Below are 57671 nucleotides of genomic sequence, written 5' to 3'. Positions count from 1 at the left end.
CGAGCCGTCTGCATCAGTGCTTCGCGAGGAATCATCGCCTCCGGAAGGTAGTCGCGAAACCCCTTCAGGACTCGAGGTTGAATGAGTTGTTGTTTCACGGGTATGCGGGATATTTCCAGGCTGTAAAAAAACGTCCGGCGAAGCCGGAGGCAAAAATATGATCCAAGGTACGCAGCTGTGCGATGTTCAGACACCGCACAACAATCAGACACCACTTAGCAGCGGAAGTTCGACGGTCATAGTGGGCGAATACGGTTTCTTCTTCTTCCGTGGCGGCAGCACGGCTTCGGCGTATTCCCAAATCTGCTCGGGGGATTCGAAGAACTTGTCGTAGACCGAGTCATTGTCGTATTCGCAATCGTCGGTCGTGTACGAACGGCAGATCGCCGGACGGTCTTCGTAAATGCCGCACATATGATCGTCACGCAGGTATTTACAGTCTGCGTGGACCATCAAATACCACGTCCCTTCATCCACAAAGATCGAAATCCGTCCGTGCGTCATGTACCAGCGAATGCCGTCGAAATCCTCCCAGGTTTTGGGTTTGTCGATCGGCAATGCGAAATACCGGCAGCATTTAGCAGTGCAGTAGCTGCACAGCACTTCGTCCGGTTTGAGATCCTTGCGTTGGACTTGTGCAACAGGCATGGTCGCTCCGTCGATTGTGAAGTGTGAAAATATCGTTCTGGCCTAACAGCTTGGGCCAATCCCCTCTTTTTCTAACGCCCGCAATCAGCCGGCCAATTGGTCCCATTGCTAACGATTATAACGACTTACGCGATCAGTGTGTACTTTCCGGACGTCGCGAATGTGCGGCAATCTCTGAAACGTATGAATCGCACCGATCACAATCGCTGGATTCGCCAAGGGATCGAGCGTGTGCATTCACGTTCCCCGCCCGATCCCCCCGATAGACTAAAAGCCGCCCCCGGCAACTGACCCTCTATACGTATGCTGGACCTAAACTCGCCGCCGATTAGGTCCGGATTTACCGTCGGGACCTGTTAATCCGGTCCCTGCGGCAAACTCCGGCTCAATTCCCGTAGGGCCGGGTTTCTGCTTGACCGGCCGCGCCGGGGACCTTTATGATGGACAAACTGGGAAATTTTCGGTCGCGGTTCTCGTATTTAAGGAGAGGACTGCGCACAAGGCGTCCCTTCCAAAACGCACTCATGACACTCACAAGGCTCGGTCGTTTCCGTAATCGTCCTGCGGAATGGCAGCATGCCTTCGTGACATCGAGGAATCTCTGATGCACACCTTTGGTAAAGTTTGTCTGTGGTTCGCTGTGGTTGTTTGTATTCCAACGGCGATGTGGTTCACCGCCAAGGTCTACACGGCCCGCGCCGGATATATCAAGCAAAAGGTCGACTTAGAAGCCAAGATCGAAAAAAACGCGGCGGAGCTGACCGACCTACGGTTGAAAACCCGCACCACGCTTCGCGAATTGACGCACGAGAAGTTGCGCTGGGCACCGTATTGGAACGACGTCGCTGTTGAAGTTCGTCAGGATAATTCGGTTACCATCGACATCGGCTCGGAAAATGGTTTGAATGCCACAGTCGGCGATGGCGAAGCCGGCACGCAAAACCTCGTACATTGTTTTCAGCCCGGCGAAAATGGGCAGATGGAATTCGTGGGCGAATTTCGCGTGACCGCCTTAGAGCCCAACCGCGCCATGCTGGCCCCCAACTGGACGCCCCAAGACGGGGAAAGCGATAGCTGGGATGCGTCACAAAAATGGCGGCTGCGGGCGATGATTCCCTCAAGTTATTTCGCCCGATTCAACGGACTCGAATTGCAACTCAACACGCATAACGAGTTGCTGGCCTCGAAACTCGCAGACCTCGAAGAACAACACCAGTTACTGTCGATCGCAGAAGAGCGTCACGCGCACCGGATCGCCGAAATCGAAGGTCCACAAGGGGATGTCACCGAAGCCGACAAACGTCCCCGTGAGGATGTCGTTGGCTTGCTGACCACGCTCGAGGAATACGAAGAAATCCGCAATGCGATCATTGCCAAATCGGACGAACGCCGCCGCATTTTGCTGAGAACCTTGGAGGACTTCGAACGAACTCAAACAGAAAACCTGCACGTCGTCGACAGCCTGCCTGAAGCTGAAAAGACCAGCACGGATGCCACCGAAGCTGCCGCCGATCCATCAACGGTCAGCCGATAAGCAAACGGCTCTCCGCGCACGATTCATGCACCCAACAAACCATGCACGTTCGGATATCGCATCCGGCCGTGCATTTTTTATGCGCTCCCAATAGAGACGACCGAATGCTGAATGCTTTGCAGTAGAGCTAGATCCAATGCGAATCCGGATAATGCCGTTTCAAAACATGCCCCCGCAGCAATATCAAAAGCACCAAGTTCAGGGCCTTATAAACAATCAACCACGTATAAAGCCCTTGAGCTTCGACAAAATCGCTGATGCCGAACAGAAAAAATGCCACTGCATAGGCCACTTCCCACAGTGACCGTTGATTCAACAGAAACCTCCGTGCGACGATCACACCCAGAAAGCACCACAGCGCCCCTTCGGCCACGTTGAACCAATGATAGACGACATGCAAACTGGAACTCGGATCGTAGTCCCACCATTGCCTGCTCAAAATGTCTTGTAGTGATTGCAACATTGATTTGGTTTCTTGATTAGGCGCCGCCCGCATCCAACAATTCGTTGAAATAATCAGGCAACTCCGCCGTGATGGTCATCATCTCGCGGCGTGTCGGATGTTCAAAGGTCAGCGAAGCAGCATGCAAGGCAATCTTGCCTCCCAGTCCCACGCGTGCGCCGTATTTACGGTCACCAACGATCGGCATCTTTCGGGATGATAATTGTACTCGAATTTGATGGCTTCGCCCCGTGAGCGGTCGAACTTCCAGCAACCTCCGTCCACCACTGCACTTCAACACGCGATACCGCAATCGCGACTCCTTGGCCCCCGCTGTTCCCGGTTCGGCGACGCTCACAATATTCCGTGCTTCGTCCTTCTTCAGCCAGTCCACCAGTTCCGCATCGCCGGGACCGGAATTCCCCTCGACGATTGCCAAATAGGTCTTCTCAATCGTACGGTCGCGAAACTGCTTCGTCAGCCGCGCTGCCGCCTTGCTTGTCCGCGCGAAAAGCACAACGCCCGACGTCGGCCGATCCAACCGTTGCACGATTCCCAAATAAACATTGCCCGGCTTGGCGTACTTCTGTTTGACGTATTCCTTGGAGCGTTCCAACAGCGTATCGTCACCGGTCCGATCACCGGCCGTCAACAATTTGGCCGGTTTGGCAACGGCGAGACAATGATTGTCTGAGTACAAAATTTCCAGTGGAGCCATATTCACTTCGGGCGGGCACACCAGCGCATCTGTAGAGTTTTGGATGATTGAAAGGATCATATCGACCGGTGCCTTGTCCGAATAGTGGGGCATCGTTTTCCCAGTTCACCGTACCCCTCTGCGACGCGCGGGTCGTCGCATTGCTGGCTCAAATTGTGTATGCTCAATCCCGCGCTGCGTCGCTTGTTTCAACGCTGGCCAGAGGGAGATAGTTCATGAAAATCCGCAACCAGGATCCAAAATCTGGGAGAAGTTGCTCATCCGCGGTCTGCGCAGCCTCTTCTACGACTAATAGGTCACGATCCCGCAGAAACAATCGCTTGCGGGCCACCACTTGCGCGCTGGCCGTCATGGCGATTTTGGGAACCATACTTTGGCATCAATCCTGGGCCGCCGCTCCGACCGCGGCCAATGCCTATCAAGGCCTGGTGCCCGGCAATGCCACCCTTAGCGACGTGCTCGCCCAACTGGGGCCCTCCCCCCTGGAAACGCCTAGCAAAACCGACCTGCGGTATCCGGTTGCGGGCCAGCCAGAATTGAATGACCGCTTCTATTTCCAAAACAACAAATTGGCGCTCGTCACCTCCGCCTCCCCCGATTCCCGCTATCCCACCCGTCAGCGGATCGTCGAAAAATTCGGCAAACCGGAAGCGGAAATCACCTTCCAAACCCAATCGTATTTGGACTACACCCAACAGGGGCTGCGGTTCATCTGTGATGCAGCAGGCAATACCACAGGCGTCTTGTACTTCGCGCCGCACCCCCGCCGTATTCCAGAAGGTTATCCCAACGTCCATGTCGATCTGCGCCGCGCTGAAATCGATCCACCTCAAGCCACAACTCCACCGGCTGATTTTCTCGTAGGTGCGTCGCAGGTTTCTATCGCTCCCCAAAAATTCGACGACATTGCGCCGGACAATGACCAAAAGCCCACACACCTAGCCGAAGACCTTTTCGCTCGCGCGGTCATTTTCCAACGCGGCGAGGAGCGCGTCGTTTTCATTGGGTTGGATGTCTTCGGCATGGGCATGTGGGACGTCGACACGGTTCGCGAACGGCTGCGCGAAAAAGGCTTTCCCAATGTCGTGGTCGCCATGTCCCACACGCACGCCAACGTCGACACGATTGGATTTTACGGCTACTACCCGGCCGAGTACGTCCAACAGATTTTGGCACAATCCGAACAAGCTGTTATGCAAGCGGCGAAGAATCTGTCTCCCGTTGCGGAACTGAAAATCGGCTCGGCGGAAATGCCGCTGGCCGGAGGACGTGTGGTCGATTTGATCCGCAACGGCCGCGACCCCGGCGTAGTCGATCCCACGGTTTCCATCGTGCAAGCCATTGGCAAAGACGGAAAGCCAATCGCCAATCTCATCCATCTCGCCTGTCATCCCGAAGTCATCCGGCTCCGCGATACGCGAGGGCTTTCGCCCGATTTTGTGGGCACGCTCTGCAACGATGTGACCCGCAAACTCGGCGGCCAAACCGTGTTTCTGAATGGGGCGCTAGGTGGCATGCTAACTCCCGACACGCGACTTCGCACACAAGCCGCCGCTGAGGAAATGGGGCACGCGCTGGCCAAGTTTGTTGTCGCTGCCGCTGAAAACGCAGTCCCCAGCGAGACCTACGACATCTGGCTGCATCGCCGTCCTGTGGAGTATCCTGTCACTGCCGAGGCGATCATACAGTACCTGGAAAAAGCCGCCCCCAAAGCAGATTTTGCACAACATCGCATCCGCAGCGAGATGAATTTGGTCTGGATCGGCGATGCGCAGTTCATCACCATCCCGGGTGAACTCTTACCCGACCTGGGCTTAGAAATCATGTCCCAAATGCCGGGCAAGCTGCGGCTGATCGTCGGGTTGGCCAATGCTGAACTTGGATACATGATCCCCAGCTATGATTTCCGCGACGGCGGCTACGAAGAACGGACCGGCCCCGGCGCCGCCGGCGGCGCAATCACCCGTTCGGTCGGTTTAGAACTGGCCCCCATTCTGCCACCTCAGCGGCGCTAACTGCTGAATTTGCGAAACGAGAACGGGGAAGTAGCCGCCGAGTTTTTATCATCATACACCTAATGACCTACTGCGAGAGAGGTTTTGGTAATGTCGAAAACGATCAGTTTATTTTTTGTCATCATTTGTGGACTAACCGCCGTTGTTCGCGCTGAAACCAAATTTGCGGCGGAGTTCGTGTTTCCGCTCAACGCCGAACACAACCACGCCCCGGCGATTGTGGAATGCCCCAATGGCGACCTTCTGGCTTCGTGGTATCGCGGATCGGGAGAACGCAGCGCCGACGACGTCCGCGTCTTGGGCGCTCGCTTGCGAAAAGGGGAAACCAAATGGAGCCCCGAATTTTTGATGGCCGATACGCCTGGCTTCCCCGACTGCAATACGGCGATGATGATCGACAAAGACAAAAAGCTATGGCTGTTCTGGCCCACGATTTTGGCCAACACCTGGGAATCAGCCGTGACCAATTACATGACCTCAACCGACTATCAAGGAGAAGGAGCTCCGCGTTGGGATTGGAAAGACCAAATCTATCTCAAGCCGCAGGACTTCAAAGACGAGTTCCTGGATCACGTCAACAACCACTTGGGCAACAAGCAACCCCTCTCCAAAAAACAATTGGGATTCCTGCAGTTGGCCAAGGACACCGCCGGCGAAAAAATGTACCAGCGGCTGGGATGGATGCCCCGTTGTAAACCCACCGTGCTCAAAAGCGGACGGATTTTGATGCCGCTGTATACCGACACCTATTCCATCTCGATCATGGCGGTCAGCGATGACGATGGAAAAACCTGGTATGCCAGCGGGCCGATTATCGATTACGGCAATATTCAACCGGCCGTTTTGCAGCGCGATGACGGCACAGTCGTCGCCTATATGCGCGAGAACGGATTTCAAGAAAACATCAGAATCTCGGAATCCACCGACGACGGCCTGACCTGGGGTCCGGTGAAAAATTCCGCACTCCCCAATCCGGGATCCGGCCTGGATACCGTCCGCCTCAAAAACGGCCATTGGGTCATGATCTACAATGATTCAACCCGCGACCGCAATAGCTTGGCCGTCTCGCTTTCTGAAGACGAAGGCCGCACCTGGCGCTGGACACGACACCTGGAACAGCACGAAATGGGACGCTACCATTATCCGGCGATCACTCAGGCTGCTGATGACACAATTCACGCGATTTACACCTATTCTGTCGCTGACGGCAAAACCATGAAGCATGCGGCATTCGACGAAGATTGGATCAAGGAGGGGGATTGAAGCACCTCTCCCCGCACTTGGGGTGAAATATCCGTTTTTTTGAGCACCGTAGAGTTCCTGAATCTGGTAGACTGGTGATTGGCGAGTTGTGGGGCACGATGCTTATTATGAGTAGCTGTTCAGGATGAAGCGGCATCCTTAATGCGGATCCGCTTTTACTAGAAATAGTTTCAAAACCCGGTTGCGCTTGTTCTTGAAACTTTCAGATCAGTGCCAGTGGGACGCTTCGATCAGTGCCAGTGGGACGCTTCAGAGAGTTTTGAAACGACTTGAAATAATTCAGAGTGCGGTGAGTCGATGCCACTGAAAGTACGATGTCCAGGTTGTGAAAAGGTTCTCAACGTGCCCGATGCGGCGCGGGGGAAGGCGGTCCGTTGCCCGAAGTGCGAGACCAAGGTTAAAATTCCCGCCGCGACCAAAAAACGCCGCGTACGGCAGACCGCCCCGGACAGCGCGGACGACTTGTTGAACCTGAATCTCCGAGAAGCGGAAGATGCGCACGCGCGGATCTGTCCAGCTTGCGGTGCGGCAGCCGCCATCGAAGATATTAACTGCACGGAATGCGGAGTCGACTTGATCACCGGCCAGATCGCCGAAAAAGAGTCAGCGCGCCGCCGCAGTGGTGCTCCCGACCCAGCCTTGTATTACCGGGCTGCGTGGGTCGAATCGTGGAAATTCATGAAGCGTTACAAGGGTCTCGCCGGACGCACGTTCGTGTATTGGATCCTGTTTTCATTTTTGCTCGCCGGTTGCTTGTTCATGGTGGACTTCTGCGAACGGACGCCACCCAAAATGTTTTGGGTCGCGTTTAGCATCATAGCTGGCATGGTCTATCCCGGATGGTTGTGGAGCCTGACGATGAAAGTCATCGTGGCTACTGCGGCGAAAAAAAAATCGTTGGACCGAATCAATTTTGATATTTTTCTCAACATCGCTCTCGGATTTAAGTGGTGTTTGTGGGCGATCGCATTTTTTACGCCGGCCGTGGTCTTCGCTGCTCCACTCTTGTTGTTAGATGTCCGAGCTTATTGGGGAGGATTGGCAATGACCGTCCTCCTCACATTGGCGGTGGTCCCCACAGCCTTGGGGCATATGGCCATGCCAATAACCTGGAAAGCTTGGCTTTCACCGATTCTGTTTCAGGTCACATTCCAGCACATTGGACATTCCGCCTGGTGGGTCTTGATGCTGCTAACGGTCCTGGCAGTCTGTTTCTCTCCGTTGGCCATTGCCGGGGGAGTTTACCACGCCGAAGTCACCGCTTTGATGCAGGGGGAATTCATTGCATCCCCCACGACATTCTACGGTATCATCGGCGGTGCCGCGGCTGCCTCGCATTTGTTACTGGGTTTCGGTGCCCTCATTCTCATGCGGGCCACCGGCCTCTTCGTTTATTACAACAAATCAACTCTGGAATTAATAACCAGGGTCGAAGAGCAGAAATACGTTCCCAAGGGAACGCGGCTGGACGATATCGAATCAATGCAGGAAGGCCCGAGCGCCAAGGGGGTTGCTATTGGCGCGGGGTTGGCCTTCGTATTCGGTGCCGTCTTTGGACTAATTTTTGGATTGGTATCTACAGAAACCTCGGTGCTGAGTGGTATCGGGTCGGGGATCTTGATGGCCGGACTCCTTGTGGCGCTGACGGGACGGATCATGATCTTGATCGCTTCCTTCAACGACAGTGTCATCTGGGGTGTGATCGTCTTGTGGGTACCATTTGGTGAATTTGCCTACTTGGCAATGAACTTCAACGACGCCAAATGGCCCGTTGCGATTCAATTCATCGGTGGCTTTTATCTGGCAATCGGATTTGTCTTAAGCCTGATGTGATGCAACTCGCTGCCCGAAGGTCCATCCACCGGCGAGTGGCGTACAGTTGAAGTTTTTGATTCCGCCCGTAAAATGGATGGCGGTTTATCTCCCGCTCAGCGATCCCGCGTGACTCGTGGGCCGAACGAGCGGACACCCAACCTATTCCCACCCGACGGAAATGCCTGACCGAATTTTATTCGGTGGCATGCGGTGCGGTGTCCGCGGCAATCGTTGCCGGCGCTTCCCTCGTTCCCGTTTACCCTCGGCACTGGTTCCGCGCTAACACCCCAGTTCGCGCAGACTGCCGGGAGCTAACACAACACCCTCAGAGGTGAGTAATGTCCAAAGATCTCTTTGACGAAAGCACAATGAGTTTCGGCGAACACCTGGAGGCGCTCCGCACGCACCTCTGGAAGGCCCTCATCGGCCTGGTGATCGGCGTCATCGCCTCGTTAGCCTACAGCAAACCGATCATCGACATGGTCCGTGCCCCAATTGATCAGGCACTTGCGGATTACGGTCAACCGGTCGAGGACGCCCCCAGCAAGTCTTTCTGGGAAACCACCAAGGCCTACTTCGGAGAGGAGACCGAGGAACCTACGGCGTCTCCCACCCAACAAGTGGAAACCGACGATGCACAGGTGGTCTCTATCAACGTCGACGCGCTCGAGTTGCAGCGGGGACTGCACAAATCCGATCCCGAGCATTACCCAGCCCCGAGCGATGACGCTAAATCAGTGATGATTCAATTGGCAGCGTCGATCTCCGGTTTGCCAAAAATTGTCGACAACGACCAGCAACTCAAACCGATCACTATCAACGTCCAGGAAGCGTTCTTTACCTACGTCAAAGTCGCCATGATTTCCGGACTGGTCCTTTCCAGTCCGTGGGTCTTCTTTCAACTTTGGTTGTTCGTCGCCGCCGGTTTATATCCTCACGAACGCAAATGGGTCTATCGGTTTCTGCCGATGAGTTTAGGATTATTCCTAGGCGGGGCCGCCTTTTGCTTTTTCTTGGTCATCCCGGTCGTTTTGGAGTTCCTGCTGAGCTTCAACTTGTGGCTGGGACTGCTGCCTCAGATTCGCATGTCGGAGTGGATCAGCTTCGCTGTGACCTTGCCGTTGATGTTCGGCATCAGCTTTCAATTGCCGCTGGTCATGCTGTTTATGGAGCGGATCTCGATTTTTTCGGCTGACGACTATCGTGAAAAACGGCGTATCTCCGTCTTGGTGATCGCCGTATTGTCGATGTTGCTCACACCGGCCGATCCCACGAGCATGATGTTGATGATGATCCCACTCATGGTCCTGTACGAGTTTGGAATCTGGCTGTGCGGCTTCAAAGCCCCATCGGCCAGCCCCTATGCTGAAGAATAGTTCGGAATTGGGCAGCAATGAGTCTTAATAGCCGACTTCGTTGTGAGCAGTTGCCACGACGGACGGAGGGCCTGGTTTACCAAGCAAGATCCGTCTGCACTGCCGGTTTAGCGCTGCGGGAAGAGAACATCGTCCGCATAAGCACCGCCGTCGAGCCGTTAGGCTGTGACGGTGGTCTGCTTGGGGGATGACTTTTCTGCTTCATTGGAAGTCACAGGCGCCGTGAACGATTGCAAGAACAGCATGATTGCGCCGGCGACCAGAAACACGTCGGCAAAATTATAAGTCGCCCAGTGCAGATCGTTGAGCGGCGTGAAACTTGCCAATGGCAAATTCATCTGCAAGAAATCCCGCACGCCATGCAGCGGTTCTCCCGTTGCGCGATCGACGCAGCCGTGCAAATATAGCCGGTCGTAGAGATTTCCCAGCGTTCCGACCATCACAAATGCAAGCGTGATCGTCAGCCAGAGACTGCTGGCTGCTCCCCGCACAAAGAGCCAATAGCAAATGCCCAGAATCGCCACGAGGCCCACGATGGCAAACAGCCATCCCAAACCTTGCCCCATGCCCCACAGCGCGCCTTGATTGAACGTCGTGTGCAGATAGAAGACGTTTTTGCCGTCATATTGCAGCCAGGGCTGGCTCTGCCCGTTTGGGTAGCCTAAGTCCCTGAATACCCACCACTTAGAGATTAAATCCCAAGCCGTACCACAGACGACTATCAACCAAAACCAGACGTGTCTGTTAGTGGGCACGGTATTCATTTAGTGGAACTGCTCGAGTTTGCTTTCACAGTCAATGCAATTCCGCGCGAACGGAATCGCTCGCAGGCGGGTTTTGCGGATAATCGATCGGGCGGGGGTTTTACCATCTTCCTGGCATTTTTCGCAAGTGCCATATGTCCCCTCGTCAATCCGCTGCAGCGCGACATCGATGGCTTTGAGCGTTTCCTGGTCATTTTCGACCAAGGAGAGCGCAAAGTCCTGTTCAAAGGTATCGCTGCCAAGCTCCGCCATATGCGTCGGGCTTTTGGAACCATTTCCCATATCTTCGCGCCCGGATCCGAGCGCTTCGCTGGTCAATTGGCGAACATCTCCCCGCAGACGGGCGCGCATTGCCGTCAGCAAGGTTTTAAACTCCATCATCTCCGGTTTTTTCATATTAGCACCAAAATCTCGGGGCCGGGTCAGTCTATTGAAGCGGGCTAATTATGCTCTTCCGAAAGTGTCCGGTCAAGGGTCACATATTCACATTGGCTTATTTGTGCTTCCAGTAAACAGTGTCAACTCGCAAATTGTTGTCCTAGAATTGGCAGCCTATGGAGGGCGCGCCGCTCCAATCGATTCCGGGCCGAGTCAACGCCATCGGTTGACACGATCCGAGGTGTGTCTACGATACCCATTACTGAGACTTTACTTACATCAATATGGGAGACGGAGAAATGGCGGCAGCAAACGGTTTGAATGTGGGAGATCGAGCACCGGCATTTCATGCGGCAGCCTCTCCAGGCGGAAAAAAAATTCGGCTCAGCCAATTCAAGGGAGAGAAGCATGTTGTGCTATATTTTTATCCCCGAGACAACACTCCCGGCTGCACGACAGAGGCGTGTGACTTCCGCGACGCATCAGTCGAATTCGATGCATCCGACGTGGTCATTCTCGGCGTCAGCACCGATTCGGTCGAATCCCACGAAAAATTCACCGACAAATTCGAGCTTCCCTTTCCACTCATAGCGGACGAAAAGCACGAAATCGCCGAAAAATATGGCGTGTGGGTCGAGAAGAACATGTACGGCAAAAAGTCGATGGGCATCTTGCGATCGACGTTTCTGATCGACAAACAGGGAAAAATCGCCCGTGTCTGGCGGCGCGTGAAGGTCAACGGGCACGTCAGTGCCGTCCAGGAAGCGCTCGCCGAGATTGAATAGACCTTTGTCGGAAACCCAACAGGGCGATCACCCGGCCAGTTTCCGGGGAGCGGCGAAAAACGGTGCCGGGCCAATTGCGCCATGGGAGTCTCCGTCCCAAGCATGGGCGGCGACTGATTCGAGAATCTGCTCAGCGGCGACTAGTGCCTGAAGTGCGGTTTGTCCGTCCACTAACGGTTTTTGCTGGGTGCGGATGCAATCCACAAAACTGCTTAGCTCGGCGGTCAACGCGTCGTGAGGAGTGACGGTGGGGTTTTCGACACGGATAAAGTGTTCGAAGACATCCGTTTTCAGTTTTTCGATGTCCGCTCCAGGTTGTTGTGCCCGTTCAACGGGTGACGTACCGTATAGCAATGCGTCGCTGGGGGCACAGGTGGTCACCTGTCGCGCGCCAAAATCGATCCCGACAAAACCGGTGTTGGACCAGACCTGCATGCTGCGGCTGACGTTCATGCTCACGCGATTGGCGGTCAGGTCGGCGACACATCCGTTTTCAAATCGTAGTCGCGCCTGAACGACATCTTCGTTGCTTCCCAGAATATTCAGTCCAAACGCCTCGACGGAGACGATAGGTGATGCGGCGAGATCCAGGACGAGGTCGATGTCATGGATCATCAAATCGAGCGTCACGCCGATATCGGTGGAGCGGAACGAAAACGGACTGAGCCGTTCGCCGCGAATGTATTTGGGTTGGCCGATGTGCGGCCGGGCGGATTGCATGGCGGGGTTAAACCGCTCGATGTGACCGACTTGCAGAATGGCGCCGGTTTTTTCCGCTTGTTTGACGAGCAGGCTGCCTTCCGTCGCGTCGAGCGCCAACGGTTTTTCCACGTGGGCCGAAATCCCTCGCGCCAGACAATCTCCAGCGACCGCCAAGTGGGCAATCGTGGGAACGGCGACGCTGACCGCATCGACGTTGTCTAGCACGTCCCGATATTCGGAAAACCATTGCGTTCCGCAATTCTGGGCGACCCGCGTTCCTGCTTCTCGATTGGTATCGGCGACGCCAACCAACTCAACGTCGGGCATGCCGGCTAGAATCCGGGCGTGGTGTTGTCCGAGCGCCCCTACACCGATGACTGCGATTTTGATCTGTTTCATGCCGCTTTGGGCACCTCCAGCCTGCGTCCCTGGCGGCCACCGCCACCATGTCCAAGAAAGTCCATCAAGTTAGTGACCTCTGCAGGCCAATCGTCCCCGATTAGTTCGTGCAAAGTTTCGGCGACGAAGTCGACCTTTTTGCAATCGCGATAAATCAAGCGTTGCACTTTTTTAATGATACGAATGGTTTCGTTGCTGATTCCCCGACGTTGCATGCCAACGATATTAATCGTGCGCACACGGCTGTCGTCTCCTCCCGCCCACATCATGTATGGGGGAACGTCGTGAGGCACACGGCTCAGTCCGCTCACGAAACAGAGCGTGCCCAGCGTTGAAAAGTGATGCACGACGCTATTGCCGGAAATGATGACATTGTCCTGCACCTGCACGTGCCCGCCGAGTAGCACCCCGTTTACGAGAATGACGTTGTTCGCAATCCGACAATTGTGAGCAACATGACTGTTAGCCATCAGCATATTGTTGTTGCCGATGCGGGTCACGCCTTCCTCTTTTTCCGCACCGCGGTTGACCGTAACCCCTTCACGGAAAGTATTTCCGTTGCCGATTTCCAAACGTGTCTCGGTTCCGGAAAAACTCAGGTCTTGCGGATCACCGCCGATGACAGCCGTTGGATGAAAGCAGTTATCCGCACCGATCGTAGCGGGGCCTTGAATCGCCACGTGGCTGATCAATTTGGTACGGTCCCCGATTTGGACACCCGCCCCGATCACGCAAAAGGGGCCGATCTGCACATCCGCGCCGATGATCGCCTGGGGGTCAACGCTTGCCATCGCTGATATTTGTGTGGACATGTTTAGTTGTACCTGATCAATGCCGATGTCTGATTGTCGAAAACACGAGATCCACCCATGTTGCTTCAAGCAGCGCGGCACTCCCCGTTGGTTTCCGGGTTAGGAAAGAAGTGTGTGGAGTGGGCCAATTTTAATCGTCGAACAATTTCCGCATTCAAACGGTGCCCGGAACGGCGGGCAATGACGTGTCCTTGTAGATCGCAACCGATGAGCGCTAAGTCTCCGATGCAATCGAGCAATTTGTGCCGCGCACATTCGTCAGCGGCTCGCAATTTGTTTTCGATCGGTCCGTCTTTGCCGAAGATTACCAGATCCGCTGTCGTCAACCGCGCCCCATAACCTTGAGCCTTGAGTGCATCGGCTTCAGCTTCCAGCACAAACGTTCGTGAGAACGCTAGCTCATTCAAAAATGTTTCAGGCGTAATCCGGTAGCTGGCCGTGTGCGCTTGAATCGGCGAGTCAGGGCCGTAGTCGAGTTCGTAGGTGATCTCCAATCCGTCGTGCGCGACCGCTTGTGCGCGAACGTCGGTACCACGATCGTCGGCTGCCACGACGTCGCTTTGAATGCGCACAACCTTGCGGGGTTGATCTTGAGCCACGATTCCCGCGTGGGCAATCGCTTCAGCGAAGAAAAGACTAGAACCGTCGCATCCCGGCGGTTCCGGCGCATTGAGCTCAACCCGGCAATTATCGACTTGTAGTCCGGCCAACGCGGCCATGACGTGTTCGATCATTTCTATGCGAGTGCCGCTATTTTCAATGACGGTGCGGCGTTCTTGGGGAACGGTGAATTCTACGAGGGCCGGAACGGAAGGTGAATTCCCCAGATCGGTTCGCACAAATTGGATGCCGTAATTCGGCTCAGCTGGTAGGAATTTCAAGCGGACGTCCGCTCCCCAAAGGAAGCCCACGCCGGCGACTTCCGCCTCTCGTGCGATGGTCTGTTGCGACCGTTGTTCCACGTAACTCTCTCCCCGCTGGTGCGATATGTCCGCAATCCACCATGAAGCCATGTGATGCGTATTGACGCCCCGCGGTGTTGGCCTTCAAAATCCAACAAGGTCGCAGGAGCAATACCAGTAAAAAATTAATCGGCGTGTCGTTGGGCCGTTGGTCACAATTGTCCAACGGCCCAGCGGCGGCCTTTGGCGGCGCTGTCTCTGAGCGATTACGTCTGGCCGTTCGTCGTAAACCGGATTCCGACAGAAATGTGCGGGACGCGATGCGGCGAACGAAAACAAACGTGCACTTTGAGAGATTTGGCGCCGCTAATTACGGATTCGACCGAGAACGGGTCGGAGTGCGATTCGTCGCGGGCTTTTGTCCGGACACGGGACGGACTTTGCTATCCCGTTTCACCGCCGTTCCAGCAGTCTGATCGAAATGTCGGTTCAGTGCACTGGTAATGATGTCGGTGATGTCATCGGCGTCGCGATGGAAAACCACCGAGGAATTCAAGTCAGCTGCAATCGACCGCGGGTCTGAATCAAGCGACTTGGGACGACGGAAACGCATGACCAGCGAATAACCTTTTCGTGTCGCAAACACTTGGACGATGTCTTGGACTTCGCCGTGGATCGTCTTATAGATCTCAGCTTGGCGACGCTTGAACTGTCGGTCCTTGTTTTGCACTTTGGCTTCGAAGGCGGCTTTCTCCGTGGTGAAACGACTTTCCAGCGCGGTGTAATTGTCGCTGTCCTTTTTGAAGGTGGAGTCCTTCAGTTGTCGTTCTGCCGCTTGCAGCCGTTTGAACGAACCTTCCAGTTCGCCCTTGCTTTTTTCCATATCGGCTTTGAGTTCGTCTTGAAGAACGTTAAATTTTTTGTAGTTCTTGAAGACCTCCTCCATGTCAATCAGGCCCACCTTATTACCGGGTTCGCCGGAATTGCCCTGAGCATAGGCTTGCGAGGAAATCATCGAGGCTCCCAACAGAGCCATCGTGACGGCGAAAATCAGTCGTGTCTTTGTCACGGCGTTTGCACTCCTTTGCTGTGCCAAACCGGAAGGTGACGCCCGGTGTGTAGTGTTGCCGAATTGCCGGCAACCGTCTTCTGATCGAATCACGATCAACATTTTTTGCTACATTGAAACTGCTTGCCGATCACATCATACGCCCCGCGAAAGCGGCCTTCACATAGGCCGTCCTCCCGAGATCCATTGATCACAATCTTCTGGAATTTCATTGTGCGGCTACGCCGTGCATCCTCGCACGACCTGACAACACGAACAAAAACTGTTGAAAAACCAGCAGGCAGGTGACCTCGAATGCGGCCGATGTGGTCTGCAGAGAAAGCCGCTGCGGGCCATGAAACCGGTTCGAGACGATTGGATTGTGTCGACTGAGGCGGGTATTTTGCATAACCGGCCAAACAGGTCAATACGAGACTAACGCTGTGTTGTTCGGAAAATGTCCATTCCAATGAAACATTTTTTCAAACGCCTGTGATTGAACGGACGTTGTATGCACACTGCTCCGGATAAAAACTCGCTTCGTGTGCCCCTTTTTGCTTGAAATATTGCGTTCATGCGGCAGTCTGGTCGTAAGCGGATCGAATCCGCCGCATTTTGAGATAAAATTGCCGTAGCAAAAAGAAACAGTCGTGGAATCTAGGACTCAAATCTGGGCGCACACTGTGTCTAATTGCTGGAGTTGGGAGAACAACTACCCTGCTCTGGCAGATACGCGGTTCGAGATGGCACTTGTCGAACGGTCGTTCATAGCGATAGACTGAACTGGAACTGATCGCACACTAGGGCTGCGCACCCCCCGCGATGGAGCAATTACAGATCACATACTTCGATGTACGGTCCGAGAATGAATGAGCGGGGTAGGACGATGGATGAGGTCATTGCGACCAAGGACAAGGGGACCGAGGGCATCCGCTACGCGTCGTTGAAAAAAACGCGAGCTCGTGCTGAAGAGATCCTGGAGGCGGCCGCCGTAGTGTTTACGGTCAAAGGCTTTGACGCGACCTCGATGAACGACATCGCCAAGGCGGTCGACCTGACCAAAGCGGGGCTGTACCACTACATTCGCGGAAAACAGGATCTGCTGCACGCGATCATGGATTTCGCCATGGATGCCATTGAGATGCAAGTCTTGGAGCCGGCGGGGCAGATCGCCGATCCGACTGAGCGGTTAAAAATGACCCTCTACAAGCATATTCATTTGTTCGAGAATTATGGCACGCATGTCACGATTTTGATCGATGAAATGACGGCACTGACTCCCGCGCACAGGGAACACATTATCCAGCGCAAACGCGCTTACCTGGATTTTGTGCGGAATACCCTCAGCGAATTGAAAGCTGCGGGACGAATGCGCGACCTGGATGTCACCATCACATCGCTGAACATCCTTTCCACCATCGTCGGCATGGCGCGGTGGTACAACACGGATGGAAAAATGCCACTGGAATACGTGTCAGAACAAACCATCGGTTGGGTTTTGCGCGGCGTGCTCAAAGACGAGTAGGCTAGCGGCAACCGGTCCTGCGATATCGTCGATTTCCGAACAATTGAATGTCACGATTAGTGATTTGGGTTGGGTGCCATTGGCACGCTCGTTCTTCAATTTGGCGATGCACTAGACTGGCCGCCTGCGTTTATCACAGCATACGAGACGTGACGGCAACATTACGCACCGGTCGTCATTTGAGCGAATCGCGCGCGCGCTGGAGGTTTTGCTTGGCTGCCTCAAATTGGGGATTGATGGTCACCGCACGTTCGAAGCTAGCGGCCGCTTTTTGCATTTGACCACTTTGAGCAAAGGCGACTCCTAGCGAGTTGTGTGCCGAGGCCAAATTCGGTTCCAGTTGTATCGCCATTTCGAGGTGTTCTACTGCCTCGTCGATTTTATTTTGATTCAAGCGGACGTTCCCCAGTTCCTCCCAGGACCCGGGATGCTTCTCGTTCACCGAAATCGATGTCTCAAAGCATTCAGCGGCGAGATCGAGTTGATTCAACTCTTGATAGACAAGTCCCAAGTTGTAGTGGGCCCCCGGATAATTCGGGTCGCTTGCGACGGCTCGCTGAAATGATTTTGCAGCTAAGTCCCATTCCTTCAACCGGCGATGTACGTGGCCCAGGTTATTGTGTGCGTGAGCGTAGTCCGGCTGCAATAGAATGGCTTCTTCGTAGGTTGCCTTTGCCTGATCGAGTTGGCCTCTCCTTTCGAAATCGTAGGCAGCCATACAAAGAGTTTCGGCGTCCTCTGGGAGTTTAGAGGCTGCGAGCTGTGAAAGTCGCCCCGCTTCTTCGTATTTGCGGGCCCATGACAACACCTTTGCCAGGTTGCGAAGTGCGGTTCCGTGGGCCTGTTCGTCGATGCTCGCCATGACTTGTTCATCGATTTGCTTTCGGGATTTCTCGGTCCACTCACTGTTCGGATTGACGATCCCTTGCGACTCCAGATCGTTGAGCAAGCTTAACGCCAATTCTCGATAGCCATCAATGGTGGGATGGACGTGGTCCAGAAACCACTCTTCGCCTGTGATACCGGTCTCGGTCTTGGTCTCAACCAGCTCTTGAAAATCGACGAGCGGAACCTCGAACTGAGCGGCGACCTCTTTAACAACCGACTGCATTTCGGGCAGTATCCGCAGTGGACAGACATCTTCGTCAATCGCACGCTGGAAGGCCTGTTTAGCTTCGGGATACTGTTTGAGCGCATAAAGGATCTCACCTCGCACGAAATGAGCTTGCGCATAATGCGGATCGATAGAGATGGCTTGGTCTAATGATTTTAAAGCTTCTTCAAATTCTCCTGACTCTTGTTGAGTGGTCCCCTGCGTCATGAGTTCCTGCCAGCGGGCGACCTCTTCAGGCTTCAAATCGTCGCTGTGCAGATTTTTGAAGGGAGACATATTGCGTTCGTTGGCAGCCGGGTTCACCATCACCACACGCGCGCCGACGGACCGCGCAATTTCGATCATTCTTTCAAGATTAAACCGAAAGTGCTCAATGGTTTGGGTGCGTTGTTCATCATCCCGGATATAGTCATCCGGTCCGATGGAACCGTCGAGAATGGCCTCGACCTCTTCGGGAAGTTTGTTGGTCGCGGAGGAACTCTGCGCCCCACCGCCATGACCGAGCATGGTGCGAACCGAGGCATAAATCCGCGACCGCGCCACGATGGCTCCCGTTTCGCGAACGGCGCTGGGTGTGGCCATCAACTGGCTGTAGGTCCGACGTTCTAGAAACTCATTCTGGCCGCAATAGATGATGAACAGGTCCGGTTGATATTCAATCAGTTCTTCCATCAGAGACGCGACACGATAACTGGCATAGCTGATGCCGCCGGCATTGATCACTTCCCAGGGATGGCTGGAATCGGCAGCTGTTAAGTACGTGCGCAACCAACCAGCAAATGAAGTCACGTCATTATAAGGGCGGCCGTAAGTCGTTGACCCACCGACACAAAAAATGCGATAATCGCCTTTCGCTTTCTCTGCGGGGAACGCTTGCGGATTGAACCATTGCAATTTTTTGGGGGCTGTGGAGTAGATCGAAGTCCCGTCGGGTGTCTGGACTGCTTCATACAACGGCGACCGAGACGTGAAGCCCACGAACGGATCTTCATTGTAGGTGATCGGATTCACCCCAAAGGCGGCAAGCATCAATTCCATGGCTCCGAAAAAGACCACGGTGGCCACGATCGAAAACAGAACCTTCTTCAGCGGGGAAATCCGGCGACGTTTCTTCGATTCTTGGGGCTTCTCTGCGTTAGAAGAAGCCGATTCGCTTGGAGGTTCTGCCATGGATTTTCCCTTAGAAGTGCTGCCGCGAATCAACTCAGAGTATTTAGAATCTCTGGTTTTTTCCTGAAGTGGCCCCAGTTATTTTCGAGTACGGTAGAGTACCTGTCAAGGGGGTGGCAGACGCGCCAAGCGACCGACTGCGGACGCATTCTCGCACTGGCCCAACACCACGTTGGCAAGGCTTAGTCTTTGCAGGATCTGATCCACCCTGTATTGCTATGGCCTGAGAGAGCGGGTCTGTTTCCTATTCCCCAGTTGGTGTGAAACGCGTTCATTCCCAACGATACATTAAAAGCGTGGTGTTCAACGCAGCCCGCCTCCTGTTTTGACAAACAACGGCGAGCAATGCTACGCTTTTTTCAATTCCTTGCAATTTCCTGTGCATCCCACCATTCACTCCCCCTTCGGAACCGGCTATGTCCCCTACTACGTTAAATGCCTCGAATCGTTTGCTCTCGATTGACCAACTGCGAGGGTATGCGATTTTCGGAATGATTCTGGTCAATTCCAAAGGCATGTTTGGGATAGAACTCGAACAGTTGAGTCACCATAAAGATCATTTCACCTATGCCGATACGATTGCTCCCATTTTCATGTTTGTTGTGGGAATCAGCATGCGTTTGTCCTGGCTGCGTCGCAGTGAGGTCACCGGCGTAACGGCCACGCGAATCGCCATGGTGAAGCGGTTCACCACTTTAGTGCTCATCGCCTTTGTGATTTATATGGGCTGGCTGTGGGATGCCCTCATGGACATCGGTTTGGCCGGTCTATTGGCGGTGATGTTCATCGACAAGTCCCCCAAAGTGAGGGCGATTGCCGCTTGCAGTATGGCATTGCTCTATCAGGCACTGGTCAGCTTTACGGTTTACGGGCCGTGGATCATGAGGACGGGGGATCTGACGGACGAGAATCTGCCCTATCTGTTCAAATGGATCCCGTATCAGTCGACCCTATTTGATGTACGGATCAACGGGGGCCCCTTTGGCCCATTGAGCTGGTGCTTCATCCTGCTACTGGGGACGATTGCTTATGACATCATGAAAAGCAATGATCGCCAGCGGATCGTCACCTATTGTCTGTTGCTGGGCATCAACTTGTGTGCAGCGGGTTGGGCGGTCAGCATGCCGTGGGGAGAAGTCAAACCGTTGTGGCCCATCTCAGCCTACCACATGACTTTGCCGTTTCCGCTCTGGTCCACGGGCATTTGCTTTCTGACGTTACTGGCCTTTCATTTCCTCTGCGACGTGGGAGGCATTCGCATTCCCACATTCACCTCGGTCAGCATGAATGCGCTGTTCATCTATATCGTGCAATGCGTGATTTCTGAAACCGAGGCGCCTAAGGAGATCATCACGAAGAGTTTCGAATGGATCCAGAAACCGTTGGTCGAATCCAACCCCTCGCTCGCCGTCCCACTGGGCCTCTGCGGAATTCTGTCCTATTACGGACTGCTGGCGGCACTCGCCTATGTACTGCACCGCAAGAAGATCTACATCAAGATCTGAACCCGCAGCTTAAGCGTGGCGGGACCGATTGGATAGGTGCGCACGATCCGGATCAATCTTCCGCTTTCGGGTCTCCTGCTATCAGCGGATAAACCACTCCGGCGAGTGCGGCACCAACGATGGGCGCGACCCAGAACATCCACAGTTGCGACAGTGCCCACCCACCGACGTAGAGTGCGGGACCGGTACTCCGCGCCGGATTCACCGACATGTTTGTGACAGGAATGCCAATCAAAAGGATCATCGTCAAACCCAGCCCAATAGCGATCGGGGCAAATCCTTGAGGAGCTCGGCTATCGGTGGATCCCAAAATAATCATAAGGAAGAAAAAAGTGAGTACGATCTCAGTCACTAAGCCCGCGACGAGCGAATATCCCGCAGGCGAATGTTCGCCATATCCGTTGGCCGCGAATCCGTCTTCCAGAGAAAAATCTGCATGCCCACTAGCAATGAGGTATAACACGCTGGAGCCGGCAATGGCTCCTGCGACCTGGGCGATCACATAAGGGAGGAATTCAGCAGCTTTGAATCGCTTAGCAACCAGCAACCCCACCGAAACGGCCGGGTTAATGTGACAACCGGAAATGTGGCCGATCGCAAAGGCCATTGTCAGTAGTGATAAGCCGAACGCGAACGAAACGCCCAACCAGCCGATACCCACGTCGGGATATCCGGCGGCGAGCACTGCACTACCACAGCCACCGAAAGTCAACCAGAAGGTTCCAAGGAACTCGGCTCCGCATTTTTTCCCCAATGACATTCCACTCAGTCCCCATTATTGGTTGATTCGGATTAACAAAAAGCCTTAATGAATGGAATGATTCTAGGCCTGCCACCTCCGGTTTAAAACGTTTTCACGGCTTTCGTTTCCAATTTTTTTAGGATTTGTCGCCAAAGTCGGACCTGGCAGGCAATTCATTCCAGCCGTGCTCCTTTGGTCTTCCGACTTAACCCGCCCTTGACACCTTTTCCTGCATGCACGATTCTTGCACGCGTGGCTGCGCAGTCGTCTTTCGCAGCAACGAATCGATTTTTCCAGCAAAGTGAGATCCTCCCGGATGGCTGATGCTCCTACGCTTGTTGATATTCAAGGCCTCAAGACCTATTTCCACACCGATGGCGGAATCGTTAAAGCGGTTGATGACCTTTCGATCAAGATCAAGGAAGGGCATACGCTGGGACTGGTGGGGGAATCGGGGTCCGGCAAATCGGTCACCTCGCTGACCATCATGCGGCTGTTGCCGGAAGTTTCGGCCAACATCGAAGCGGGTTCGATTTCGTTTCTGGGGCGCGATTTGGTCCGGTTGCCCGATGCGGAGATGCGGTCGATTCGGGGTAAAGATATCAGCATGATCTTTCAGGAACCGACCACCTCACTGAACCCGGTGTTTAAGGTGGGCAAGCAGGTGATGGAAGCGATCATCCTGCACCAAAAGGTCTCCAAGGCCGAAGCCCGTAAGCGGACGATTGAGTTGTTCGAAGAAGTCGGCATTCGCGATGCGTCGCGACGGGTCGACAGTTATCCGCACGAAATGTCGGGTGGGCAAAAACAGCGGGTGATGATCGCCATGGCGCTCAGTTGCAACCCAAAACTACTCATCGCCGACGAACCGACAACGGCGCTGGACGTAACGATCCAGGCACAGATTCTGGATTTGATTCGCGAATTGCGCGATGAACGAGGCATGTCCATTTTGTTCATCACGCACGACCTGGGAGTGATCGCTGAAATCGCCGACGATGTCGCCGTGATGTTCAATGGCAAATTGGTCGAATACAACACGATTCTCGAAATCTTCACCAATGCCCAACACCCCTACACCAAAGGCTTGCTCGCTTGCCGGCCGCAACTGGAATCGACGTTCCGGCGGCTGCCGACGGTGGTCGACTTTATGGAAACCAAACAAGTCGGCGACCAGACCGAAGTCATCGAACGGGTCGTTGACGAAGAGCGAATGAAAGCATTGGTCTCCAAAGGCCGCGGACGCTTGTTGCATCCCAAGGCGGAATTGAAATCGATGGGGCATCCTTGGGAAGAAGGGGACCACGAAGCCGATACAGAAACCGTCCCCGAGGGGCAGACGCCGGTGCTCGCTGTGGAGGACTTGAAAGTCTATTTCCCGATCAAAAAAGGAGTGCTGTCCCGAACGGTCGATCACGTCCGCGCGGTCGACGGTATTAGCTTTAACGTCTACAAAGGACAAACTCTGGGCTTAGTTGGGGAATCGGGTTGCGGGAAAACAACCACCGGTCGGGCGATCCTACGTTTGGTGCAACCCACTTCGGGGAAAGTGACCTTCGAGGGCATCGATGCCACCACGGCTAGCGGCTCGGAACTCCGCGCCATGCGGCGGCGGATCCAGATTATTTTCCAAGATCCTTATGGCTCGCTGAATCCCCGTATGACCATTGATGCGGCTCTCACCGAACCCATGATGGTGCACAAACTGGGCGGGTCCCGCAAAGATCGCCGCGAGCGGGCGGCATCGCTCTTGGAAGAAGTCGGACTGAAAGGGGATTTCCTGGGACGTTATCCGCACGAGTTTTCCGGTGGTCAACGCCAACGGATTTGCATTGCCCGCGCTTTGGCCGTCGAGCCGGAGTTCATCATCTGCGACGAATCGGTCTCCGCCTTGGATGTCTCGGTCCAAGCCCAAGTGCTGAACTTGCTCAAGGACTTACAGGAACAACACGGCCTGACGTACGTCTTTATCAGTCACGACTTGAGCGTCGTCAAATTCATGTCGGATATGATGGCCGTCATGAATATGGGGAAAATCGTCGAGTTCGGCCCTTCGGAAAGCATCTACGCCAACCCGGTCGAGGAATACACCCAACGCTTGATCGAAGCGATCCCCAAGGACACGATCGAGAACATAGAACGTCGGCAGAGTGATCGCATAGCGGCGCTGAAAAAACGTCAAGCGGGGTGAGCGGGGGGATTCACCACGGAGGGCACAGAAGTCGGAACCGCAACTCAGCGTTTCGGTTTTCTTAGCCACAGATTGAACACAGATAAAACACAGATTTTTGGCGTGGCACTCGAAAATCCCAAACCGACCGCTTGCGGTCGCGCACGGCGTCCGCTTATCGCGAGGTGATGCATTGAGAACTCTGTGTCATCAATCTTCTGATCCGTCCCTACTTTTACGGGCGAAGACTCTTGAGACAGTCGCGGCAAACATTTGGACAATGTACAATCACAGACTCAATACCCTTTTGATTGTGGACATTGTACAAGAAGACCATGGATTACACCGTCATTATCGGCCTCGAAGTGCACGTGCAATTGCTCACCGAGAGCAAGATCTTTTGTGGCTGCGCGAATAAATTCAACCCGGACCATCCCAACACGCAAACCTGCCCGGTCTGTCTCGGACTGCCTGGGGCATTGCCGGTAATGAACCAGGAGGCGTTTCGGCTGTCCGTCAAGACCGGCATGGCGCTCAATTGCGACATCCCGTCGTTCACCAAATGGGACCGCAAACAGTATTACTATCCCGATCTGCCCAAGAACTATCAGATCAGCCAATACGACTTGCCGTTCAGCCAGGATGGTTGGGTCGAGATCGCTGTCGATCCCGAACAGGACGAACCTCGCAAGATTCGTCTGATCCGTGCGCATCTCGAAGAGGATGCCGGCAAGAACATGCATGACGAATCGGGCGGCGGCGCGGATAGCCTCGTCGACCTGAACCGTACCGGCACGCCACTGCTGGAAATTGTTTCCGAACCGGACCTACGCTCTGCCGCCGAAGCGAAGGCGTTTTTGCAGGAACTCAAACTGCTGCTGGGATATCTGGAAGTCTCCGACTGCAATATGCAGGAGGGGAGTCTGCGTTGCGACGCCAACGTCAACCTGCATGTGCACCAGGACGGGAAGAATATCCCCACGCCGATTGTTGAAGTGAAAAACCTCAACAGTTTTCGCGGCGTGGAAATGGCGATCGATTATGAGATCAAACGACAAGTCAAAGAATGGGAATCGACCGGCAAAACCATGGGAGAGGTCGCCAAGGAGACCCGCGGTTGGGATGCGGAACGAGGCATGACCTTCTCACAACGGGGCAAGGAAGAGGCGTCGGATTACCGCTATCTCCCCGACCCCGACTTGGTCCCGGTGATCGTCAGCGAAGATTTTTTAGAGGAGATTCGCAACGATACCTGCGAATTCCCTGCCGATCGCCGGGCGCGAATTCGCGAAGCGTATAGCTTGTCGCAGTATGATGCGGCGGTGATCGTCGACCAGGGCCGCGCGTTCGCAGATTATTTCGAGGACGTTGCCCGGCATTGCGACGACGGCAAACAAGCGGCCAACTGGATGACTCAAGATGTCCAGCGCGAGCTGAACGAACGCAACATCGGCATTCAGGATTTTCCGCTACATTCCTCGGTTCTGGGCGACGTGTTGAACCGGATCGTGAAGAAAGAAATCACGACCAAGAGCGGCCGCGACCTGTTTGCGGAGTTGCTCAAAATCGAGAGCGACGAAATCATCACTGCCGAGCAGATCCATCAAATCATCGTCGACAAGGATCTAGCGGTCGTTTCCGACACCGGACAATTGGAAGGCGTGATTGCCGCTGTGATTGCCAAAAACGCCAAAGCGGCCGAAGACCTCCGCGGCGGAAAACAAGCCGCCGCCGGACCGTTGATCGGTCAAGTAATGCGCGAGATCAAAGGCGCCGACCCGGGGATTGTCCGGCAGATGATTCTGGATGCGGTGCAGGAGTAGGCTTGAGACGCGAGGCGACAGGCTTGAGGGCTGCGGACCACGCCGCCAGGGTGGAGAGACCATCGTCCTCGCATGTCTGGCTGGGAAAGCTGTTGTGTTCGTCGTACGCGTCATCCCGCTAAAATTGCTTGAACACGCATCGATTCGTGTGTAGATTTGTGATTTCCATAGCGGTTTCGCCCACGGTCATCAGGGAGCAGCAGATGTCGATCTCGATTGCGATGGTTGCATTTGATAAAGGTGCCAAAATATCGCGCTCGGCGGTCTACAAACATCTTCAAGCGACCTGGCCCAAGTTGCCGGCGGTGACAGCCAGCGAGAAAACCGATAGCACGTTTAGTTTTCAGCTTGGTGAGACAGCGATCGTCTATGGACTGATGCCCGCGCCCATTCCGTGGTCCGATCTGGAGGGGCCCTGTAAATCGAGTTGGTTGTGGCCCGAAGCTTCGGGAAAAATGCGCAGCCATTCCAGCCACGTGATCGTCACCGTCATGTCGGAATGCTCTCCCGTTGAGCGGCAAACGCTTTTAACGCAGGCGACGGCCTCGTTGGTAGCGACGACGACAGCTACCGCGGGAATCTATTGGGGTGGTTCCACACTGGTGATGGCGCCGGATATGTTTTGCGACTTCGCCATCAAAGTCATGCCGGAAAGTCCGCCGCTGTTTGTCTGGATCGATTTCCGCACGGGGAGTAGCAAAAACGGCGAAGTACGGGGTTTCACGAATGGAATGCGGTCGTTGGGGCACATGGAATTGGAATCACTGGATGCATCCGAAACCCCCGGTGGATTGAAAGAACGCTTTTTCGGTTTAGCCGGCTATCTGCTCGAAAACGGTCCCGTTATTAAAGATGGTGACACGATGGGCGAAGATGAGGACGAACGGATTCAGATCGTCTACAGCGACTCCACCTTCGGCCAAGAGGAACAAGTGATGCGACTGGTGTACGAGTCCACGAAACAAACGAAATCCTGGTGGCGCGGCCGGAAATGACGCGCCGCGGGATTTCAGGGCATCTGGTGTTGGGGACTGCAGACATCAGGTGCGGGTGAGTGGTCGGTGACGATACATTTTGAATGAGAGCAGTATAGCTTCAAAGTCATGTCCGAACACGATCGAAAAAAATGGGATGCCAAATACGCAGACGTCGACGAAGTCGGCGCCGCTGGGGAAAATGATTGGCTCGCCCAACAGGTGAGCGACATGCAGCCGGGCCGGGCGTTGGATTTGGCCTGCGGGCTGGGGGCAAACGCGATCCAATTGGCGCAGTTGGGATGGGCGGTCACTGCTATCGACATCTCGCCGGTGGGATTACAAATCGCCGCTCGCAGCGCTGCCGCAGCTGATGTGCAGGTCGATTGGCAGACGGCCGATTTTGGGATATGGGAACCTACGGCAGCAACCTTCGATCTGGTGACAGTCTTTCGCTATCTCGATCGCGATCAGTTGCCACAACAAATTCAGGTGGCGTTAAAACCGGGCGGAACGTTGTTGTATGAAACGTTCGTCGAAGGCCCAAATGCCACAGTCGGCGGCCATGTGCGCAATCCCGCCTTCGTGCTGCAGCGAGATGAACTGCCAACGTTGTTTCCTAATTGGGAAGTCATCGAGTATTCTGAAAACGAAGTCAGCGATCACTACGTCGCTCGCTTGCGATCACAAAAACCCGCTCCCTAAGCATCAAGGTGCAAAGAGATCATGCCCGACGTCGATTGGAAACCGCTGGATTTCGATGCAGAAACGCGACCCGCCACGGATACAAATCCGATTCGTGATGTCGCCCAGGGGAAATGCCCCACCGTAGTATTCCGGCAAGCATTTCCTGCCGAGCAATGTGCAGCGCTCGTGCAGTATTTGATCGATGAGGATTTAATCTACGACAGCACTACAGCTCTAGTTGCTGAAAAAGCAGTCTCCGCGGGGGTGACCGACAAGTGGACCGGTTTGAATCTGAATCCCGACGGCAGCCCTCGTCGGCGGATTGATATTGGGACCAGCCTGGGCAATATCGGCGAGGATCAAGAACGCTTTCTCAGTGAGTCAGCCAAGACGCACCGCCTCTTCGGGCGATTATTCGCAGACCGGCCCAATCCGATTCAAGTGATCTATGATCGTCTGCAAGACATTTCGCCCGGCAAGTCGGTCGTGACGGCTCACGAACCGGACGGGCGACAATACGGTCCGGCAATTTTTCGCGTGCATTACGGCGGATACGCCTACGGACCACATTTCGACAGCGTCCACAATCGCGAAAAACGCACCAACTATGCCGTCTACAAATATCAATCGCAATTGGCCGGCGTGCTCTGCGTGCAAAACACCACGCTCAACGGAGTGACGGCGCAGGGAATTGTGCACCGTCAATTTTGGAATGAGCAAGTCGATCCCTGGTTGGCATCGGGACAGTTTCACGATTACGCGGAACAGCAAAACATCGATCGTGTACAAATCGAATTGCAGCCGGGCGATTTGTATTTCTTCAACACCGGCCTGATCCACGAAGTCCCCGGTGTCCCGGGCGACCTGCCGCGGATCGTGCTGGCGACATTCATTGGCTACAGTGACGATGAAGATGAAATCATGGTGTGGAGTTAATTGATGTCTGAAAATCAAAACCAATCACTCGAAGGGCATGCGGCGCATGCGCGCGAAGCAGCCAAGACGGGGGTGTTGGGCTTCGCCGTGGTGACGTTGTCCGATACGCGTACGGCGGATAACGATAAGTCGGGGCAATACCTGCACAGTGCCATTGCTGCTGCCGGGCATCGCATTGTGCAGTATGCCGTAGTCAAGGACGAACCAGCCGATGTCGCCGCTCAGTTGCAATCCGCTCTTGATGATCCCGAGGTGGCGATCATTGTGACCAACGGCGGAACGGGTATCGCCACGCGCGATACGGCCTACGAATCGGTCGTGGGCATGTTGGAAAAACAGCTCGATGGTTTTGGCGAGTTGTTTCGCATGTTGTCGTATGAAGAAATCGGCGCCGCCGCCATGCTCAGCCGCGCCGTCGCCGGCATCGCCGCAGGCTGCGTGATTTTTTCGCTCCCCGGCTCAACCAAAGCCGTCCAATTGGGCATGGAAAAACTAATCCTGCCGCAAGCGGGGCATTTGTATTACGAGTTGCATAAGGATGGCGGAACGGGGTGAGGCTTGAGGCGACAGGCTTGAGGGTTGGTGTATGGCGGTGAGGGCTGAAGCCGTTACATCGAGAACCCCCGTGAACGGAGGTGAGATATTGATGATATTGCCGAGCGCAAAGTCAGACGACCACCACCCAATAGCAACCACTCCCCTTTTCTAGCCACCGGCCACTCACCACTCACTTCCGGCCACACCACAAACTGAATAGCCACCACAGCAACCGTTTTCTATGATGTCCGTATGGATGCCTCCCCTGCTGTTCCCGAAACCTCACCCTCGCGGCTGCGCCGGTTGTGGGGTGTCGTCAAATGGGTCTTGTTTGCTCTGCTGCTGGTTGTGGTCAGTCATCACGGGTGGGGGTTGTGGCACAAGGTAGAAACGCACGATGTGCAGCTGCACTTTGGATGGCTCGCCGCGGCGGTTATGCTGTATATCGCTGCTTGGACTCCTGCTTGGTGGTATTGGCGATGGCTGTTGTCCGCCGGCGGCGATGAGATTCCTGCGCTCCAGGTGGCCCGTGCGTATTTTTGTGGGCATTTGGGGAAATATATTCCGGGCAAAGCGGGTGTGATTTTGATTCGGGCGGCAATGATTGCCGGGGCGGGCGGCACTTTCGTCCGGGGCGGACTGACTGCCGGATATGAATCGTTGACGACCATCGGCACCGGGGCGGCCGTGGCGGCAATGCTTTCACCATGGATCTTTCCCAAACTCCCGCAACGCCCCGGTTGGGAATGGCTGTCGTCGGTTCCCGGTTATCCGTACACTGTTCCGCTAATGGTCATCGTGGTTTGTTTGGCGGCATTGCCGCTGACAGCCAAACTGTTCACGCGGTTGTCCAGCAAGGCGGGCGGCAGTTCCGGCACGGCGGATGCAGACTCGTCGTTGCTGGAGAGTTCCCTCGTGGCGCAGGGAGTTTCGACGCAACTGCTGTTCGTTGGATCGCTGATGGTCATCATCGGTTGGTCCGTGCATGGTTTGGCGCTGGGCTGTATCATTCGCGGCAGCGGCGTCGCTGATGTCAGTCTCCTCGACTGGCCGTTATGGACCGCCACTATTGCTGCGGCAATCTCCGGTGGGTTTGTGGCAATTTTCGCACCGGCCGGGATTGGGGTCCGGGAATTGATCGTGGTCGAATCGCTGAGAAATTACGTCAGCCCGCAACAAGCGATTGCGGTCGCGCTACTGTTGCGGTTGGTGTCGTTAATCGGAGAATTGATAGCGGCCGGCGGATTGTGGCCGTTTGGTGCGAAGATACAGATTGATGCGAAGAATAAAGAGGGAGCGACGCCGTAATGCTATCGATTGTGATCCCCGTATTGAACGAATCGGAAAGCCTGCCGCAGTTGCACGCGGAGATCGGCAACGTCGCGGCACAAGAGAATCTGGATGTCGAACTGGTGTTTGTCGACGACGGTTCGACCGACGATTCCTGGCATGTCATCGAGAAAATTGCCGAACAGGACCCCCGCGTGCGGGCGATTCGTTTCCGCCGCAACTTCGGCAAAGCAGCAGCCCTCTCGGCCGGATTGGAAATGGCGGACGGGGAATTCATCATGTCGATGGATGCCGACCTGCAGGATGACCCGGCGGAGATTCCACGCTTCCTAGAGAAACTCGCTGAAGGGAATGACGTCGTCAATGGTTGGAAGCAGCGGCGGCTGGATCCTTGGCACAAGGTATATCCTAGCAAGGTCTTCAATTACATGGTCAGCAAACTGACCGGGCTGAGTCTGCATGATCACAATTGCGGCGTGAAATGTTTTCGCAGCCAAGTCGCCCAGGAGATCGAACTGTACGGCGAGTTGCATCGCTTCGTACCGGTGCTGGCGCATGCGCAAGGTTTTCGCGTGGCAGAGCTGCCGGTGAATCATCGTTCGCGGGAATTCGGACATTCCAAATATGGGGTCCGGCGTTTTCTGCGAGGGTTTTTGGATCTATTGACGGTCAAATTCCTGACTGGTTTTGGCCAACGACCGCAGCACATGCTGGGGGCGACCGGATTGTTGTTCTTTGGGATCGGCGGTCTGGGAATCGGGTACCTGACTTTGGTGTGGATCTTGACCAACGTGTTTGCGTTCGGATTCGGCCCGATCGGCGGCCGGCCGTTGTTGGCCTATTCGATCGCATTTGTGCTGCTGGGCGGCCAGTTGATGTCGCTGGGATTTTTGGCCGAATTGGTGGTAGCAAATAGCCCCCGATCGACACGACGGTATAGCGTAAGAGAGCGGATTGTGGGCGACAAGCAGGCGTAAACGACCGAAGGGGGCGGGAGAGCGGACGTTAGCATTGAGATAATTTGTCCTGCCAACAGCCCTGTTGGGGAGGTTTGCACTTTCGTTGCCGTATTTGTGACGGTAAAATATCTTATGGTCTGCCCACAGTGTTCGGTTCGTAGCGAGCGATGCTTGTCACCGCTAGGGAGGTGTTTATGGTCGATCCTAAAGATGAACAAACGCTGAATCTCGAAGTTGATTGCCTCGACGAATTAGGACGCGCCCTTTCTCCGGAGCAGTCCGACGATCCGCAATTGCCGGTTGATCAAACGATCCCGGTCCCCGGCCATTCCTGCCACCGCGACTCAAAACCCAGCGAACTAAGTGCCAGCGATTTCGGCATTCCCGAAGCGTAATCGGCGCAGCTGTACTCGATCACGCCGCCCACGGTGGGCCGCGTGTCAGTCGTTGAACATAGGTGACCTGGATGCCACTGGCTCTGCCAGTGTTTCGCAAGCATCCCGCCCCACTCAAGTTGCACTGGCAGAGCCAGTGGGCACCCAGCCCCAATCATCATTCCGCACAATAGTCTCGTGTTGTACGGTGCTGCAGCTGCGCGCGAAACCGCGTGCGTTATTGTCCCCCAGGCAAGGTACAGGGGCGGTGCGCGCAGCGGGGTTTTGCGCGTCTGGGTAGAAATTTCCGCATAAACGAAAAAATTGGCGATTTATCGTTTGCAGAATCGGTACCACACGGGTAATCTTAACCGCAGATGTGGGGAATCGACCCAAAACGTTCTTTAACAACCAGTTGATTGTGGGTTTCAGGCCCAGTAGAATAAACGTTCGTGGTCAGCGTGATCACCAACGCTTACGCATCCTGTTTTTCCACCCTTTCCGAGTCAGCGAGTTCAGCCTTGGCGACCGCACAACTCATCACCGGCGAATTCCGGCGGTCCTTAGACGACCGTTTCCGGCTCAGTTTGCCGGCCGAGATGGCGACAGCAGTCACCGATGAATCGGGTGAAACGATTCTGACGAAGGAACAATACGGCTGCATTAGCTTGTGGCGGGCGGAGGAGTGGCAAAAGCGGATTGATGACGGCCTGGGATTGATACAGCAGAAGATACAAGCGGGCAAGATGGAGCAACGCTGGGAACAAGTCCAACGTTTTGGGCGATTGCTCTCCACCCGGTCGCGAACCGTCAAATTGGCGAATCGAGCGCGGTTGGTGATTCCGGAAGGCTTTCGCGAGTTTCTGGATGTGCCGGCCGGCAGTGATGTCATGCTTGTCGGAGCATCGATCTGCGTTGAAATCTGGAATCCACAGGCTTGGCTCGACTACTTGCGTGGTGAGATGCCGGAGTTCGGACCGCTGTTTAAAGATTTAGCGGACTGATCCTCGCCTACCTCGCAAAAGCAACTTTTATGCATGCACCAGTTGATATGCCCGGCACGTTTCGTGAGAAGGTGATTAGACTTACTCGGTCACCCCTTCCTCTGCCAAAACGACCCAATCTTGAGTGTCGCTAACACGCATTCAGACCATGGACGGACAATTCGGCAGGGATGCCGCTTTCTCTAATAACGGCCGGGCATGTCGCATTCTTTGGGCGCAATTCCAGCGCTGCGACCTCGATACGACGATTCGTTCAGGGATCGTACTGTCGAGACAAACCCGTAGCGTTTGCCATTCAACAGCTATCTTAAAATGGCTGCCCTTGCCAATTCTGGAAAATTGGAAACAATAGAGTATAGCGCTCATCGATATCTCGTATTTCATCTTAATGCTAATGACGGGGCAAAACTGTAGAGGGAGGTTGTCGAAATGGATAACTTTGTAGAACCTTTGGGAATGACGATTTTGATCCGTAAGGACGAAAACCGTCAGGTCACCAAAGGGGGAATTGTCCTACCGGATCAAGCGGAGATTCCCACAATCACCGGCCGAATTGTCGAAGTCAGCGCACAGATTGAACGCGATGACGACTTCCCGGTACGCAAATATGATAAAGTGCTCTTCAATCCCAAGCATGCCATTCCAGTCGATCTGGAATCGGACAACGTGCTGTTTGTTGTGCCGATTGAAGACGTGGTGGCTGTTTTTCGCCGAGCACCGGATCGGGCGCCGACGGCAAGTTCCACCGATGAAGACGCTAGCGACCGCCTGGACGGCGACGATTTTGAAGAGTAACGTGTGAGGCCATTCCCGCGATTGCGCGGGATTGGGCTATGACGATTGATGGATTGATCGCAACAAAGGACAACCACACGTGCCCAACGCCGCCGGAGAACCGACCCCCGCTACACCGTCCGCGACTGCGGAGGATCGCCACATTGACTGGCTGCCGGCGGGGAGTTGGATCCTCTACGATCTAGCGAACACGATTTACGCCGCTGCGATCACGTACGTGCTGATGCCGTATTTCAGCGACACTTACAAGTATTATACCCCCATTGGCGTCACGCAAACGCTCACGATGATCGCCTCGGGATTTGCGGTCCCGATGATGGCTTCGATCTGCGATCGCACGGGGCAAACGCGGTTGTATTTGACGGTCTTCACAATCATATGCATCGGCTCGATGTTCGGTTGGGCCCTCTGGACGACCGAGTTTGCGCTGTTGGCTTTTTTAGCGATCGGCGGCTTCGCTTATCAAAACTCGCTCGTGTTTTATAACGCGCTGTTGCCTTCCGTAGCGCCGCGCTCACGGACGGGTTTAATATCAGGCCTGGGGGTCGGCCTAGGATACTCCGGCACGATCGTGACGATTCTGATCGCGCTGCTGCTCACCAAGTATTTCAATTTGGGCTTCAAGGCGACGTGCGGCGTATGTGCGGCGCTGTTTCTGCTAACGGCTGTTCCCTGTTTGTTGTTCGTCAAAGAAAAACGGCACATTGACCGTCTGCCGCTCTCCTGGGCGGTCGTGCGTGAGCGAGGCGCCGATTTGTGGGGCACGATTCGCGCGATGCCGCAGCATCGGACGGTGATGTTTTTCTTTCTGGGGAATTTCTTTTTGGTCGACGTGCTCAACACGGCCATTCTGTATTTCGCCGCCTTCACGCAAGTCATTTTTAAGGCCCAAGCTGAGGCCGGAGATTTGTTTCTCTTCGGCCAGAAGTTTGATCAATCCAGCACGTTCGCCATGATCATGGGCCTGGCGCTCTGCTCGTTGGCACTGGTGTTTGGCAGTTTCAGTGGTTGGTTGTCGGACCGGATTCACCCGTTGCAAGTCTTGCGCGGCTCAGGCTGGTGCCTGCTGGTCGGCTTGGTCGGCGCCATTCTCACCGGCGGCAAATCACCGGCGTTGTATCTACTAACGTTGGGGGGCGCGGGAGCATTTGGCTTGGCCGGAATTTGGACCTCAGGCCGCAAGGTACTGTTGCTGGTCGCGCCGCAAAAGGACATCGCGCAATACTTCGGCTTGTACGGAATCACGCTGAAGTTGTCGGTCATCGGCAGCACGACTTTTGCCTTGGTTTCCGACACGATCTTCAAATCGGAAAAGGCCAAACTCGGTTTCGAGGTCGCTCAAACGGAGGCCCAAAAAATCGCGGTCGACCTAGCACAGGCGCACAGCCAGAAAGTCGCCATCGCCTGCCAGCTCATCCAACTGCTGTTAGGGCTGGGCCTGCTCTATGTCATCAACTGGCGCGATATCCCGGATCGGGATTTAGACGATGTTATCGCCGCTGAAGTTCCCACGGCCTGATTGGGGTGCGTCGGGTCGCCTGTAGTAGCGCGAAAACCCTCACCCCCGGCCCCTCTCCCAGAGGGAGAGGGGGGGATGGGTTATGGACGCTGTGCGATTCACACTTCTCCCTCTCCCTTTGGGAGAGGGTCGAGGTGAGGGGCAAACAACATTGTGCGATCCCCTGCTAACAAGTCGTCCCGCATCGGCTGTAGGACGCGGCCCCTGGCCTATTTCGCGGCTTCGGCGACGCTGGTGGCGAGTTCCGTTAACTCCTCGGGTGCCATCTTCCGCATATCCTCGTTGATCCGCATCGAGCAGAACTTGGGGCCGCACATCGAGCAGAACTTGGCGCTTTTGAAGGTTTCTTGCGGCAAGGTCTCGTCGTGCATTTCGCGAGCCCGCTCGGGATCGAGCGATAGTTCGAATTGGCGATTCCAGTCGAATTCGTACCGTGCTTTGGAAAGTGCGTCATCCCGATCGCGAGCACCGGGGCGATGGCGGGCGACGTCGGCGGCGTGGGCGGCGATCTTATAGGCGATCACCCCTTCACGGACGTCTTTGGCATCAGGCAGTCCCAGGTGTTCCTTGGGCGTGACGTAACACAGCATCGAAGCGCCGTGCTGTCCGGCGATGGCAGCACCGATGGCGCTGGAGATGTGGTCGTAACCCGGCGAGATGTCGATCACCAACGGGCCGAGCACGTAAAACGGCGCGCCGTGGCAGACTTCGATTTGCCGTTCCATGTTCATAGGAATCTGATCCATCGGCACATGCCCGGGACCTTCGATCATGACTTGGTTGTTCTTCGCCCAAGCACGCTTCGTCAGTTCGCCCAGCGTATCGAGTTCGGCGAACTGTGCTTTGTCCGATGCATCCGCCAGACAACCGGGACGCAATCCGTCGCCGATGCTCCAGGTGACGTCATACTGGTACATAATGTCGCACAGGTCTTCGAAGTGCGTGTAGAGCGGATTTTGTTGGCGGTGATGCATCATCCATTGGGCCAACAGCGAGCCGCCCCGGCTGACGATTCCCGTGATGCGATTCATCGTCAGCGACAAATGCTCGATCAGCACACCGGCGTGCAGCGTCATATAATCGACGCCCTGCTTGGCCTGATGTTCGACCATGTCGAGCATGTCTTGCGGCTTCATGTCCAAAAATTCGTTGAGATTCTGCACGACCTGATAGATCGGCACGGTCCCAATCGGGACAGGAGACGCGTCGACGAGAGTTTGCCGGATCTCATCGATCCCCGCTCCGGTAGAGAGGTCCATCACCGTGTCGGCGCCGTAGTGGACGGCGGCGTGCAGTTTGTCGAGTTCTTCACCGGCGTCGCTGGTCACGGCGCTGTTGCCGATATTGGCGTTGATTTTGCACTTGGCGGCGATGCCGATGCCCATCGGCTCCAGGTTTTTGGCCAGATGGACTTTGTTGGCCGGGATGACCATCCGTCCAGCGGCAACTTCGTCGCGAATCAATTCCGGCGCTAAGAGTTCGCGCTGGGCGACGAATTCCATTTCAGGGGTAACTTCACCCTTGCGGGCACGTTCGATTTGGGTCATGGCAGCGACCGCCTCCGTTGCGTGTGGTTCGATCCGAGGTTTTCGGCTTTATCGGCCGGGTGTCTCGCGGTAATGTGGAGTCGTGATAGGTGCGGCAACTGGGAGGGCAAACGCCATCGTGCGTCCTCCCGTTGCTTGTTCTATCGTAGTTTTCCGGATGGGAATGTCAACGCGGCGGGCTGGAAGCAGCATTTGCCGCACAGCCGCCCTAGCCTTTGATCAACGGTGGAGCGCCCAAACCATGCCCGAACCCAGTCAAGTCATCTTTTCGTTAGGATCACAACTCTGGATCTTCTTCACCCAAATCGGTGGGGTCGGAGTGATTTGGCTTGTGGGGCTATATCTGTGCTATTCCCGCCGCGACCTCCCCCAAACCCCACGGATGTTGATTGCGATATCGCTGGGGATTCAATTGTTTTCGATGTTCGCAATGATGGTGGTCTCAGGGGTTGTGGTAACAGTTATGGACGAAACCGGCAGGTCCCTGCGTGATATGAACTGGCTGTTTGGGTTCATCAATTACACTCATGTGTTTATGAAGATGCTGGCCCACGGGTTGATGCTGTACGCCATCTTCGGCAACTTTCGCAGTCGCCCCAACTGGGACGCGGTGGCGATGGAGCCGGAGATGCCGGAGGCGTAAAACCAAGACGATTGGGATCGTTACTTGTGGTCGCTGTTGGGACTGGAGTCCTGCTGCGGGTCCTCAGGTTCGGCAGCTGGCGGTGCGTCTTTGTCGTGCGCGGCTAGCCATTCCCGCAAATGCCGGCCCAATTCCTGGCCGATTTCTTGTTCGTCGCCGAAAATAATATCAGCGCCGCTGATGGCGAGGTCGTTGACATCGCGCTGGTAACGGGACCGCACGACGATGTGTGCATTGGGGGCCAAACCGCGGACCGCCTCGACGACCATTACAGCTGTCCGGTTGTGTGGCACGGTGACGATCACCGCTTTTGCGTCGCGGACGCGGGCGTGTTCCAGGACCTCGTATTGCGTGGCATCGCCGATATGCCCGTCAAATCCCAACTCCTTCGCCTTCTTCACCCCCTCGTGGTTTAAGTCGACGACCACGACTTTGATGGTCGAAGCACGGAGCGCGGCGGCGGCAATTCGTCCGGCCGGTCCAAAACCAACGATGACGATGTGTCCGGTCGCAGCGGTCGTCAACGCGTCGGGAGGGCTGATACTACGGCCCCAAAACACAAACTTTGCCAATCGGTAACCGATGCATCCCGCATAGGAAAGCAATAACGGGCTGAGTAAAAGTGAGACGATTGTTGCCGAGACAATCAACAAATGGGTCTCACGCGTGATCGCCCCCACGGTTCGTGCGACCGCGCCGAGGACGAACGCGAATTCGCCAATTTGCGACACGCTGATTCCAGTGGTCGCCGCAACGGCCGGTGACTGCCCCAGCCGCTGAAAGATAATCCACGTCACCGCCAGCTTGACGAGCATGATTGCTGCTGTTGCCCCGACGACCAGGAACAGATTGCTGGCGATCCAAATCGGATCAGCAATCATCCCAGCCGAGCCAAAAAACAGCGTCAGCAAGACCACTCGCAGCGAAGAGACGTCAGCGCGGATTTGAGTGGCAAACGGCGAGCCACCTAAAATCATTCCTGCAATGAACGCCCCCAACGCGGGCGAAATCCCCGCGAGGTGCGCCACCCAGGCCGAACCGAGACCAATCACCACAGCCAGGATCGTTGTCAACTCGCGGTTGCGGACCAGCGTCAATCCCCCCAGCGCACGGGCGGCAACAAAGTTGAGCAAAATGTACAAACCGGCAATCAACAAACCGGCGGTCAACATGATCCAACCAACATTCACGGCGATCTCGCGGGCCCCTTCTCCGCCGGCAAGCACGGCTATCAGTATTGCCAGCGGCACCACTGCGATATCCTGCACGAGCAAAATCGCCAAACTGTTACCGCCGTAGGGCGTATCGATTTCGCCGCTTTCCATCAACGTCCGCAGTACGACCGCGGTGCTGCTGAGGGCGACCATGGCACCGACAGCGACCGCTTCACGGATATCCAGACCGTATAAGTAAGCGACCCCGGTCATCGCTGCCAGCGTGACGGAGACCTGCAATATCCCGCCAATCAGGGCTTTGTTGCCTAGTTTGCGGAGCCGAGGCAGTGAAAATTCGAGTCCCAAGCTGAATAGAAGCAGCGAGACTCCCAACTCGGCGATCACCTCGATTTCCTGTTCGGATTTGACGAGCTGGATGCTACCCGGGCCGCCCAGTAGCATACCCGCGATCAAATAACCGACGAGCGGACTTTGCCCGAAACGGGCGAAAACACCCCCCAGGATCAGCGCTCCGGCGAGCAATGCCACGATTTCAAATAGAAGTTGCCAGATGTCCAACGGTACAACCCTTCTTCCACGGTTAGCGCGTTCACCATTGTGGTGCGTCGCAGAAGAATACACGCCGTATCAAACCCAGCACAAGAGCCATCAACGCCCGCGATTGCGCAATACGTCGTTGTGGCCAAATTCCCAAGCCATGCGAGCGACCGGGAAGCAAACCGTTGGTATAAGAGGTAATACTCAGAGACCGCAGCGCACGTCTGCAACTGCTACTTGCGTTTTTTGTCGAGGTTCTGTTTCAGTTCCTCGGGATCGACCTTAGAGGCGATGCCTTCGGCGGGGACTTCGGCGCCGGCGGTCCAGGCAATGGCGTTGAGGACCAATTTGCGGAAATTGTCGTCGCCCCAATTGTTGTGGAAGTGCCCCCCAGTGAAACCGAAACCACGGCCGCCGTCGGGACGCTCAATGGCCCAGCTCAATGTTTCTAAACGACCGGGATGATCTGCCGCCGCTTTGGTGCGACGCACATCATCCGGCGGGGTCGCCTGGACAATCGGTTGGATGTGGTCCGCCTCAACCGGAAAACGGATGTTGAAATACCATTCGTCGTTGAGATGAAAGGGTTTGACGCCCCGTGTGATGGGATGCTCGGGCAGGCTGTCGACGTTGGCAATCCAATGCGGATTGGTCGAATAGTCGGTCTCGTAGTAGCCGCCAATCCAATCTAGGTATTCCGGTCCGCCCCGCTCTTTGGGGACTTCGACGGCGTAGTGCGCACAGGCAAGTCCCACCCCTTTTTTCATGAGGTCGTGCATCTCCCGCAAATGCTCACCTTGGATCACCGGATGCCGTGATCCGCCATCCATGAACAAAAAAATGGCATCGGCGTTGTCAAAGGCGGTTGGATCTTTGGGCCAGCCGTTCAGATAGCCTTCGGCCAACAGTCCGGGGACTTCGTTGACACAGCGTTCTAACAACAGCACCCCGGCGTTGAATTCATGATGTCCCGGCGCGTGGCTGGGCGTTCCGGCGACCATCACAATCTTTTTAGCTTGCGCCAATTTGAGGCGTTTGAGCCGGATGTTGCGAAACTGCACTGTCATCGGCGGGCCGGCGTGCAGTTGCAACGCCAACAAACCCTGCATGGCCCGTTTTTTGGCATCGTTGTCGGTCAGGTCGATAGTGACATGCCCATTGATCTTGTGGATCAAGTGGTTGCCTTCGGCGATGATCGTGTAGTCGTTCCAGTCCTCTTTTTTGATCGACTTTTGAATCGTGGCCGGATCGCCGACGGAGCCGGAGGGTGTAATTTTTCCGTCCGCTCCAATGACCACTTTTTGCCCACGCAGCGCCAGAATCCCGCGGGCCTTTTCTTCGTAGAGAATGCCCGAATACTTCTCGCCCGCTTCGTAGTCGGCCTGATAGCCGCTGAGCACCCATTTGTCGACCGCCTTGCTGCGATACTGAATGCCGGAATTGCCGTCGATGATTTTGACTTGCAAACGCAGTTCAAAGTCGTCGACCTTTCCACCTTCCCAAATCAGGAACGTGTTTCCTTTTGTGGGATTTTCCTTGGTCGTCTGACCGGTGATCGCACCGTCGCGGACCGACCAAAATTTAGGGTCCCCATCCCAACCGGTGAGGTCCTTACCGTTGAAAATGCTTTTAAAGCCCGACTCCGGTTCAGCGGCGCGGGCGAGAGTCGCGCCCCATAGGACGAGACTCCCTAGAAACAAAACCAACATGTGGCGAGATGTAGCGGTCATGGAGTCCTCTCTGCGATTTGTCGTATTTTTAGGTGTCGGCCGGGGGTGGCTGTCTGTGTTGGGTCCCACGAAATGCGGTCAAAGAATGGCCCGCATTTCGTGTTTCACCCAAGTCTACAAAGTTTGCCCAAAATGCACCAGAAACCGGGGAACCAAGTTGTAGGGCAAACTCCCACCCGCTCGACGTCGGGGCGCAACCTGCGGCTAGGCAGGCGCTGCACCTGTGTCATCCATGCTGGAAGGCAAATTCTTGGCGGCAAAGGCGAGCATGACCATCGACCAACCGCCGATCAACATGTCGATACCGACGAACAGCCCGATGACCCATAGACCCGATTCGGGCCATTCTTGCAGGATCATTCCCCCCAGCACGATCGACACCACGCCGTGCAACAACAACCAGATTTTGTGTTCCATTTTTGTCATCAGACAGATGGCAATGCGAAAAATACCGCCGACAATCAACAGAATTGCAATCAGCATTGTGAATGCAACGGCACCCTCCAGTGGGTTTTTAATGAGCACGATGCCCATCAGAATATACAACGCCGCGCTGACCGCATCGATAAAAAAGCCTTTCCACTGTTTGCGCCAAAAGAAGTTCGCTGCTTGAATCACACCACTAAACAGCAACAGCCAGCCTAAAAACATGACGGTCAGGCCGGTCATCCAGACGGATGATCCAATGGCGGCCATGCCGGCGATAATCAAGAGCACTCCCAGCCCCAGGAACCAACCCCAGTTGTGACGCAGCTCCTGAATTCCAACAAGTGCAGCAGGTGACGAAAGGCCTGTTTGATCTTGTGACATGTGCGTGTTTCCTTTGTAGCAAACAAGGTTTATACGAGAGGTTTCAAGTGGAAAGGCAATCTGTAAAAACAACGGGCACTCTAGGGTGCTGCTAAACTAGTCGACGGCTGGGGACAGTTTTTTTTGCAGGACGATGTATCCCAGCACACCCGAAATGGCCGAAGCGGCCAACACGCCTAATTTTGACTGGCTGTCGAACGCTTGGTCCGTAAAGGCTAACCCACTGACGAATAACGACATGGTGAATCCCACACCCGCCAAACAACTAACGCCCCACAGTTGCCCCCAGGTGACTCCAGCGGGCATTGCGGCAAGTCCGCTGCGAATGGCCAACCAGCTAAACAACATCACACCAATCTGCTTGCCGACAATCAATCCCAACATCACGCCGAGACCTACGGTAATGGGAGCTTCTGAGAGACTCTCAAAGTCGATCGGCACGCCAGCATTCAGAAGTGCGAATAGTGGTAAGATGATAAAAGTTGTGATGGGGTGCAGTCGGTGTTCCAGATTGACACCCGCCGGGATCATATCCTCACTGGCGACGTAAATGTCGCTTAGGTCTTCCAGTTGTTTTTGATCGCCGATCATACTATCCCGCGTGAATTCGGCCGCTTCGAGTTCGTTGAGCCGGCCGCGGCAAAGTTTGAGATACTCTCTGGGGTCAATCTTTGCCCGCACCGGGACGAGTAGCGCGATCAATGTGCCGGCAATGGTGGTATGCACTCCCGATGCCAATACCGCCACCCAAACGGCCGCTGCTAACAACAGATAAATTCCCGTGTGACGCACATTCATGCGGTTGGCGACGAAGATCCCTGATAAAAACGCTGCCGCCACGGCCAATGCCATTATGGATATTGTGTCCGTATAAAAAATGGCGATAACCACGACCGCCCCCAGGTCATCCACAATGGCCAGTGCTGTGAGAAATACTTTGAGCGAAATCGGTACGCGGCTGCCAAACAGCGACAGCGCGCCCAATGCAAAGGCAATATCGGTCGCCATGGGGATTCCCCAGCCCCGCATGCCGGGACCGCCAAAATTCAAGAACGTATAGAGCAGCGCTGGGACCAACATTCCGCCCAAGGCCGCGCCAACCGGCAAAGCCGATTTCTTGAGTGAGGAGAGTTCGCCGACCAACAATTCCCGTTTGATTTCCAAACCAACGACGAAGAAAAAAATGGCCATCATCCCGTCATTCACCCAATGATGCAGGCTCATGCTAAAGTTGTGGACTTCGTCGAAAGAAGTTGCTCCCTCAGGCCCCCAATTCAGCCCGATGTGTTCGTGCAAGACATGATGGTAGCTCTCTGCCCAGGGAGAGTTGGCCCAGATGAGAGCCACCACTGAACAGACCAGCAACAAGATACTGCCGGAAACTTCCGATTGGAAGAAACGCTGAAACGTATTCGGAGAACTACCGGAAGCCGGTGATCCCATGCCTTTGCCCTTATCTAACATCGGTGAGGAAATCGTAGAACGCAGACATGATAGCGGTTAGTCGCGCTACCATGCCAGAACAAATAACTGGGAGTCCGTTGTGAGGGTAGTCTAGTAGAGTCGGTGGACGCTGCCCACAAGGTGCATGACATCTGGATCTGTGATTGGTACCAAAGCCGGTGTTGGTGGAATTAGGGGTCGTTGACGTGCAGTAAGATTTTCAGGGTATCGGTCGTGCGAGCAATTTCGAAGGCTTCTAATGCGGCGGATAGCGGCAACCGGTGATCGATTAAGGGTAGCACCTCCACTTCACCGTTTTCCAAAGCGGCCACAGCCCGGTCAAAAGGTCCACAGCGCGATCCGACGACCGTAATTTCATCAATCACCAGCGGGGCCAACGTCATTTTCGGCGTTCCCGCCACCGTGGTTTTGAGCACGATTGTGCCTCGCGGTTTCACAAGCTGGTATGCAGTCGGCAATCCGCTGGGAGATCCCGTGCAATCCACCACCACATCCGCACTGTGCTCGGGCGACAGGTTTTCTAACAGTCCGGTGGCAATTCCCATTTCTTCTAACAGAGCCAATTTCCGGCGATGTTTGCCGACGACCGAAACCGTGGCTCCGGAGAGGCGGATCACCTGCGCGCACAGATTGCCCAGCCGACCATCCCCGAGGACCACGACCCGCATTTCTTTGGAGAACGGAATCTGGGCCGGAATCTGGAACGCCGCTGCCAATGGCTCGGTAAAGACAGCCGCCTCAGTAGAGATTTCATCCGGCACCCGATGCAGATTGACTTCCGGGACGGCGATGTAGTCAGCGAACGCGCCGTCGTGATTCAAAATGCCCAGCACCGAGCGGTGCGGACAATGTGTGACAAGCCCCCGCCGACACGTTTCACAGTTTCCACAGGCGCAATTGATTTCACCCACAACTCGCTGCCCGGCAAAACGACCCGTTTCGGCAATCCCTACGAATTCGTGTCCTAAGATGCCGTGGAATCCCATGTAGCCTTGGACCAGTTGCAGGTCGGTCTCACAGAGACCCGCGAGCAGCACGTGGATTAACACTTCGTTTTCGCGGCAAACCGGTTGAGGAATGTCGTCGCGAAACGAGATTCCGGTTTCATCAAACATGATGGCGCGCATGGAACGGTCACTCACTTATGGGGTTTTACGGGGCGACCGGGAATGGACATTTAGATCAGCACGTCCCAGATCCGATTCAAAATCAGCAAAATCCCCAAGCCGGCCCACATTCTCATTTCGTAACGGATCCAGCGGGGATCGCTGACGCGCTGCTGCCAGGGGATCAACAGTCGATAGGGGACCTGAGCGAGAATGACCAACATCACCAACCACGCCAAACGGTGCACACTCCAGGACTCGGCCAGTCGACCATGAACCAGATGAATGGTGCTCCGGGTCATCCCGCAAGCGGGGCAGTCGATTCCCAGCCAACTTCGGGAATAGCATAACTCGGGTAACTGCCATCGTGAATCGCCGAGAAGAGACACCTGTTCGGTCCCGACGACCTGCAGGAACCAGCCGGCCAACGGGATCAACACAGCCAGTGCGATCCAGAACCAATCGCCGCCATGAATCCGTTGCCGCACTGCGGGGGCAGCGGGTGGACGAGGCGTCGAGTTGGCGGGGGCAATCGGCATATAGAAACCGCAAACAATGAATAGGGACGATGGTGATTCGTTCGCTGATCTGCCGACGTCGATATTCGGCCTCTTGCCCGCGAAAAACGGTGGATGCAAAATTCGTGTTTTGTCCGGCGCGATTGCACATTGGAGAGTCGGGGCGTATTTTCTATAGTATGCGGACCGAAACGGCGTCGCAATCGTGTTGATCGACCTTGTGCATGCCGCCGGCCTATTGGAACGGACAACCAAGGGGAGCCAAATGACAGACAGCGGCCCAATTTTGCAAATCTACAGTACCGGACCGATGACGGTCTTAGGATTCGGTGGGTGTGAAATTCTTGATCAATTGGATATTGGCGCGTGCCGCAACGAAATCATTGCACTCGTTAAAGAGCACAATACGGAAAAATTGGCGTTTGACCTGACAGGCGTTAAGCTAGTTCCCAGCGGCATGCTGGGGCTGTTGGCTTCCCTCAGACAACTGAACGTTGAAGTCCACGTCTGTAATCCCAGCGACGATGTGCGCGAGGTCTTGGAAGTCACCAAGCTGGACCAGATCCTAGAGGTCTATGATGTCGAGATCGATAAGGGCGAGGAGTGAGACTCGTGGTGTCGGTCATCGCGAGATGCGTCCTTGCAATGGTGAGGTCTCTCTAGATCCGCAGCAGTGACATACTCACTCGCAAGAGTCGTTGTTCCAGCATGATGGCGTCGGGGTCGTTCAATTCGAATACCACGCAAATGAATTCCAGCCCCTTGGCATAGGCGATCTCGTAGGATTCGCCGATGATGACCGAGGGGACGGTGATCTTTGAGAATTGAAATTCCGATTTTGAAAGTCGTGCCTTAATCCCGCCCGCAATGATGTTCGTCAGTTCGCCGAATCCATCGATGATTTGGGCAGAGAGTGTGGAAAAATCATCTTGCAGCAACCCGCCGACGATCTTCATGGCTAGCGTCTCGGAAGAGTTCACCGTGACAAATCCTGAAGCGCTCCCATGCACGCCAATCAGACCGGTGATCGTCCCATTGCCGGGGATCGGTACCGACGAGGTTCCCACGCACGATGCGGCCAAACCGCCCATTGACAGTGCGTCTTCTACGCTGGTAGAAATGGCACGATATAGCTTTTCGTTCACTGGCAGGGTGGCTGTCGGATTGTCACTGGCTATTGCCGCTACCATGTCGTCTCCTCTGAATTCTGCGAACGCCAAGAATTGCTTCACAAGCTTTCTTATCGTCCGCAAGGTTGGCAAATGTGCGAACCAATCTCAAAACGGTCGGTAAAGGTCGGCAATTCCCAGCGAGCGACCGTTTGAGTGGCTCAGATCATGTGTTATTCGTAACATTTCAAACCGTCAGAAACGTCAAGGCTTTGCTCGCCAGGATAGAACGATCGCAAAGAGTGTGAATTATCCTACAGATACGACACTCCCAATCCCTTAAATGTGTCGAGTCGATCCCTATTGCCATGTTCTGTCCTTAACGAAGAATCGTTCGCCTTATGAAATGGTCGGCGGTGCGCATTGGCGTTTTTATTTTGCTCGCCGTTATCGCAATTGCGGCGATTGCGATTCTGCCCACCAAAGAGTATCTGCTGCAATTTGTCGAAGCCGTCCAGCGGATGGGATCCACAGGCCCAGTGGTCTTGGCAGCTGTCTATGTGGTGGCGACGGTTTTGTTCGTTCCGGGATCGATCCTGACGTTAGGGGCCGGCTTTCTTTGGGGAGTGCCAATCGGCATTGTCACGATTTCGGTGGGCAGTACGCTCGGCGCGGCAGCTGCGTTTGGGTTGGGGCGCACGTTGTTACGAGACGTGATCGCCGCCAAGGTTGCCAAGAACGAAAAGTTTCGCTTGATCGATGCCGCTGTAGGCGAACAGGGATTCAAAATCGTACTGTTGACGCGGCTTTCGCCGGTGTTTCCCTTCAACCTGTTGAACTACTCATTCGGCCTCACGCGCGTTTCATTCCGCGATTACATCCTCGCCTCCTGGATTGGTATGTTGCCAGGAACGGCGATGTATGTGTACATCGGATCGGCTTTGAAAAGTTTGGCGGATCTGTCTACCGGAAATTATGACGGCGGCTTGGGGCAAAAACTGCTGTTCGGATTCGGACTAGTCATGACCGTTGTCGCCACGGTTTTCATCACCCGCATCGCACAAAAATCGCTACGAGACGCACTGCCGGCCAGCGCACCCAGCGAAAGCCCCGAAGCCAAGCAGAGCTCCGACCAACCACCCCCTGACGGAGACCCACCCGTTGTCTGATCCGATTGAAGTCCTCCCAGCCGACTCCTACAACGCCGAGCTCGTCGCGAACGTACATCCGTCGGACTGGAAAAACCCGCAACCGCAGCCGCGGTATCATCTCGTGATCATCGGAGCCGGCACCGCCGGACTGGTCGCAGCCATCGGCGCCGCTGGATTGGGAGCCAAGGTGGCGTTGATTGAACGGAATCTGATGGGAGGCGATTGCCTCAACGTGGGCTGCGTCCCCTCCAAAGCGCTGATCCGTTCCTCGCGCGTCGCCGCTCAAATCCGCCGGGCGGCTGAGTTCGGCGTGAATGTTTCTGGCGAAGTCACTGTCGACTTCCCCGCCGTGATGCAGCGCATGCGCCGCCTGCGGGCCGAGATTAGCCCACACGACTCAGCGGCACGATTTCGCGACAACGGCGTCGATGTCTTTCTGGGTCAGGGAGCCTTTACCAGCTCCGATAAGATCGAGGTGGACGGGCAAACATTGAATTTCAAAAAAGCCGTGATCGCCACCGGCGGGCGGGCAGTTATGCCCCCGATCCCCGGACTCGACGACGTAGCTTATCTCACGAACGAAACTCTGTTTACCTTAACCGAGCTTCCCCGCCGACTGGCCGTCATCGGCGGTGGCCCGATCGGCTGCGAAATGGTGCAAGCCTTCGCCCGCTTCGGCTCGCACGTCACCTTGCTGGAATCCAACTCGCACGTTCTTCACCGAGAAGATGCAGAGGCAGCAGCAATCGTTCAGCAAGCCTTGGTCGCCGATGGCGTGGACCTTCACGTCGATTGTCACATTGATTCCGTCCGCGACAACGGCACTGATAAATCAATCACCTTCATCGCAGGCGGCGCGGCGAGGCAGATCGATTGCGATGCGATTCTGGTCAGCGCCGGACGGCAACCGAACGTCGAAGGGCTTGGCCTGGAAGCTGCCGGCGTTGAATACGACAAAAAAACCGGCGTGGTTGTCGATGACAAGCTCCGCACAACGAATCACAATGTCTTTGCCGCCGGTGATATCTGCTTTCCCTACAAATTCACCCACACCGCCGATGCCATGGCCCGTATCGTTATCCAGAACGCGCTGTTCAAAGGCCGGGCCAAGACGTCCTCGCTCAACATCCCCTGGTGTACTTTCACCGACCCGGAGATTGCCCACGTCGGACTCTCTGAGTACCAGGCCCAAGAAAAAGGATTCGAGGTCGATACGTTCAAGCAGGAACTGTCCGGCGTCGACCGGGCAATTTTAGATGGCGGAACCGATGGTTTCATCAAAATCCATCTGCGACGCGGCACCGATAAAATCATCGGCGCCACCATCGTCGCCTCTCATGCGGGAGACATGATCTCACAAATCACGACAGCAATGACCGGCAACGTGGGCCTGGGCAAGATCGCCAAAACGATCCACCCCTACCCCACCCAAGCCGAAGCCATCAAACGCACCGCCGACGCCTACAACCGCACCCGGCTCACACCGCTGGTGAAAAAGCTGTTTGAGAAATGGCTGTCCTGGACGCTGTGAAATACAACTAACTCGATACGTCCAGCAATTCCCGCACGCGGTCCAAAATTTCGGCCGCTTCTGCCATGCGGCCGGGGCCGACTTGGCCGCAGCTGAGCCAGCCGCTGCCTGGTTCGATGAACAGTACACCGTCTTCGCGCAGTTGCGCGATGTTGCGCTGCACGGATGGCTTTTGCCACATTTCGCTATTCATTGCCGGCGCCATCAAGATGGGGCCGGTGTGCGTCAGTGCGATGGTGGAGAGCAAATCGTCGGCGAGGCCGTGTGCGAATTTTGCCAGACAATTCGCCGAGGCGGGGGCCACGACCAGCAAATCCGCACGGCGGACCAAGCCAATGTGCTCACCGATATGGTGTTCTTGCGGTTGAAAGAGTTGCCGATGCACCGGGCGCCCGGTCAGGGCTTCAAACGTCGTCGGGCCGATGAATTTCTCGGCGGAGGTGGTCATGACCACCGAAACCCCCGCGCCGGCTTGAACCAACCGGCTGCAGAGTTCGGCCGTCTTATAGGCGGCGATGCCACCTGTCACGCCCAATAATACTTCGCGGTCATTCATGGATCGTTCTCAATCTGGCCGGGGCGGCGGGATCAACCGGTCCTTCCCAGTCATTGAATACAAAACCTATCCATCGAGCATGATGCGTGACGAAACAGATTCCTGCCAGCCGTTTGCAAACCCTCAGACACGTCGCGCTGAGACCGCTCTGCGAGTTTTCAGAACTAACTCAACTAGGTTTTGATACGGGCTTTAGAGATCTTCCAGGCTGGGACCGGCGTCGTCACCGTCGGCATCCGGACCCTCGTCGGCGGCAATCGCCAAGTTCCCCGAGTTGTCGAGATAGATTTTATCTTCCATGATTTCGCGAATCACGATCTCCATGGCATCCTTGGATTGAATTTCCACCAAGGGCCGGGAACCGCGGTTGAGCGCCACCATTCGCTTTTGAATCAATGTGGATAGCTTAAACCGGCCGCCCACTTTATTGACAATCTGTTCTTCCATCAGTTCATCGTACAATGTCTTAACCCTCCGCACTTGCAAGTATGTGACAGATCTCGGAGACCGCTCGGTCCAAGTCGTCGTTGACTACGATATGTTTGTATTCTTTAGACAGTTTCAATTCCCGTCGAGCCGTTTCCAATCGCTGCTGGATCGCATCTTCCGACTCCGTCCCGCGGTTGCGCAGGCGTTGTTCATAGTCCCCTTCCGAGGCGGTCGTCAAAAACACCGACACCGCGTCGGGGTATTCCTTGATGATCGACAAAGCACCTTGGACGTCGATTTCCAAGAAGGCCCATGCCCCGGCTTGTTGGGCGCGGGTCAGTTCGCTACGCAGTGTGCCGTACCAGTTTCCGTTGCCGTGCACTTCCTCGCATTCGATGAATTCTCCGGCTTGGCGTTTTTGCTCAAATTCCTCTGGCGACAAAAAGTAGTAATCCCGCCCGTTGACCTCACCCGCCCGCGGTGGTCGTGTTGTGGCTGAGACCACCTTGACCAATTGTACCGGCGCCACGTTCACCAGACGGTCCACAATCGTCGACTTTCCGCTTCCACTTGGTCCGGAAAGCACTAAGACGCGAATATCAACAAAAGGGCGAGTTTCCGGTGCGGTCACGGTGCAAGCTGAGTTCGACAAAATGGGTTAAGGGGTAATCGTGTGAATTCAATTCCCGTTTCGACACGGTCGTATTACCGGTCGGCCGGGGGGAGCCTATTCTATATTCTGCAACATTTCCCGCATCTTTTCGATGGCGGCCTTCATTTCCACCACGCTGTGGGCAATCTGCACGTCGTTCGCCTTGGAGCCGATCGTGTTGATCTCGCGAAACATCTCTTGGCTGAGAAACTCCAGCTTCCGCCCGGACGACGACTTCTCGTTCAGAAACGCAGCCAATTGATCCAGGTGGCACTCCAATCGCGCGATTTCTTCGTTGATGTCGGCTCGGTCGGAAAAAATACTGACGTCGCGAATCAGGTTGGTTTCATCGACCTTGGCATCCGTTTCGGCCAATGTCTTTCGTACGCGGTCTAGGATTTTTTCGCGGTATTCACTGACCACCAACGGGGCGCGTTCTCGCGTTTTTTGTAACTGTTTGGCGATAATCTCTTTTTGCAGGAGCAAATCCTCCCGCATGGACCGGCCTTCTTCTTCGCGAAACAGTTGAAGGTTCTTTAGCGCTCCGTGCAGGCAGTCTTGAATGATTTTCCAGTCGGCGTCGATGTCGATGTTGCGTTTACTGTCATCGATCACAGCATTGGGCAGTGCCAACAAATCGGTAAGCGGCCCGACCGCCACGTCACCCATTTTTGCCGCGAGTCCTTGCAACTGTTCACTGAGAGTTTGCAGCGCCATTTCATTGAGCCGCACATCGGCAGCTGTGGCAACCCGTTCTACGCGAACCGCGACCATCACCGTTCCCCGCGAGATATACTCGCGCGCGATCTTCTCGATTTCGCCTTCGAAAGCCCCGTACACATCGGCGCATTTGATAGACAGTTTGAGGTAGCGATTGTTGACGGTACGTACTTCGACGGACACGCTCATGCGGTCGTCTTGGTGGCGCGTTTCGCCAAACCCGGTCATACTCAACAGCACGTCGATTACGCCTTGTTGCTCATATCAATGGCCATTCGCCGATTGCGGCGTAACTGTGGGGGGGGGTCCGTCCCGATACTATTCCTGCTTTTCGGGAGTGCCGCTCGTCGTATCGGCGGGGGGAGTTGCCGGCTGCGTTTCTTCTTCGAGCGAACCCAGGTCCAACTCGCCGGCCGCTTCATCACCGTCGGCTTTCGGCGTCTCGTCCTGACTTTCCGCATCCCCTTTGTCCTTACCGGCGCTGACGCCAGCAGTAGGATTATTGCCGAGGGTTCCCCCATCGTACAAGTCGTTCGGCTTGACCACAAAGATCGAGACGCAAGCCAACACGACCCAAAACACGGCCAAACCAACCGTAATTCGTGTGAACACGTCACCCGCCTTGGTCCCGAAGGCGCTTTGCCCCCCGGCCCCGCCCAAGGCACCTGCCAGCCCGCCGCCACGTCCTCGTTGCAGCAGGATAATAAACATCAACAACAGACCGGTGATGGTCAGCAAAACTAAAATGAAAGTTCCCATGACTTCCTTTCAACGCCGCCGCGGATCGGCGCCAGCAAATTAAATGGACGTGCCCCGTGGCGTTGGTCCCGGTGGTCGTGAATAGGTCAAATGCAATTTAAGACGCGGCAACTTGCTGCGCCGCTTCGATGATCGGCACGAATAAATCCGTTTTCAGACTCGCGCCGCCGACCAGAACACCGTCGATATTCGGCTGCGACATCAATTCCGCAGCGTTGTCCGGTTTGACACTGCCGCCGTAGAGGATCCGCGTGGCCTCGGCGACCTCTGAATTGTAACGACCCGCCAGCCATTTGCGAACATGAGCATGGGCGGATTCCGCTTGTTCTTTGGAAGCCGTCACGCCGGTGCCGATGGCCCACACCGGTTCGTAGGCCACTGCGACATTCGCCATGTCTGCGTCGCTAACCCCTTTCAGCGATCCAGTCAATTGTGCGTCGACGACCGCTTCGGTTTGATTGGCTTCGCGATCACTCAGCAATTCCCCCACGCAGAGCATCACTTTCAGCCCCGCTTTGAGTGCTGCGGCGACCTTTTTGTTGATCAGCTCATCCGTTTCGCCAATGACGTGACGCCGTTCGCTGTGCCCCAGAATCACCCAGCCGCACCCGACATCGGCAAGCATGTCGGCCGAGACTTCGCCCGTGAAGGCCCCTTCAGGTTCGTGGTAAACGTCCTGTGCGCCCAATTGCACACCACTGCCATCTACGGCCCCGCCCACGGCCCGTAAATACGGGTATGGGGGACAAACCAGCGCGTCAATCGCTGACTCATCCGCCGGAACAGCCGCTGCGACCCCCTCGGCGAGTTGCTTTGCCGAGGCTCCCAGCAGGTTCATTTTCCAGTTCCCGGCAACAAATAGCCGCCTCATAACACCATATCCTTCAAATTAGCTCTCTAAGAATTTGCCGCCAGTCTGCACATCGAGCGACTGCGGCACAAATTGTATGTTCAACGACTCCCCACCAGCCGATCGATTCCCACGAGGCACTGCAGCAACGCCAATGCGGAACCTCGCCATCGGGAGACGACCATGATCGAGGGGAGGGAGCGCCCCGTCGCGATTCTCGTGCCCACGCCGGGAAACGTCAAGGCGGACGCAGCCTGGAAAATCCCCGTAGTTAGCCGAGAACGGTCAGGACCGTTGCACCAAACCGAGCGTTCCGTGCTCAACACAGCAATCGGTCGAGGGGCATGGGTTATTCAATCGAAGGGCTGCGGGGATACGAACCTAGCACTTCGATCCGCACCGCACGCCGCTCCAGTTCTGACAATGCACGTTTGACCCGGGCCTCTTTGGAATGTCCTTCAAAGTCCAAGAAGAACAAATAACCCACTTCCGGCCCCTTCAACGGAAACGACTCGATCCAGGTCAAGTTGACCTTGTTTCGCTTGAAGATCGCCAATGTGTCGGCCAGCGAGCCTGGTTTGTGCGAAATTTGCAGCAGAATCGCTGTCTTGTCATCGCCCGACGCCTTGTTCACGTGATCACCGATCACGGCAAAGCGAGTGACGTTGTTCTTGTTGTCTTGAATATCTTCAGCCACGATCTGCAGGTCATACTCGGTCGAGGCTTGCCAGCTGGCAATGGCTCCCACACCTTGCTTGTCGCGCGCCAACTGAGCGGCTGTCGACGTACTGGTGACCTCAATCAACCGTGCTTGCGGCATATTGCGGCTGAGCCAGTCACGACATTGCGAAAGTGCTTGCGGTTTGCTGTAGATTTCCGTGATTTCGCCGCGGGGACAGCGTGACATCAGATTGTGATGGATGCTGATTTGGACTTCGGCGCAGATTTTCAAAGGCAACCGCGTGAACATATCCAAAGTGTCGACCACGCGCCCATCGGTACTGTTTTCGATGGGAACGATGCCAAAATCGGCCAGTCCGCGATTCACTTCCTCGAACACCGTGGCAATACTATTGACCGGAATGAAATCGGCCGTCTTGCCAAAACGTTCGATAGCGGCGAGATGTGTAAAGCTAAAAGCGGGTCCCAGGTAAGCGATCCGCTGAGTCTTGACTAAGCTTTTACCACCGTTGATGATTTCCCGAAAGACGCTACGGACAGCTTGGATTGGCAGCGGTCCTTTATGGGCGTTTTGAACTTGTTGCCACATTTCATCGTCAATCGCGGGATTGAATGTGGCTTGTTGTGGGTTGGGCATCTTATTGAGCGACTTGGCCGTGAGCTCCGCGCGCTTGTTAATCAGCTTGAGGATTTCGCGGTCCAGCTTTTTTAACTGAACGTCAATCGTTCCGCTGCCGCGCTTTGCAGGCGCCTTCCGTGTGGCTGGCGCTGACGCGGGTTTCTTGCGTTTTGCGGACGTAGCTTTCGCCGCTGGCCGTTTGGCGGCTGGGCGTTTGGTTGCGGTGCGTTTTTTCGCAGGTCTTTTAGCTTTTGCCATGCGAGCCTTTCGGGCGGAGTCTCACGCCCCTGGTCAGAGGGTGCCGGCCGCCCGTCAAGACTGCGGGCGTAAGTCATTATTATGAATACTGTTGCGTCTGGTTGCTCGTCTTGAGTCGTGAAAGCCGTCCTGGTAGCTGTCCTATTCAGTGGAAGGAGCAATGCACGGCTCTCACCGAACGTTGCTCTAGTCTCCATGCGAATGCGTGCGGGGAATACGCTGACCCCCGTTTTTGCCGGATTTTTACCCAAAATTCGCAAGTCGTTGTTGTACTTCTCGGTGCGCCAAGTGTCAAGTTGCGGGAGACACCCAGAGGGCTGACTACTCCAGGCAGTGCGGTACACGTCCCCCAAACCATCAAGTCTAACAAAAGCAAGGTTCAATGGCTCGGGAAACTGCTCGGATGGCAAGCATAACAGTTACTTCCTTACCACAAACAGGTTACGAGAAAGCTTGCCGCGTGGGGGCGTTCTGTCACGGTGCTGCGGCGATTGGATCGGATTGTCTGCGGCGTGTCAAATTGGCAGTTGCCGGGAAAGTGTCGAAACTGCCGGGATGATGCCAATATGGCAGGTTTGTCGGGGTACAGCGAAGAAATTGGGTTGATTGTTGGTTCGTAAATGATTTGCTAAAAACGGGTTGTGGTTTTCCTCAAAACATCGCCCCGCTTGGCGCACACTTTGCTGTTACTACATGCATCCAGTACAGGCATCGATTTCATAATCCGGCGGACGATTCCAGCGCTGGTGCGTGATTGGAGGATCGCCGCTCAATGAAATTGATCAGTCTTAGATTTTGAAACGACAGAAATACCCGACGCAGCTGTTTATTGCTGCATGCACAATGAATCCTTCAACGTATGAGGAATTCGCGCGGGACACAAAAACTAACTATTGAACTACGTAGTATAAGGAGTTGGACATGGCGGAAGGCGAAAAGATTATTGGTATCGACTTGGGGACGACCAACTCCGTTGTCGCGGTGATGGAGGGTGGCGAAGCCAAAGTGATTGCGAACCTGGAAGGTAACCGGCTCACCCCGAGTGTGGTCGCCTTTACGGACAAGGGCGAGGTGTTGGTCGGCGAACCGGCGAAACGCCAAGCTGTGACCAACCCCACGAACACCGTTTACTCCATCAAGCGATTCATGGGACGGCGGCACAACGAAGTGCAGTCCGAAGAAAAAATCGTGCCCTACACAGTCGTGGGGGGCTCGGGTGATTACGTGAAGGTGGAAGTCGCCGGCAAGGACTACACACCGCCGGAAATCTCAGCGCGGGTCCTGCAAAAACTCAAAGAATCGGCAGAGAGCTATCTGGGACACAAAGTGAAAAAGGCCGTGATCACCGTTCCGGCTTATTTCAACGATGCCCAACGGCAGGCGACCAAGGACGCCGGACAAATCGCCGGTTTGGAAGTCTCGCGGATTATCAACGAACCAACGGCAGCTGCGCTGGCTTATGGGTTGGATAAGAAAAACGAAGAACGCATCATCGTATTCGACTTGGGTGGTGGAACGTTTGATGTTTCGATCCTTGAAGTCGACGATCAAGTCGTGCAGGTCTTGAGCACCAGTGGTGATACGCACCTGGGTGGCGATGACTTCGATGAAGAGTTGATCAATCTGATTGCAGGACGCTTCGAAACGGAACAAGGCATCGATCTCCGCAAAGATCCGATGGCGTTGCAACGATTACGCGAAGCGGCCGAGAAAGCCAAGAAGGAATTGTCGACATCGCAAACAACCGACATCAACCTGCCGTTCATCACGGCTGACGCGTCGGGCGCGAAACACTTGCAAATGAACATCACCCGGGCGGAATTTGAAAAAATTATCGACTCGTTGGTGGAACGTTGCCGCAAGCCGGTTCAACAAGCGATGGATGACGCGGGATTGAAGCCTGCCGACATCGATGAAGTGGTACTGGTCGGTGGATCCACACGGGTGCCGAAAGTCCAGGAATTGGTACGGTCGATGTTCGGCAAAGAGCCGCACAAAGGCGTGAACCCCGACGAAGTCGTCGCCATTGGCGCGGCCATTCAGGGGGGTGTCCTGGCCGGCGATGTCAAAGACGTGCTTCTGCTCGATGTAACACCGTTGTCGCTGGGAATCGAAACCGAGGGTGGCATCATGACCAAATTGGTCGAACGCAATGCCACGATTCCGACCGAGAAGAGCGAAACGTTTTCGACAGCGGCCGACAATCAGTCAGCGGTGACCGTTCGCGTGTTCCAAGGCGAACGAGAAATCGCGCAGCACAACCGATTGTTGGCTGAGTTCAATCTCGACGGAATTCCGCCCGCACCGCGGGGAGTGCCGCAAATTGAAGTTTCGTTCAACATCGACGCCAACGGCATTTTGCAGGTGAGCGCCAAGGATAAAGGCACCGGCAAAGAACAGACCGTCAAGATTGAGCAATCGGGCGGATTGTCTGAATCGGAGATCGAGGAAATGCAGAAGGATGCCGAAGCGCACGCTGATGAGGACAAAAAGCAGCGTGAATTGGCCGAGGCGAAAAACAAGGCTTCGTCGTTGGTCTACGCTACGGAAAAACTGACCAAGGAGCATGCCGATAAAATGGACGACGCTTCGAAGTCTGCCATTGAAACGGCGATCACCAAGGTCAACGAAGCGGCCAAGGGCGACGATGCCGCCGCCATTGAGCAAGCCATTGACGAATTGACGCAAGCGTCGCACGCATTGTCGCAACACATCTATGCACAGGAAGGCGACGGACAAGAAGGTCCCGATGCGGCCACCGAACGGGCATCGGGAAATTCAGAGCCGACTGCCGCTGATGGTGAAGAAGTGATCGACGCGGAGTTTGAGAAGAAGGATTGATTGCTGAACGGCCCACTGCGAGCGGGGCGAGAGACTACTGTCCCCCTCTCCATTTGGGGAGAGGGGAACATATATATATTGCCAGCCGTGATTGCGGTGGCCGAAGGAATTGTAGGGTGCGTCTCGACGCACCTTTGTTCGTTGGGTGAGAGATGATCCATTGCAAAAACGGCTCAGCAGACGCTCCTCCCTGCCGTTCGCTGTGGGTGCGTAAACGTTGGTAAACGAGTTATTAGGGGGATGTCGCTCGCCAATGCAAAAACCCTCACCCCGGCCTTCTCCTAGAGGAAGAGGGGGTATATTTTTTTACCAGCCTTGGTTGCGGTGGCCGAAGTTTTCCCAGCGGCTGAGGATGACTTTTTGTTGGGTGAAGAATTGCACGCCCTCGCTCCCTTGCATGTGCAAATCGCCAAAGAATGAGCCGTGCCAGCCGTTGAAGGGGAACAGCGCGGTGGGGGCGGGGACGCCGACGTTGATGCCGACCATGCCGCAATTTACGCGTGAAGCGAATTCGCGGGCGGCGTTTCCGTTTGCAGTGAAGATCACCGCGCCGTTGCCGAATTGGCTACGATTGGCGAGCCCGATCGCGTCTTCGAGTTGCTCGACGCGCTCCACGGCTAGCACCGGGCCGAAGACTTCGTGTTGCAGCAGATTGGTTTCCGGAGGGGCATTTTCGATGATCGTCGGTCCGACGAAAAAACCATTCGGTGCTTCGGCCACTTGCGAGCCACGGCCATCAACGGTCACCGTGCCACCACCCGCTTCGGCGTGATTGATAGCCGCTTGAATCCGCGATTGTGCTTCGGGACCAACGACCGGTCCCATTTCCGTATCGCCGGCAATGTCGGTCCGCCCCACTTTAATAGCGGCGGTCAGTTCGTTGAGACAGTCGAGGTGCTCAGTAATTCGCGCCCCAACACCGACGAGCACCGAGCTGGCCATGCAGCGCTGGCCCGCGCAGCCGAAGGATGATCCAATCACGGCCCGTGCGACGGACTGCGGGTCGGCATCGGGCAGGACGACGGTGAAATTCTTCGCCCCGCCTCCTGCCTGGCAACGTTTGTTGTGCGAGGTAGCCAATTGATAAACATCGCGGGCGACTGCTGAGGAGCCGACAAAACTGATGGCGGCAATGCCAGGATGCGTTGCTAAGGCTTCGACGACTTCCCGTCCGCCATGCAACAGATTAAACACACCGGGAGGCAACCCCGCTTCGAGCAGCAATTCCGCCAGTCGCTGCGCAGCCAGGGGGACCCGTTC

General features: G+C 55.3%; 53 protein-coding genes (2 of these 53 running past the window's edge). 25 read left to right on the top strand and 28 right to left on the bottom strand.

From position 1 onward, the window contains the following. Both hisS and CA54_RS15620 read right to left on the bottom strand, forming a co-directional pair. A protein-coding gene (gene hisS, locus CA54_RS15625) for a histidine--tRNA ligase (RefSeq protein WP_231963080.1) crosses the window boundary here: on the bottom strand, window positions 1–98 show its 5' end (the start). Its footprint begins 1249 nt before the window's first position; the window shows 98 of its 1347 coding nt (coding positions 1–98); its start codon is at window positions 96–98; its stop codon lies off the left edge, out of view. Between the two features lie 106 nt (window positions 99–204). Next, on the bottom strand, window positions 205–648 hold the full coding sequence (locus CA54_RS15620) for a YkgJ family cysteine cluster protein (RefSeq protein ID WP_145378776.1): 444 nt from the start codon (window positions 646–648) through the stop codon (window positions 205–207). Between the two features lie 604 nt (window positions 649–1252). On the opposite strand from CA54_RS15620, the gene CA54_RS15615 reads away from it, so the two are divergent. Next, complete coding sequence (locus CA54_RS15615; RefSeq protein ID WP_146371761.1) at window positions 1253–2182, top strand: hypothetical protein; 930 nt, start codon at window positions 1253–1255, stop codon at window positions 2180–2182. A 127-nt stretch (window positions 2183–2309) separates the two neighbouring features. Here CA54_RS15615 and CA54_RS15610 read toward each other — a convergent pair whose 3' ends face one another. Together CA54_RS15610 and CA54_RS15605 are read right to left on the bottom strand one after the other, a co-directional pair. Continuing rightward, window positions 2310–2645, bottom strand: coding sequence for a hypothetical protein (locus CA54_RS15610; RefSeq protein WP_146371760.1), 336 nt, complete (start codon window positions 2643–2645; stop codon window positions 2310–2312). A gap of 16 nt (window positions 2646–2661) precedes the next feature. Then, window positions 2662–3435 (bottom strand): RluA family pseudouridine synthase, encoded by a 774-nt coding sequence (locus CA54_RS15605; protein ID WP_231963079.1) that lies wholly within the window; start codon window positions 3433–3435, stop codon window positions 2662–2664. A gap of 227 nt (window positions 3436–3662) precedes the next feature. On the opposite strand from CA54_RS15605, the gene CA54_RS15600 reads away from it, so the two are divergent. The 4 genes from CA54_RS15600 (at window position 3663) to tatC (ending at window position 9811) form a co-directional block, all read left to right on the top strand. After that, window positions 3663–5357: a hypothetical protein gene (locus CA54_RS15600; RefSeq protein WP_146371759.1), complete on the top strand. Its 1695-nt coding sequence runs from the start codon at window positions 3663–3665 to the stop codon at window positions 5355–5357. 90 nt (window positions 5358–5447) lie between these two features. Then, window positions 5448–6620 carry a sialidase family protein gene (locus CA54_RS15595; protein WP_146371758.1) on the top strand — a complete coding sequence of 391 codons (1173 nt, stop codon included), beginning with the start codon at window positions 5448–5450 and terminating at the stop codon, window positions 6618–6620. 297 nt (window positions 6621–6917) lie between these two features. Then, window positions 6918–8453 (top strand): hypothetical protein, encoded by a 1536-nt coding sequence (locus CA54_RS15590; RefSeq protein WP_146371757.1) that lies wholly within the window; start codon window positions 6918–6920, stop codon window positions 8451–8453. Between the two features lie 320 nt (window positions 8454–8773). Next, window positions 8774–9811, top strand: a complete 1038-nt coding sequence (tatC, locus tag CA54_RS15585) for a twin-arginine translocase subunit TatC (RefSeq protein ID WP_146371756.1) — start codon at window positions 8774–8776, stop codon at window positions 9809–9811. A 158-nt stretch (window positions 9812–9969) separates the two neighbouring features. On the opposite strand, the gene CA54_RS15580 is transcribed toward tatC, so the two are convergent. Together CA54_RS15580 and CA54_RS15575 are read right to left on the bottom strand one after the other, a co-directional pair. Continuing rightward, the gene (locus tag CA54_RS15580; RefSeq protein ID WP_197532488.1) at window positions 9970–10566 is read right to left on the bottom strand and encodes a signal peptidase II; all 597 of its coding nucleotides are present in this window, start codon (window positions 10564–10566) and stop codon (window positions 9970–9972) included. 9 nt (window positions 10567–10575) lie between these two features. Next, the gene (locus CA54_RS15575) at window positions 10576–10956 is read right to left on the bottom strand and encodes a TraR/DksA family transcriptional regulator (protein ID WP_197532487.1); all 381 of its coding nucleotides are present in this window, start codon (window positions 10954–10956) and stop codon (window positions 10576–10578) included. 296 nt (window positions 10957–11252) lie between these two features. Between CA54_RS15575 and bcp the strand changes: the two genes are divergently transcribed. Continuing rightward, the gene (gene bcp, locus CA54_RS15570; protein WP_146371753.1) at window positions 11253–11738 is read left to right on the top strand and encodes a thioredoxin-dependent thiol peroxidase; all 486 of its coding nucleotides are present in this window, start codon (window positions 11253–11255) and stop codon (window positions 11736–11738) included. Between the two features lie 27 nt (window positions 11739–11765). On the opposite strand, the gene CA54_RS15565 is transcribed toward bcp, so the two are convergent. From CA54_RS15565 to CA54_RS15550, 4 genes are all read right to left on the bottom strand, one after another. Beyond that, window positions 11766–12839 (bottom strand): Gfo/Idh/MocA family protein, encoded by a 1074-nt coding sequence (locus CA54_RS15565; RefSeq protein ID WP_146371752.1) that lies wholly within the window; start codon window positions 12837–12839, stop codon window positions 11766–11768. Then, window positions 12836–13651 (bottom strand): acyl-ACP--UDP-N-acetylglucosamine O-acyltransferase, encoded by an 816-nt coding sequence (lpxA, locus tag CA54_RS15560; RefSeq protein WP_146371751.1) that lies wholly within the window; start codon window positions 13649–13651, stop codon window positions 12836–12838. Before lpxA ends, CA54_RS15565 begins: the two co-directional genes overlap by 4 nt. Before the next feature lie 65 nt (window positions 13652–13716). Continuing rightward, window positions 13717–14613: a UDP-3-O-acyl-N-acetylglucosamine deacetylase gene (locus CA54_RS15555; RefSeq protein WP_146371750.1), complete on the bottom strand. Its 897-nt coding sequence runs from the start codon at window positions 14611–14613 to the stop codon at window positions 13717–13719. Between the two features lie 310 nt (window positions 14614–14923). Then, entirely contained in the window at window positions 14924–15622 is a 699-nt protein-coding gene (locus CA54_RS15550) for an OmpH family outer membrane protein (protein ID WP_197532486.1), read from the bottom strand. 865 nt (window positions 15623–16487) lie between these two features. On the opposite strand from CA54_RS15550, the gene CA54_RS15545 reads away from it, so the two are divergent. Further along, on the top strand, window positions 16488–17126 hold the full coding sequence (locus CA54_RS15545; protein ID WP_197532485.1) for a TetR/AcrR family transcriptional regulator: 639 nt from the start codon (window positions 16488–16490) through the stop codon (window positions 17124–17126). Window positions 17127–17301: 175 nt separating this feature from the next. On the opposite strand, the gene CA54_RS15540 is transcribed toward CA54_RS15545, so the two are convergent. After that, complete coding sequence (locus CA54_RS15540; protein ID WP_146371747.1) at window positions 17302–19410, bottom strand: tetratricopeptide repeat protein; 2109 nt, start codon at window positions 19408–19410, stop codon at window positions 17302–17304. A gap of 416 nt (window positions 19411–19826) precedes the next feature. On the opposite strand from CA54_RS15540, the gene CA54_RS15535 reads away from it, so the two are divergent. Next, on the top strand, window positions 19827–20915 hold the full coding sequence (locus CA54_RS15535) for a heparan-alpha-glucosaminide N-acetyltransferase domain-containing protein (RefSeq protein ID WP_146371746.1): 1089 nt from the start codon (window positions 19827–19829) through the stop codon (window positions 20913–20915). A gap of 52 nt (window positions 20916–20967) precedes the next feature. On the opposite strand, the gene aqpZ is transcribed toward CA54_RS15535, so the two are convergent. Beyond that, complete coding sequence (gene aqpZ / locus CA54_RS15530) at window positions 20968–21675, bottom strand: aquaporin Z (RefSeq protein ID WP_146371745.1); 708 nt, start codon at window positions 21673–21675, stop codon at window positions 20968–20970. Between the two features lie 298 nt (window positions 21676–21973). Between aqpZ and CA54_RS15525 the strand changes: the two genes are divergently transcribed. From CA54_RS15525 to CA54_RS15470, 12 genes are all read left to right on the top strand, one after another. Beyond that, entirely contained in the window at window positions 21974–23848 is a 1875-nt protein-coding gene (locus CA54_RS15525) for an ABC transporter ATP-binding protein (RefSeq protein WP_146371744.1), read from the top strand. A 314-nt stretch (window positions 23849–24162) separates the two neighbouring features. Beyond that, on the top strand, window positions 24163–25650 hold the full coding sequence (gene gatB / locus CA54_RS15520; protein WP_146371743.1) for an Asp-tRNA(Asn)/Glu-tRNA(Gln) amidotransferase subunit GatB: 1488 nt from the start codon (window positions 24163–24165) through the stop codon (window positions 25648–25650). Window positions 25651–25853: 203 nt separating this feature from the next. Continuing rightward, window positions 25854–26645, top strand: coding sequence for a DUF4261 domain-containing protein (locus CA54_RS15515; protein WP_146371742.1), 792 nt, complete (start codon window positions 25854–25856; stop codon window positions 26643–26645). A gap of 108 nt (window positions 26646–26753) precedes the next feature. Beyond that, on the top strand, window positions 26754–27329 hold the full coding sequence (locus CA54_RS15510; protein WP_146371741.1) for a class I SAM-dependent methyltransferase: 576 nt from the start codon (window positions 26754–26756) through the stop codon (window positions 27327–27329). A 21-nt stretch (window positions 27330–27350) separates the two neighbouring features. Continuing rightward, the gene (locus tag CA54_RS15505; protein WP_146371740.1) at window positions 27351–28247 is read left to right on the top strand and encodes a 2OG-Fe(II)-dependent halogenase WelO5 family protein; all 897 of its coding nucleotides are present in this window, start codon (window positions 27351–27353) and stop codon (window positions 28245–28247) included. 3 nt (window positions 28248–28250) lie between these two features. Then, entirely contained in the window at window positions 28251–28802 is a 552-nt protein-coding gene (locus tag CA54_RS15500) for a MogA/MoaB family molybdenum cofactor biosynthesis protein (RefSeq protein WP_146371739.1), read from the top strand. 234 nt (window positions 28803–29036) lie between these two features. After that, the gene (locus CA54_RS15495; RefSeq protein WP_146371738.1) at window positions 29037–30092 is read left to right on the top strand and encodes a lysylphosphatidylglycerol synthase transmembrane domain-containing protein; all 1056 of its coding nucleotides are present in this window, start codon (window positions 29037–29039) and stop codon (window positions 30090–30092) included. Continuing rightward, on the top strand, window positions 30092–31051 hold the full coding sequence (locus tag CA54_RS15490; RefSeq protein ID WP_146371737.1) for a glycosyltransferase family 2 protein: 960 nt from the start codon (window positions 30092–30094) through the stop codon (window positions 31049–31051). The genes CA54_RS15495 and CA54_RS15490 overlap by 1 nt, the downstream gene beginning before the upstream one ends. Window positions 31052–31227: 176 nt before the next feature. Then, window positions 31228–31428, top strand: a complete 201-nt coding sequence (locus tag CA54_RS15485; protein WP_146371736.1) for a hypothetical protein — start codon at window positions 31228–31230, stop codon at window positions 31426–31428. Between the two features lie 500 nt (window positions 31429–31928). Continuing rightward, a complete protein-coding gene (locus tag CA54_RS15480) occupies window positions 31929–32411 on the top strand; it encodes a division/cell wall cluster transcriptional repressor MraZ (protein WP_145378804.1) in 483 nt (160 codons plus the stop codon). Window positions 32412–32840: 429 nt separating this feature from the next. Next, window positions 32841–33206 (top strand): co-chaperone GroES, encoded by a 366-nt coding sequence (locus CA54_RS15475; protein WP_146371735.1) that lies wholly within the window; start codon window positions 32841–32843, stop codon window positions 33204–33206. Between the two features lie 79 nt (window positions 33207–33285). Next, complete coding sequence (locus CA54_RS15470) at window positions 33286–34725, top strand: MFS transporter (protein WP_146371734.1); 1440 nt, start codon at window positions 33286–33288, stop codon at window positions 34723–34725. Window positions 34726–34934: 209 nt separating this feature from the next. Here the strand turns inward: CA54_RS15470 and thiC are convergent, their stop codons facing one another. Then, entirely contained in the window at window positions 34935–36305 is a 1371-nt protein-coding gene (gene thiC, locus CA54_RS15465; RefSeq protein ID WP_315851725.1) for a phosphomethylpyrimidine synthase ThiC, read from the bottom strand. A 208-nt stretch (window positions 36306–36513) separates the two neighbouring features. Between thiC and CA54_RS15460 the strand changes: the two genes are divergently transcribed. Next, window positions 36514–36915 carry a hypothetical protein gene (locus tag CA54_RS15460; protein WP_146371732.1) on the top strand — a complete coding sequence of 134 codons (402 nt, stop codon included), beginning with the start codon at window positions 36514–36516 and terminating at the stop codon, window positions 36913–36915. A 20-nt stretch (window positions 36916–36935) separates the two neighbouring features. Here the strand turns inward: CA54_RS15460 and CA54_RS15455 are convergent, their stop codons facing one another. From CA54_RS15455 to CA54_RS15430, 6 genes are all read right to left on the bottom strand, one after another. Beyond that, a complete protein-coding gene (locus CA54_RS15455) occupies window positions 36936–38648 on the bottom strand; it encodes a cation:proton antiporter (RefSeq protein ID WP_146371731.1) in 1713 nt (570 codons plus the stop codon). Window positions 38649–38860: 212 nt separating this feature from the next. Beyond that, window positions 38861–40357: a DUF1080 domain-containing protein gene (locus CA54_RS29390; protein WP_197532484.1), complete on the bottom strand. Its 1497-nt coding sequence runs from the start codon at window positions 40355–40357 to the stop codon at window positions 38861–38863. A 204-nt stretch (window positions 40358–40561) separates the two neighbouring features. After that, complete coding sequence (locus CA54_RS15445) at window positions 40562–41167, bottom strand: HdeD family acid-resistance protein (protein ID WP_146371730.1); 606 nt, start codon at window positions 41165–41167, stop codon at window positions 40562–40564. A gap of 96 nt (window positions 41168–41263) precedes the next feature. Continuing rightward, window positions 41264–42631, bottom strand: coding sequence for a Na+/H+ antiporter NhaA (nhaA, locus tag CA54_RS15440; protein WP_197532483.1), 1368 nt, complete (start codon window positions 42629–42631; stop codon window positions 41264–41266). 170 nt (window positions 42632–42801) lie between these two features. After that, on the bottom strand, window positions 42802–43758 hold the full coding sequence (locus CA54_RS15435; protein ID WP_146371729.1) for an MDR/zinc-dependent alcohol dehydrogenase-like family protein: 957 nt from the start codon (window positions 43756–43758) through the stop codon (window positions 42802–42804). 50 nt (window positions 43759–43808) lie between these two features. Next, on the bottom strand, window positions 43809–44276 hold the full coding sequence (locus tag CA54_RS15430; protein WP_146371728.1) for a DUF2752 domain-containing protein: 468 nt from the start codon (window positions 44274–44276) through the stop codon (window positions 43809–43811). A gap of 184 nt (window positions 44277–44460) precedes the next feature. Here CA54_RS15430 and CA54_RS15425 point away from each other — a divergent pair, with 184 nt between their 5' ends. Beyond that, on the top strand, window positions 44461–44862 hold the full coding sequence (locus tag CA54_RS15425; protein ID WP_231963078.1) for an STAS domain-containing protein: 402 nt from the start codon (window positions 44461–44463) through the stop codon (window positions 44860–44862). A gap of 52 nt (window positions 44863–44914) precedes the next feature. Here CA54_RS15425 and CA54_RS15420 read toward each other — a convergent pair whose 3' ends face one another. After that, entirely contained in the window at window positions 44915–45445 is a 531-nt protein-coding gene (locus CA54_RS15420; protein ID WP_146371727.1) for a chemotaxis protein CheX, read from the bottom strand. Window positions 45446–45765: 320 nt separating this feature from the next. Here CA54_RS15420 and CA54_RS15415 point away from each other — a divergent pair, with 320 nt between their 5' ends. Together CA54_RS15415 and CA54_RS15410 are read left to right on the top strand one after the other, a co-directional pair. Then, window positions 45766–46533, top strand: a complete 768-nt coding sequence (locus tag CA54_RS15415; protein WP_146371726.1) for a TVP38/TMEM64 family protein — start codon at window positions 45766–45768, stop codon at window positions 46531–46533. Next, window positions 46526–48046, top strand: a complete 1521-nt coding sequence (locus tag CA54_RS15410) for a mercuric reductase (protein WP_146371725.1) — start codon at window positions 46526–46528, stop codon at window positions 48044–48046. Before CA54_RS15415 ends, CA54_RS15410 begins: the two co-directional genes overlap by 8 nt. A gap of 7 nt (window positions 48047–48053) precedes the next feature. On the opposite strand, the gene coaBC is transcribed toward CA54_RS15410, so the two are convergent. The 7 genes from coaBC to pheA form a co-directional block, all read right to left on the bottom strand. After that, entirely contained in the window at window positions 48054–48602 is a 549-nt protein-coding gene (coaBC, locus tag CA54_RS15405) for a bifunctional phosphopantothenoylcysteine decarboxylase/phosphopantothenate--cysteine ligase CoaBC (protein ID WP_146371724.1), read from the bottom strand. Window positions 48603–48794: 192 nt separating this feature from the next. Then, window positions 48795–49064: a DNA-directed RNA polymerase subunit omega gene (locus CA54_RS15400; protein WP_146371723.1), complete on the bottom strand. Its 270-nt coding sequence runs from the start codon at window positions 49062–49064 to the stop codon at window positions 48795–48797. A gap of 4 nt (window positions 49065–49068) precedes the next feature. After that, window positions 49069–49662 carry a guanylate kinase gene (gene gmk, locus CA54_RS15395; protein WP_146371722.1) on the bottom strand — a complete coding sequence of 198 codons (594 nt, stop codon included), beginning with the start codon at window positions 49660–49662 and terminating at the stop codon, window positions 49069–49071. Between the two features lie 96 nt (window positions 49663–49758). Then, window positions 49759–50643, bottom strand: coding sequence for a YicC/YloC family endoribonuclease (locus CA54_RS15390; RefSeq protein ID WP_146371720.1), 885 nt, complete (start codon window positions 50641–50643; stop codon window positions 49759–49761). 78 nt (window positions 50644–50721) lie between these two features. Beyond that, window positions 50722–51162: a preprotein translocase subunit SecG gene (secG, locus tag CA54_RS15385; RefSeq protein ID WP_146371718.1), complete on the bottom strand. Its 441-nt coding sequence runs from the start codon at window positions 51160–51162 to the stop codon at window positions 50722–50724. A 97-nt stretch (window positions 51163–51259) separates the two neighbouring features. Continuing rightward, window positions 51260–52033: a triose-phosphate isomerase gene (tpiA, locus tag CA54_RS15380; protein WP_146371717.1), complete on the bottom strand. Its 774-nt coding sequence runs from the start codon at window positions 52031–52033 to the stop codon at window positions 51260–51262. Between the two features lie 328 nt (window positions 52034–52361). Then, window positions 52362–53570 carry a prephenate dehydratase gene (gene pheA / locus CA54_RS15375; RefSeq protein WP_146371715.1) on the bottom strand — a complete coding sequence of 403 codons (1209 nt, stop codon included), beginning with the start codon at window positions 53568–53570 and terminating at the stop codon, window positions 52362–52364. Between the two features lie 921 nt (window positions 53571–54491). Here pheA and dnaK point away from each other — a divergent pair. Beyond that, the gene (gene dnaK, locus CA54_RS15370) at window positions 54492–56411 is read left to right on the top strand and encodes a molecular chaperone DnaK (protein WP_146371713.1); all 1920 of its coding nucleotides are present in this window, start codon (window positions 54492–54494) and stop codon (window positions 56409–56411) included. Between the two features lie 306 nt (window positions 56412–56717). Here dnaK and CA54_RS15365 read toward each other — a convergent pair whose 3' ends face one another. After that, a protein-coding gene (locus CA54_RS15365) for a CoA-acylating methylmalonate-semialdehyde dehydrogenase (RefSeq protein ID WP_146371711.1) crosses the window boundary here: on the bottom strand, window positions 56718–57671 show its 3' portion. 528 nt of this gene lie beyond the right edge of the window; only the last 954 of its 1482 coding nucleotides appear in the window; its start codon lies off the right edge, out of view; it ends in the stop codon at window positions 56718–56720.

This window comes from Symmachiella macrocystis (genome assembly GCF_007860075.1).
GTDB lineage: Bacteria > Planctomycetota > Planctomycetia > Planctomycetales > Planctomycetaceae > Symmachiella > Symmachiella macrocystis.
The sequence above is the reverse complement of the archived record's forward strand: the minus strand, read 5'-3'. Positions and strand labels throughout refer to the sequence as shown.

Coding starts and splice junctions, on each gene's coding strand:
- CA54_RS15495 (WP_146371738.1), top strand. CDS start 29,037: ATGGATGCCTCCCCTGCTGTTCCCGAAACCTCACCCTCGCGGCTGCGC.
- CA54_RS15545 (WP_197532485.1), top strand. CDS start 16,488: ATGGATGAGGTCATTGCGACCAAGGACAAGGGGACCGAGGGCATCCGC.
- CA54_RS15490 (WP_146371737.1), top strand. CDS start 30,092: ATGCTATCGATTGTGATCCCCGTATTGAACGAATCGGAAAGCCTGCCG.
- CA54_RS15505 (WP_146371740.1), top strand. CDS start 27,351: ATGCCCGACGTCGATTGGAAACCGCTGGATTTCGATGCAGAAACGCGA.
- CA54_RS29390 (WP_197532484.1), bottom strand. CDS start 40,357: ATGACCGCTACATCTCGCCACATGTTGGTTTTGTTTCTAGGGAGTCTC.
- CA54_RS15535 (WP_146371746.1), top strand. CDS start 19,827: ATGTCCCCTACTACGTTAAATGCCTCGAATCGTTTGCTCTCGATTGAC.
- CA54_RS15575 (WP_197532487.1), bottom strand. CDS start 10,956: ATGATGGAGTTTAAAACCTTGCTGACGGCAATGCGCGCCCGTCTGCGG.
- CA54_RS15595 (WP_146371758.1), top strand. CDS start 5,448: ATGTCGAAAACGATCAGTTTATTTTTTGTCATCATTTGTGGACTAACC.
- CA54_RS15435 (WP_146371729.1), bottom strand. CDS start 43,758: ATGCGCGCCATCATGTTTGATGAAACCGGAATCTCGTTTCGCGACGAC.
- CA54_RS15500 (WP_146371739.1), top strand. CDS start 28,251: ATGTCTGAAAATCAAAACCAATCACTCGAAGGGCATGCGGCGCATGCG.
- CA54_RS15460 (WP_146371732.1), top strand. CDS start 36,514: ATGCCCGAACCCAGTCAAGTCATCTTTTCGTTAGGATCACAACTCTGG.
- nhaA (WP_197532483.1), bottom strand. CDS start 42,631: ATGTTAGATAAGGGCAAAGGCATGGGATCACCGGCTTCCGGTAGTTCT.
- CA54_RS15605 (WP_231963079.1), bottom strand. CDS start 3,435: ATGCCCCACTATTCGGACAAGGCACCGGTCGATATGATCCTTTCAATC.
- lpxA (WP_146371751.1), bottom strand. CDS start 13,651: ATGTCCACACAAATATCAGCGATGGCAAGCGTTGACCCCCAGGCGATC.
- CA54_RS15615 (WP_146371761.1), top strand. CDS start 1,253: ATGCACACCTTTGGTAAAGTTTGTCTGTGGTTCGCTGTGGTTGTTTGT.
- CA54_RS15415 (WP_146371726.1), top strand. CDS start 45,766: ATGAAATGGTCGGCGGTGCGCATTGGCGTTTTTATTTTGCTCGCCGTT.
- pheA (WP_146371715.1), bottom strand. CDS start 53,570: ATGGCAAAAGCTAAAAGACCTGCGAAAAAACGCACCGCAACCAAACGC.
- gatB (WP_146371743.1), top strand. CDS start 24,163: ATGGATTACACCGTCATTATCGGCCTCGAAGTGCACGTGCAATTGCTC.
- coaBC (WP_146371724.1), bottom strand. CDS start 48,602: ATGAATGACCGCGAAGTATTATTGGGCGTGACAGGTGGCATCGCCGCC.
- CA54_RS15620 (WP_145378776.1), bottom strand. CDS start 648: ATGCCTGTTGCACAAGTCCAACGCAAGGATCTCAAACCGGACGAAGTG.
- CA54_RS15610 (WP_146371760.1), bottom strand. CDS start 2,645: ATGTTGCAATCACTACAAGACATTTTGAGCAGGCAATGGTGGGACTAC.
- CA54_RS15420 (WP_146371727.1), bottom strand. CDS start 45,445: ATGGTAGCGGCAATAGCCAGTGACAATCCGACAGCCACCCTGCCAGTG.
- CA54_RS15430 (WP_146371728.1), bottom strand. CDS start 44,276: ATGCCGATTGCCCCCGCCAACTCGACGCCTCGTCCACCCGCTGCCCCC.
- CA54_RS15540 (WP_146371747.1), bottom strand. CDS start 19,410: ATGGCAGAACCTCCAAGCGAATCGGCTTCTTCTAACGCAGAGAAGCCC.
- secG (WP_146371718.1), bottom strand. CDS start 51,162: ATGGGAACTTTCATTTTAGTTTTGCTGACCATCACCGGTCTGTTGTTG.
- CA54_RS15475 (WP_146371735.1), top strand. CDS start 32,841: ATGGATAACTTTGTAGAACCTTTGGGAATGACGATTTTGATCCGTAAG.
- CA54_RS15485 (WP_146371736.1), top strand. CDS start 31,228: ATGGTCGATCCTAAAGATGAACAAACGCTGAATCTCGAAGTTGATTGC.
- CA54_RS15510 (WP_146371741.1), top strand. CDS start 26,754: ATGTCCGAACACGATCGAAAAAAATGGGATGCCAAATACGCAGACGTC.
- CA54_RS15515 (WP_146371742.1), top strand. CDS start 25,854: ATGTCGATCTCGATTGCGATGGTTGCATTTGATAAAGGTGCCAAAATA.
- bcp (WP_146371753.1), top strand. CDS start 11,253: ATGGCGGCAGCAAACGGTTTGAATGTGGGAGATCGAGCACCGGCATTT.
- CA54_RS15565 (WP_146371752.1), bottom strand. CDS start 12,839: ATGAAACAGATCAAAATCGCAGTCATCGGTGTAGGGGCGCTCGGACAA.
- CA54_RS15445 (WP_146371730.1), bottom strand. CDS start 41,167: ATGTCACAAGATCAAACAGGCCTTTCGTCACCTGCTGCACTTGTTGGA.
- CA54_RS15525 (WP_146371744.1), top strand. CDS start 21,974: ATGGCTGATGCTCCTACGCTTGTTGATATTCAAGGCCTCAAGACCTAT.
- aqpZ (WP_146371745.1), bottom strand. CDS start 21,675: ATGTCATTGGGGAAAAAATGCGGAGCCGAGTTCCTTGGAACCTTCTGG.
- dnaK (WP_146371713.1), top strand. CDS start 54,492: ATGGCGGAAGGCGAAAAGATTATTGGTATCGACTTGGGGACGACCAAC.
- tatC (WP_146371756.1), top strand. CDS start 8,774: ATGTCCAAAGATCTCTTTGACGAAAGCACAATGAGTTTCGGCGAACAC.
- tpiA (WP_146371717.1), bottom strand. CDS start 52,033: ATGAGGCGGCTATTTGTTGCCGGGAACTGGAAAATGAACCTGCTGGGA.
- CA54_RS15590 (WP_146371757.1), top strand. CDS start 6,918: ATGCCACTGAAAGTACGATGTCCAGGTTGTGAAAAGGTTCTCAACGTG.